The organism is Saccharopolyspora elongata (assembly GCF_004348985.1).
GTDB classification, from domain to species: Bacteria; Actinomycetota; Actinomycetes; order Mycobacteriales; family Pseudonocardiaceae; genus Saccharopolyspora; species Saccharopolyspora elongata.
This window is the reverse complement of sequence record NZ_SMKW01000031.1, coordinates 1-57,671: the sequence shown is the minus strand read 5'-3', so window position 1 is coordinate 57,671 and position 57,671 is coordinate 1. Positions and strand designations below refer to the sequence as shown.

The window sequence follows — 57,671 nt, the reverse complement described above, 5'->3', positions numbered from 1 at the left end:
ATACCGCACTCGGACCTCGATGGCTTTTCGGCCGGCGGCGACCAGGTCGAAGTAGCGGCGGAAGAGGTTCAGATTCGAATCGCTTCCGTGGTCTGCGCTCACCGATCGTTGGACATTGGTTCACTACTCTGTGCTACTGTGTAGTGGTACTCGGTACTACGAAGTACCAGGAGACCGAAGAGGGTCCACGATGGACGACCTGACGGAGATGCTGAAGGGCACGCTTGAGGGCTGCGTGCTTGAAATCATCGGCAGCGAGGAGACCTACGGGTACGCCATCACGCGTCGGCTGAACGAACTCGGCTTCGCCGACGTCGTCGAGGGGACGGTGTACACCATCCTGCTACGGCTGGAGAAGAACGGGCTCGTCCAGGTGACGAAACGACCGTCCGGGCTAGGCCCGCCGCGCAAGTTCTATGCGCTCAACGACGCTGGGCGCGAAGAACTCACGACGTTCTGGGCGAAATGGGAGTACGTCTCATCACGGATCGACAAGCTCAAGGAGGGCGGGGAATGAACTTCTGGGAGACCATCACAGGCAGCGATCTCACCAGGGAATGGAAGGCGTTCGAAGCCCGGGCCGAGGCATTGCCGGCCGACTACCGGGCGGCGTGGGAAGAGATCAAGGGTCATCTTTCCCTCTACTCGGACTTCACCGGTCGAAACCTGATGCCGATTCTCGACAATGCTCTGGGGCTGCTCGAAGAGACAGCGTCCGATGGGCAGAGCATTCACGAGGTGCTGGGTGACGACATCGAGGGCTTCTGCACGGCGCTGGCCGGCGGCGAAGGGGCCCGGAGCTATCGCGACCGGTGGCGCAAGCAGTTGAACAGGAACGTCGCGAAGAAATTGGGCCGGCTAGGAGGCTGACGTGGGCATCCAGGACATCATCGAGGGAAAGAAGCAGTGGCGGGCGCACATGGCGCGGGTCAAGGCGCTCCCGCCGGACTACCAGATCGTCTACAAGGAGATTCAGAGGTACATCTTCAAGGTTGGACCGACCGACTTGCTCGACGGGCCCCTGCTCTCAGGGATCATCGATTTCTTCGAGGAGGGCGTCGCGGCCAACAGGGGAATCCTGGAACTCATCGGCAACGACGTCGCTGCCTTCTGCGACGACCTGATCAAGGACTCGCGCACCTACGCGGACGTCTATCAGGAATCCATCAGCGGGAAACCCGGCACGGCCGAGAAGTAACACCCGTTTGCGTGTCTTCTGCGAGTAGGCGCCGTCCAATTTACGGCGCCTGCGGGAGGGTGCTGGAACACCTCCTCCCGAGGCCGCGCCCGCTACAGCCGAGCGCGGCGAACGGAACCCGATCCGCGAAGTCGTCCGGCCTGTGGAGCTCACCGAGGAGTCTCTTCGGAACCCCCGGAGTGTCAGTGGATCAGTCCGAGCGGGAACGGCTGACCAACGCCATCGATAGCGGGCACCTGGGCGACAAAACCGCAACGAGAGATTGGATATCCGAATGACAGCCAATCAGGGCCGCGACAACGCCTCCGTGAGCGGTGGTGGTGACGACCTCGAGCATGGTGTAGAGGAAGGCTGGGGAAAGCTCGCTGACGCGTTCCACGCGAACTTCGAGGCCCCCGGCGAGGTCGGCGCGGCGTGCAGCGTCTACGTGGGCGGCCGCCCCGTCGCCAACCTGTGGGGAGGGCTCGCCGATCGCGAGGCGAACGACCGTGGCGCAAGAACACCGTCGTCCATGTCGCATCCACGACGAAAGGCGCTACCGCAATCTGTGCCCATCTGCTGGCACAGCGCGGTGAGCTGGATCTGGACGCCCCGGTGGCCCAGTACTGGCCGGAGTTCGCCGCCAACGGCAAGGAACAGATCAAAGTGCGCTGGCTGCTGTCACACCAGGCCGGTCTCCCGCTCGTCGACGGACCGCTGACGTTCGAGCAGGCGTGCGCATGGCACCCGGTCATCCGTTCACTCGAGGCGCAGAAGCCGCTGTGGCAGCCGGGCACCGAGCACGTCTACCACGCCGTCACCTACGGGTTTCTGGTCGGGGAGGTCGTGCGTCGGATCACCGGCAAGTCACTCGGCACGTTCTTCGCCGAAGAGGTGGCCGCCCCGCTCGGGCTGAGCGCCTGGATCGGACTGCCAGAGGAACACGAGGGACGGGTGTCCCGGCTGCACTTCACCGATGCGTTCAGCGTGGAGGAGCTGCTCGCCGGGCTGATCAAGGTCACTGGGCTCGATGCGGACACGGTCACCCGCTGGTCAGGACGGTTTTTCCCAGGGCACGGTTGCCGGCGAGCTCCTCGAGGGCTTGCGGCAGGTCGTCCACGGGAGCCGTCCGGACCAGCGGTTTGATTCGTTTCGCCAGGGCCAGCTCGAAGAGGTCGTCCTGGGCGGCCCGGACCAGTTCGGGTTGGTGGTCCAGGTAGAGCGACCAGTGCAGGCCGAGAACGCTGTAGTTCTTGACGAAGGCGTGGTCGAGGCGCGGTTGCGGGATCGTGCCGCTGGCGAAGCCGATCAGCAGGATGCGGCCCTCGAAGGCGATGTACTTCGACGCCTGCCGGTACGCCTCGCCGCCCACGGATTCGAAGACCACGTCGGCGCCGTGCCCGTCGGTGATCTCGCGGACCGCCTCGATCACGTCCGTGCTGCTGCGGTCGATGACGTTGGTGGCGCCGAGCCCGCGCACGGTCGCGGCTTTGCGCGCATCGGACACGATGGCGATGACCTGCGCACCCGCTGCCACCCCGAGCTGCACGGCTGCTGTTCCGACGCCGCCGGCAGCTCCGGTGACGACCAGGACTTCTCCCGGTTGGAGCTGGGCACGGCGGTGCAGGCCGAGCCACGGCGTCAGGTAGGTCAGGTGCAGTGCTGCGGCCGTGATGTCGTCGAGGTCCGGAGGCACGACGAACGACGAATGTGCTTCCAGCAAAGCGTATTCGGCGAATCCGCCGTGCGGCAGGACCGGTCGGCCGACGACGCGGCGGTGCAGCAGTTCCGGTGAGGATCCAGGCCCGACCTCGTCGACGGCGCCGCACAGCTCCACTCCTGGCGTGAACGGAAGTTCGGGTTTCGCCTGGTACTTGCCCCGGCACAGCAGCACGTCGGCGAAGTTGCACGCGGCAGCCGTCACGCGGACCCGGACCTGGCGGGGCCCGGGTTCGGGTTTCGGAACCTCCGCAGTGGCCAGGACCTGCGCCGGTTCGCCCAGCTCGGTGACCTGCCACGCGCGCATCGTTGCGTGGTCCGTCATTCTTCTCCTCCGAATGGTCATCGATCGACTTCACTGCTGGGGGCCGCCGGGCGAAGGTAGGCGAGCAGAGCTCCGATTCCGACTGCCGGTCCAAGGGCGAGCACGAGCAGAGCCGCTGTCCAGGAAGCGCTCTCAACGAGGACGGGGACGAGGTAGATGGTCGCCGCGGTGATCACGTACCCGATGGACAGCTGGAAGGAGACGGCGCTGCCGACGTAGCGCTGGTCGGCGTTCTCGGTGACCATCGCGGAGAACTGAGCGGAGTCCGCGATCACCCAGAACCCCCAGAATGCGCACACGGCGACGACCAGTGGCAACGGCAGCGAGTGGATGAACGCGAGCACGACGGCGGCTCCTCCCGAGCAAGCCAGGCTGATCAGCGCGGACTGGGCCCGGCCGAAATGATCGCTGATGCGACCGCCGACAAGGCAGCCGATGGCTCCCACTCCGATGCAGATGAACGCGGCGAAGGCGGCGTTCTGGGCACCGTTGGGTGAGCCGGCTAATCCGTCGAGGCCGGCGAGGAAGGTCCCGACCCAGGCCCACATGGCGTAGAGCTCCCACATGTGGCCGGCGTAGCCGACGTTGGCGAGCAGAACTCGTCGGCTCCGGCTGGCTCGCAGCGCGGACTTGAGGTTGAACACCGACTTCGGGAAGGGGAACGGCCCCGAACCGCGGATGAGCAGCGTGGTCAACCCGCCTGTCGCGGTGAGGACGGAGGTCGCGACGATCACGAGCTTCCAGTCGAGACCACCGGCGGCCTTGACCAGCTGTGGTGCGGCGGAGCCCAGCGTGAGCGCCCCGATCATGACTCCCAGCGCGGTGCCGCGGCCGCGCTGGAACCACGACGACACTTCCTTTAGCGCTGGAGGGTAGACGGCGGCGAGGAAAGCACCGGTGAGCGTGCGCAGCAGCAGCGCCACGGCGAAACCCGGAGCCCAGAGCAGACCCAGGTTCACCGCAGCGGCGCCGAGCGCACCTACGCACATCAGCCGGCGGCCTGGCACTGCATCGGCGAGGCCCGTAGCGGCGAAGGTGAGGGCCCCGAGCACGAAACCCAGCTGCACCGCGATCGTCAGCAGCGAGCTCTGCCCGCTCCTGAGGTTCCACAGCTGCTGCAGCTGTGGAACGACGAACGATGCGGAGAACCAGACGCTCATGGACAGCAGCGTGGCCAGAGCGATGAGCCCCAGTGCCGTCGCGGCATGACGATTCCTGGTGGTGGGCGAGATGGTCAGGACCCTCACGCGTCAGCTCTCCGACTTGCGTTCGCGGTGCAGGTTGAGGGCGCGGACCCGGCCGAACGCGGCGATCGCCCGGTCCACCGACTCCAGCACCGGGACACCCTTCGCGCTCGCCACGCGGCGCAGGACCCGGACCAGCTCGTCCTGCCCCGCGCTGTAGCTGCTGCGCAGCACGAGGACCGCGGGGACGTTCCCGCGATCAGCGGTGACGATGTCCTCGGTCATCATCGTGAGGATCTGCGTTGCTTCGGCCGGGGCCTTCATGTCGTACACCGTGCCCATGTCGGTGTAGGCGCAGACGCAATCGATCGCGGGGTCGGCTGCAACGGCCTCGACCAGCGCGCCCATGAAGCTGCCGCTGTCGTCGAACATCGACCAGGTCGGGATGTCGATCGGGTTGTTCAGGCTGCTTCCGGGTGCGTCGTAGGGCGCCAGGGCCCGGTCCGTCGCCTCGGCGAAGTGCGGTACGACGAGACCGTGCTCGTAGGCGGTGTCGGCGCCCACGACGGCGACACCGCCCCCGGTACCCACCAGGCCGAGCCCGTTGCCGGTGAAATCGCTGGCGTGCTGGGCGACGAGGAGGGTGTCGAGCAGTTCGTCGAGGCTGTTGACGAGAACCACGCCGGCTTCGTCGGCGGCGTCCTGCAGCAACTGAGGGTCACTGGCCAGGGCGCCGGTGTGCGAAGCGGCAGCGGCTCCGCCCGCGGCACTTCGCCCGCCCTTGAACAGCACCACCGGGGTGGTCATCTTGGATGCGAGCGAGAAGAATCTCCGCGCGTCGCTGTCGGTTTCGAGGTAGAACGCGGCGACCTCGGTGGCGGGGTCGGCTTCGCAGAACGCCAACAGCTCGGAGGGTGAGACGTCGTCGCAGTTGCCGACCGAGGTGGCGAAGCTGAACCGCAGGCCGAGTTCGTTGCCGCGGCGCACCACATCACCGGCGTACGTGCCTGACTGGGAGATCACCGCGATGGAGCCCTTCTCGTCCGAGGAGGCGTCGCGACCGATCATCGTCAGCTTCGAGTGCGGCGTGTAGTGGCCGATGCAGTTGGGCCCGAGGACGCGCATCGAGGTACCGGCCACGGCCTCGGCGAGGTCGGTGGTGTCCGCGGTAAGCACGTGCGCAGTTCTGGTGCCGCGGCCGGCGAGGTCGCGCAATGCCTGCGGGACCGCGGCCGCTGGTAGGGCCACCACAGCGCGGTCGATGTTCTCGGGCAACTCGCCGATCGAGCGCACGGCCGGGTGGCCGAGGATCTCGGTCGCGGAGCGGCTGACCGGGTGGAGGGAACCGGCGAAGCCCTGATCGACGGCGGTGCGGACGGCGCGGTGCCCCATCTTGGTCGGGTCGGCCGAGGCACCGAGGACGGCGATCGATTCGGGGTAGATCGCCGGTCGGAGCTGCTCGTAGCTCTCGCCGGGATCAGGGAGGGCGAGGTCAACCGCGACGCCGTCGGCGCGCGCCACGGCTCGGGCGTCGACGGCGACGATCGAGTCGGGCCCGACGACGATCGGATTGAGGTCGACCTGGTCGACGGGTTCGGACAGCAGGAGACCATCAGCCCCGGCAACGCGAACCAGCAGATCGGTGAGCTGGGCGTGCTGCACGGGGAACCTGCGGCGCAGGATCGCCCCGATCCTGGTGCGGTTGATGAGCCGTACGGCTCCGTCGGCGGTGATGGGAGCCTGCGCGAAGGCGACGTCGCCCAGGACCTCGACGTCGACACCGCCGGCGCCGACCATGACGATGGGCCCGAATCCTGGATCGTGCAGCGCCCCGACGACGACTTCGAGCCCCAGGTCGACCATCGGCTCCACTGTCACCCCGCGAACCTCGACGCCGCGAGCGCGCTGCTCGGTGAACAGGGTCTCAACGGCCGCGGCAACCCGATCAGGCGCGACGTCGAGCAGGACTCCGCCGGCCTTGCTCTTGTGGACGACGCCGTCGGCGACGAGCTTGACCGCGACCGGGCGCCCGGTGCTCATCGCGACCGCAGCAGCGGCCTCGGGAGTCTCGGCGAAAGTGACGGGATTGGCCGGAATTCCGTGGCGAATGGCGAGATCGCGGATCGTGTCTTCGCGCAGGCGCAGGTCGACGTCGGTGGGCAGTTCGGTGGCAGTCACGCGAGTACCTCGGCAATCCTGTCGTGGAGTTCCTCGGGGTGATCCGGGTAGGTGGGCGGTCGTCGTTCCAGGAAGGAGCTGACGCCTTCGTCACCGTCCGGGAGCGACTGGATCAGGGCGGCCAACTGGGGTTCGGCCGCCCGGCCGGCATCGCTGCCGTGGCGAAGGCTGTGCAGGAGACCGGCTTTGACCGCGGCGACGACGGCGGGGGAGACCGACGTGATCGCTTCGGCCAGAGCGAGTGCGCCCTCGAGGGCTTCGTCACCGTCGTGGATCTCGGTCACGAACCCGTGCTGGCTGGCCTCTTCGGCGCTGAACGGCGCGGCGGTGGCGAGCCAGCGGTAGGCCACGGGGTAGCCGACGACGTCCAGCAGCCGGCTCAGCTGGCCGCCGACCGGAACGAGGCCGATGGCCGCCCCGACGCCGCAGAACCGCCCGCCGGCTGAGGCGACGCGCAGGTCGCAGTTGAGCGCGAGGATGAATCCGGCTGCGTAGGCCGGGCCGTCGATCGCGCCGATGACCGGCGTGAAGATCTCCGAGGGCCGGGTGAAGGCCGCGTTGGCGACGGGATCGCCTGCGGTGCCCGGGTTGCTCAGCACTTCCTGCAGGTCGTGGCCGGAGGAGAAGCATCCGTTGGTGCCGGTCACCACGATCGCCCGCACGGCGGGGTCTGCGTCGGCCCGGTCGAGTTCGTGCAGCAGCGTCGTCGTCATAGGGCCGGTGAAGGCGTTGCGCTTGCTGGGGTTGTCGATGGTCAGGATGCGGATCGCGCCCTTGTCGGACACGCGGATTCCGGGTGGCATGGGGATCCTGTCTGGTTGTGCGGAACGGCTCAGTTGTGCTGCGAGCCGACCGCTTCAGCTGCGGAGGGCACGGTGATGCGGGTGTCGTCCTCGCGACGAGCGGGCCTGAGCAGGTGGGCGAGCAGGCTGCCGACCACGACGACGGCGAGGTTGATCACGAGCGCGGAGATCGCGATGTAGATCGGGCTGGACAGGAAGAAGGGGACTGCGGTCGAGCCGCCGAACGGCGCGCCGGTGTCGGTCTTGACCTCGTATGCGGCCCAGGTGCCGTAAACCACTGAGACCAGCAGACCCGCGAGCAGTGCGCGCCGGTCGGCGAAGCGTTTGGTGAACAACCCGAACAACACGGTCGGAAGCGTCTGCAGGATCCAAATGCCGCCGAGGAGCTGGAAGTTGAGCGCGAAGTTCGTATCGAGGGTGAGCACGAAGGCCAGTGCCCCGACCTTGACCAGCACCGAGACGATCTTGGAAACCAGGGTTTCCGACTGGGTGCTGACCGGCCCGCGGGCGAACTGGCGGTAGAGGTTGCGGCTGACCAGGTTCCCGGCCGCGATGGCCATGATGGCCGCCGGCACCAGTGCGCTCATGGCGATCGCGGCGAAAGCGACGCCGACGAACCAGGGCGGGAAGAACTCCGACAGCAGCTGCGGCACGACGTACTGCGGGTTGCCGCCTTGCGGCTTGATCCCGACGGCGAGCGCCATGAGCCCGAGTAGGCCGACGAAGCCCAGCAGAACCGTGTAGATCGGTAGGACCGACATGTTGCGGCGCACGGTCTTGGCGCCTCGGGAGGCGAACACGCCGGTGATCGCGTGCGGGTAGAGGAAGAACGCCATGCCCGAGCCGAGCGCGAGCGTCATGTAGACGTTCGGGTTCACCGCGACTGCTGGATCGGCGTTCGACGGCGTCGTGGACTTGGTTGCGAGCGCTTGCGAAGCGCTGTGGAAGATGTTGTCGAAACCACCGAGTCTGATCGGGATGTAGATCACCGCGACGATCACGACGAGGTAGGTCAGGCCGTCCTTGACGAAGGCGATGAGGGCCGGAGCCCGCAGACCGGAGGAGTAGGTGTAGGCCGCGAGCAGGCCGAAGGCGATCAGCAGCGGGAGATCGCGCATCAGCCAGTTGCCGGCCGCCGAACCACCGATGCCGAGCGAGCCGAAGATGACTTCGAGCCCGACGAGCTGCAGCGCGAGGTACGGGAGCGTGGCCAGCAGACCGGTGAGCGTGATCGCGAGGCTGAGCGACTTCGACCCGAACCTGTCGTTGACGAAGTCGGTGAGCGTGACGTAGCCCTTCTTGTGCGCCAGTGACACCAGTTTCGGCAGGAACAGGAAGCCGAGGGCGTAGAGCACGATCGCGTTCGGCACGGCGTAGAAGCCGAAAGCGCCCATGCTGTAGAGCGCGGCGGGCACGGCGATGAGGGTGTAGGCGCTGTAGAGGTCTCCGCCGAGCAGGAACCAGGTGATGAAGGGACCGAACGTACGTCCGCCCAGGGCCCACTCGTCGAGGTTGTTGGCATCCGCGGCTTTCCGCCATCGGCTGGCGACGAATCCCATCCCGGTGATCAGGACCAAGATGGCCAGGAAGACCGCGAAGGTGACGGCGTTGAAGGTCATCGTCCGTCCTCGCCATCGTCGTCGCCGGTGAACAGCAGGCGGAACACGGTGCTCGTTCCCGCGGCGGCCAGCACTGCCATCGCCATCTGGAACCAGTAGAAGAAGGGAATGCCGATGAGCGTGGGGCTGGTTCGCTGGTAGAGCGGTACGGCCAATCCCAACGCCACCGGAATCAGGATCAGCAAGCCGTTCAATGCGATTCGCAGGGGACCGGCGGTTCTTCTGGCCTGCAACGGACCGGATTCGTTGCCCATCTGGACTCTCCTTTGAGTCTGGGCGGTTGCCTGGGGGAAGCGGGCCGCTTGCGCGCCTGCGGCCTGTGCGTGATCAAGCCTCGTGGAACCTGGGATCGACCTGGCTCGGCAGGGATGCGGGCTGAACGTGTGCCGAAACGCTAAGGCGACGGCGTAATCCACGTCATGCGACGAATCGAGAAGTTCCAGGCGATCAGTTTTCGGAATCTACAACTGCGCGTCTCAGGCTGGCGGCGCTGAATCGAACAGGCGCAGGCCGAGGGCGAGAAGGAGGAGGTCGTCGGTGGTCGACGGATCGCGGCGGGTCAGCGCGTGGATGCGGCGGAGCCGGTAGACGACGGTGTTGGGGTTGACGGTGAGCTCGGCAGCGGCCTTGGTCAGGTTGAAGTTGGCGTTGACGTAGGCGCGTAGCGTCGCCAGGAGGTCGGCGTTCTTGCGCCGGTCGTAGTCGACCAGCGGCCGGACCGTTTCCTCGAGCAGGGCGTCGGCGTGCGTGGTCGCGCGCAGGATCTGGTCCAGCAGCACATCGGCGAAGCGAACGGCTCGACCGGGCTGGTGGATGGAAAAGCCCAGATCAGCGGCCTCGCGGGCCTCGGCGTAGGACTGCTGGACCCCGGCGATGCCCTCGGTGACCCGGCCGAGCCCCACGGTCCAGTCGCGCACGGATGCGGCGATCTCGTGGCCCGCCGCTTCGATCCGCGATTCCTCATCGTCGTGGTCCAAAGCGCAGATGGCGACGACTTCGGTGTCACGAGCGCCGACGAGGAAAGTGCTGCACAGCGGCGAGAGCCGGCTGCGGGAGGCGCGGATGGCGGCCTGCAACCCGGTGAGCGGATCGTCGCGCTGCGGGACCTGCACGACGACCACCAGGACCGGCCCGCGCAGCGTCATCGCGAGCACCGCTTTCTGCCGGCGAGCTCGTTCGTTGACCGGGTCACCGGTCAGCAAGGTCTCCAGCACGTCGGTGCGCAGGGCTTGGCCGTCGATCGCGGACGTCGTGGATTCCCGCACGTAGGCCTGGGTGAGGCTGAACGAGACGCTGTCGAGGTGGCCCATCATCGCGTCGGCGGCTTCGATGGCGAGCTTCCTGCCGATCTCGTCCTCACCGGCGAGCTCGGCGATCGTGCGCCAGATGTGCTTCCCCCACAGCCGGTAGGTCCGCAGCAGAGACGGCAGGCTGACGTGCTGGTGGACGCGGCGGGCCGCGGAGCGCCCGATCCACTCGTTGTCGTGCTCGGGCACGTCGAACCCGGTTTGGAAGGTCTCGACGAGGTACTCGATGTTGTGCACCGCAGCCTCGGTGACGTCGCGGATCAGCACCGATTCCGGCAGCTCCCGGTAGTCGGAGATGGCGATGCGGTACTCCTCGACCAGGTTGCTCGCCAGCTCGTGACGCCGCGCGTGGACCTGCTGCAGAACGCCGCGCCGACGCTCGGCGTGGGCATCCTGGTCCGGGGAGTTGCGCTCCTCAACGGTCATGATCACGTTCCCGCGGGACGGCGTGGCCGCCTGCTCGTCCGGCTCCGGCAGCCCCGGTGGTCGCCGGAATGCGCGGCCAGTCTCTCATGCGTGACGAGGTGCGGTCTCGTACAGAACGAGAGAGCAGCAGCTGAAACTTCTCGATTTTTCTCATGACGTGGGTTACGCGGCAGCTCTAACGTCCGAGTCGGTTGCCGGGATCTCCCGGCCGAGCTTCGAGCGGCGGATGTTCCACGCCGCGCTCGCCCCGAAGCCGAGAACGACGACATGGCCGCTTTCCGCGACAAGCCTGCCAACCGCTCCCACCGTCGATCAGCAGCACTCGCCGCACGGGTTCGGCGAGCCGGAACGCAGCGCGTTCCACAAGACATCCCGCCCGGACATCACGCATTCGGAACAAGGAGAATCCTATGGGCACTGACGAGCGTCGCAGCGTCGTCACTCCCGGCGCGGAGCCGACCCCGATCGGCGAGTTGCCGCCGGTCGGCGTCGTACCGCCCACGATGCACGCCCAGGTAGTCCGGCAGAGCCGCTACGGCGACCCGGCCGAGGCCTTCCAGCCCGAGCTGGTCGACACCCCGCGCATCGGCCCGGATGAGGTCCTGATCGCGGTCATGGCCGCCGGGATCAACTACAACAACGTCTGGGCCGCCCGCGGATACCCGGTCGACCAGGTCGCCGTCCGGCAGAAGCGCGGTGAACCGGAGGACTTCCACATCGGCGGCTCCGACGCGGCGGGCATCGTCTACGCCGTCGGCGACGACGTCACCAACGTAGAGATCGGCCAGCACGTGGTCGTCCACCCCGGCGTCTGGGACGCTGACGACCCGTGGATCGCCCGCGGCAAGGACCCGATGATCGCGCCGAGCGCGAAGATCTGGGGCTACGACACCAACTACGGCGCCTTCGGGCAGTTCGCCCGGGCGCAAGCCCACCAGGTCATGCCGAAAGCCGAGCGCCTCTCCTGGGAGGAGGCTGCAGCACCCACGCTCGTGGGTACGACCGCGTACCGAATGCTGCACGGCTGGGCGGGCAACACCGTGCAGGAAGGCGATCTCGTGCTGGTCTGGGGCGGTTCCGGCGGGCTCGGCACCCAGGCCTCCCAGTTGGTCAAGGCCGCCGGAGGCCGCGCGATCGCCGTCGTCTCCGATGACGAGCGTGGTGCCTACGCGATGAAGTGCGGTGCGACCGGCTACATCAACCGGCGCGAGTTCGGCCATTGGGGCGTGCCGCCGCTCGTCGACGACAAGGCCGGGCAGAAGGAGTGGTCGGCCGGCGCCCGCGCGTTCGGCAAGAAGGTGTGGGAGATCGCCGGATCCCGCGAGGACCCGGCGCTGGTCTTCGAGCACCCCGGCAGCGCCACCATCCCCACCAGCATCTTCCTCTGCCAGCCGGGTGGCATGGTCGTCATCTGCGCGGGGACCACGGGCTTCGATGCCATGGTCGACCTCCGCTACCACTGGACCCGGCAGAAGCGGCTCCAGGGCTCGCACGGCACCAACGACGAGCAGGCCTACGCCTACAACGACCTCGTCCGCAATGGCCGGATCGACCCCTGCGTGGGCCGAACCCTCCCGTTCACCGATATCCCCGCGGCGCATGCCGCCATGGGCCGGGGCGAGGACGTGTTCGGCAACGTGACCATCCTCCTGGGCGCGAAGGAGCCCGGCCTGGGCCGCGCCTGACCGCATGGGAGCGGGGATGCTGCGTCCCTGCTCCCATGCCCTGCTCTGAATGACGCGCCTCGCCCGCGTTCGCGCGACGACCGGCTTGCTGGAGCGTTTCGTAGAAAGCTGTCCCGGACTGGACCTGGCAGGCGTCTGACAGGACCTGTGCAGAAATGCACAGCGCTGTTGGAAGTTCCTCATTGAACAGCTCGCGGGGCGCTGATTTCCAGACTCTTCTCAGGGGTGCGCCCGCGATTTGGCGGCCCAGCACCACCCTCCTTCTGAAAAACCACGACGGTGAAAGCCGGCCAATTCGGTTCGGCCGTGGCCAGAACGGTGTTCTCAACATGGCGCAAGCAATGACGCGGCGCACCAACTCCGTGCGCATGGTCGCGATCGGCAGTTTCGTCGGCACCACCATCGAGTGGTACGACTTCTTCCTCTACGGCACCGCTGCGGCGCTGGTGTTCAGCCCGCTGTTCTTCCCCGATGTCACCCCGGCGATCGGACTCATCGCCGCCTTCGGCACCTATGCCGTCGGATTCCTCGCGCGCCCGCTCGGCGCGTTGATCGGCGGCCACTTCGGAGACCGCATTGGCCGCAAGGCCATGCTGGTCACCTCGCTCATCACCATGGGGGTCGGCACAGCCCTCATCGGCGCCCTGCCCACGTACGACCAAATCGGCGTCGCAGCCCCGCTGCTGCTCGTCGCACTACGACTCGTCCAAGGATTCGGTGTCGGCGCCGAATGGGGCGGCGCTGCCCTCATGTCGGTCGAGACGGCACCGCCGCATCGCCGCGGCCTCTACGGCAGCTTCACCCAGATCGGCGTTTCGGGCGGCATGCTGCTGGCGGTGGGAGCGTTCGCCATCGCGCGAACTTCCCTCAGTCCGCCGGAATTCCTCGCTTGGGGATGGCGCATTCCGTTTCTCGTGAGCGGTGTTCTGGTCGTCGTCGGCTTCATCATCCGCGCGCGGCTCGTCGAGCCGGAGTCCTTCGCGAAGATGAAGGAGGACAGCACCCTCTCGGAACGACCGCTGGTGGACGTCGTCAAGAAGGAACGCCGCGCGGTGTGGCTGTCCGCGGGGATGCGACTGTCCCAGAACGCCGTCTACTACCTCTACACGACCTTCGGCATCGCCTACATCGCCCGCTCGGTCGGTGAGGACTCGAACATCGGATTGCAATCGGTCCTCGTGGCCTCGGCGATCGGCTTGGTCACGGTGCCGCTGTGGGCTCGTTTGTCCGACAAGTGGGGCCGCCGTCCGCTCTATCTGTTCGGCACCGTCACGAGCGCTCTGTTCATCGCGCCGTTCTTCCTGATCGCCGATACCGGCAACGAGTTCCTCATCGTGCTCGGCATGGTCGTCGGCGTGAACCTCTTCCACGACGCGATGTACGGCCCGCAGGCCGCGTTCTTCACCGAGCTGTTCTCCACCGGAGTCCGCTACAGCGGCGTTTCCCTGGGCTACCAGTTCGGGTCCGTCATCTCCGGTGGTTTCGCCCCGCTGATCGCAACGAGCCTGCTGGCGCTCAACGATGGCCGTCCCTGGCTCGTCGTTGCCTACTTCCTCGTGTTGAGCGCGATCACCGGCGTCTGCGCCTACCTCGCACCCGAAACGTTCCGCCGCACGCTCGGTTCTGCTGAGCAGGCCAGCACGATTCCGGCCGCTTCCCGAACTTGACAACCACTGCACGGCAACAGTTTTCGCGCACCGATAGGAGAATCACGTGACCGAGACCGCCAACGTCATCAACGGCGTCGACCGCGATGCTCTGAACGCAACCCTCGACGCCGTCCGGGACCAGCCCGAACTCGCCCAGGTCACCTTCACCCTCGGGACGAGCTGGGCGGGCGGCTGCCGCCAGACCGCTACCACCGGCGAAGTCCGCCAAGCCGGGCACCGCGTGGAGGATCGGACCGCGCGCTACACGCTGGAGTCCGACGAACCCGCCGCCCTGCTGGGCACCGACACGGCGGCCAGCCCGGGGGAGTACGTCCTGCAAGCCCTCGCCGGCTGCTACGCCGTGACCTACGCGGCCAACGCCGCCGCCCGGGGCATCGAACTCTCGTCGCTGCGGCTGGACATGGAGGTCGACTTCGACCTGCAGGGATTCCTCGGGCTGGACAAGTCGGTCCGTCCAGGTGCGCAGGAGATCCGGGTGACGGTGCACGCGGAGTCCCCGAACACCTCCCGGGAAGGCCTGCAGGAGCTCACCGAAGCGGTCCAGCAGCGCTCGCCCATCCGCGACACCCTCGCCAACGCGGTGTGCGTCTCCACCGTCCTCGCATAGATCTGACACCGTCCCACCGAGCCAGAACCGGTACCAGTACAGGAGGAACAGCATGGAGTTCGTGCGCAGCGAAACCCGCGGTCCCGTCGCGTGGTTGACGATCGACCGGCCGAAGAAGCTGAATGCTCTGTCGGTCGAGGTGATGCGAGAGCTCACCGACGCACTCGACGCGGCAGAACGCGACGACGCGGTGAAGGTCGTGGTCCTCGCGGGCGGAGAACGGGCCTTCAGCGTCGGCTACGACATCGCCCAGGAAGTCGAGATGGGCGTCTCGACCGCGGAGCAGTGGCACGCCGGCCTGGCCAACAACATCGGTCTGACGATGAAGGTCTGGTCCCTGAACAAACCCGTCATCGGCGCGATCTCCGGGTGGTGCCTCGCCGGCGGCTGCGAACTGGCCATGGCCTGCGATCTGCTCGTCGCCACCGAGGACGCCCAGTTCGGCGAACCCGAGATCCGGTTCGGCTCGGGCCCGGTCACCCTGCTCATGCCGTTCCTGCTCGGGCAGAAGGCCACCAACGAGCTGCTCTACACCGGCGACGTCGTCGATGCCGCGCGCGCCCTGGAGCTCGGCATAATCAACCGGGTGGTCGCGCCTGAGGAGCTCGAAACCACCGTGGACCAGCTCGCGGCCAAGATCGCCCTGACCCCGCTGTCCATCCTGCGATACACCAAGCGCGCCATCACCCGGGCGTACGAGGCGATGGGCCTGCGCGACGCGGTGGAGGCGAACCACGACATCGCCGCCGTCCTCAACTCCGCCGACACCCCCGAACGAGCCGAGTTCACCGAACTCGTCGCGACAAAGGGCCTCAGAGCAGCCCTGGCCTGGCGTGACGAGCGCTACGCCCCAGTGGACTGACCGGGAGCCCGGCGTCTCCTGCGCTGTGCCCGTGACGACCCCTGAACGAGGCGGGCAACTGCACCCGTTCATCGGAAAGCGGTAGCGGCGGACCGTCGGCCTACCCGTAGCTGAGTTGTTCGTGCCAGTCCTGCGGGCGGCCTTCGGGGGTCAGATCGTGCATGTTCCAGAGGGGTTCGATGGTTCCGGTGTGGCGAGGATCCTGTCCTGAGTCTCTTGGTGCGTACAGCATTTCGGAGCCCCAGAAATGGCGGATCTCGCCGTTCTCGCGGTGGAAGACGTTCATCATCGGCAGCGAATAGCCCTCCTCGCTTTCCCCGTGGTAGTCGCGGTCGTAGTTGTTCCCATGCGCCGACAGCAGCCGCAGGCGCCGCCAGCCGCGCTCCTCGGAGAATGCCAGCAGACGCGGTAGCGGGGCCTTCGCGACGACCGCGAAGTTGAGCCGTTGGTCGAGGTGTTCGACGGCTCCGTCGAGCTGGTCGAGGAATGCCGTGCACGACGGGCACGGCGCCTCCACCAGCTCCAGTTCCGCCGTCCTGCCCGTTGCCGCCCCGCGGCGGTCGTCGGTGGGATACCGCGGGAACATCATGCTGTAGATCACCAGCGAGTCCTTCCCCGGACCGAACAGCTCAGACAGCCGAACGTCCTGCGAGCCGCCGTCCGGTCCGGCGCCCTGGAAGACGTAGTCCTCCGGAACCAGCCCGCCCGGGGGCAGCTGCCTCCGCGCGGCGGCTACCGACTCCATCGCCCGCCGCAGCTCGATCTCCCGCTCCAGCAGCCGATCACGAGCCGCCCGGTATTCCGGCGACTCACCCGGAAATGAGATGCTCATGGCCTTCTCCTTGTCACGTCGAAGGGCAGGCCTCCTGCACGAGTACCGACCCGCACCGAGACCGAAACTCATCGCGGGAAACGCCTGGCCCTCGGTGGGAATCGCGGTCAGGCGGGTTCTGACGGCCAGGTCGAGGGTTTCAGCACGCCCAGCACGTAGCCGCGGGCGACCAGCTCGGTCCGGTTCGGGACGCGCCAGCGGCGGGAAATGCGTTGCAGGTGGTAGTTGACCGCGTCCACGGTCAGGCCGACCGCCTTGGCGATCTGCGCGGTGGTGACGCCACCGCCGCCAGCGCGAGCAGCCGGGCCTCCACCGGGCTCGCCTGAGGGGCATCGAGCTGTTCGGGCGGCTCGGCGACGTCACCAAGCACGTTCAGCAGCAGCAGGAGAGCGGGCGCGGCGTCCGGCGCTTCGCTGACCACATCGACGGTCATCTCGCCTTCTCCCGGGTGCTGGAGGAGGTGCCAGGCGCGTTCGCGTTCCTCAGCGTCTGCCCGCCCGGGACGTCGAGAAGGCTCCGTACAACCATATGGTTCTGCTGTTGCTGGCGGTGCTGTCGGTGCTGGCGGTGCTGGCGGTGCACGGAATGCGCGAAGGACGTGGAACTGGCTTGAAAACGTCGTGAGTGGTTGTCCCGGTAAGAACCGGGACAACCACTCACGAGCTTGGGGGCGTGCCGGTGCGGCCGTATCCTCTTGTTGAGTCGGGTCACCGTCCCGCGGGGGGTGGGGTCGTGGTCGGCGAGGACACTCATTTCCGGGAACGGGCCCCGTGTGGGTGGTTCGTACGGTGCATTCGGCATCGCGAGGACGACGCCGCGGGGCTGCTCGTCGACGACGTGGCGTACGAATGCGGCTGCCGCCAGGTGTGGCACGAATTCCACGACGGCAGCGTGCGGATCAGGACCGTCCGCCACGACGGCAAGGTTCTGGTCGACGAGCACAGCGCCGACCACGAGGCGTGAGGCGGGCGGATGGTGGCGGCTTCGTACGACATCGTGATCGTGGGCGGCGGCGGCGCCGGGCTGCGGGCGGCCATCGCGGTTGCGGAAACCGATCCCCGGCTGAGCGTGGCGGTGGTTTCCAAGGTCTATCCGATGCGCAGCCACACGGTTTCCGCCGAGGGCGGCGCGGCGGCCATCGCCGGTCCCGATGACACCTTCGACGAGCACGCCTACGACACGGTGTCCGGAAGCGACTGGCTGTGCGATCAGGACGCCGTCGAGGTCTTCGTCCCCGAGGCGCGCGCGGAGCTGCTCCGGCTGGAGCACTGGGGATGTCCGTGGAGTCGGCAGCCGGGCGGACGCATCGCGGTCCGGGCCTTCGGCGGGATGCGAAAGAAGCGGACCTGGTTCGCGGCGGACAAGACCGGATTCCACCTGCTGCACACACTCTTCCAAACCGCTTTGTCCTATTCGGACATCGTGCGCTACGACGAGTGGTTCACCACCTCGCTGCTGGTCGACGACGGTCGGGTGTGCGGTGTGGTGGCAATGGAGCTGGCCACCGGCCGGATCGAGACGATCACCGCCCGCGCCGTCGTCGTGTGCACCGGCGGCTGCGGCCGGGTTTACCCGTTCACAACCAACGCGAACATCAAGACCGGCGACGGCATGGCCCTGGCCTACCGGGCCGGGGCGCCGCTGAAGGACATGGAGTTCGTCCAGTACCACCCGACCGGCCTGCCGTTCACCGGCATCCTGATCACCGAGGCCGCGCGGGCCGAAGGCGGCTGGCTGCTCAACAAGGACGGCTACCGCTACCTGCAGGACTACGAATTGGGAAAGCCGGAGCCGACACCGAAGCTGCGCTGCATGGAGCTGGGGCCGCGCGACCGGCTGTCCCAGGCGTTCGTGCACGAACTCGACAAGGGCCGCACGATCGACACGTCGCACGGCCCGATCGTCCACCTGGACCTGCGCCACCTGGGCGCGGAGGTCATCGACACCAAGCTGCCCTTCGTGCGGGAGCTCTGCCTGCAGTACCAGCACATCGACCCGGTTCGGGAGCTCATCCCGGTGCGACCGGTGATCCACTACATGATGGGCGGCGTGCACACCGACATCAACGGTGCCGCCGGGCTCGCGGGTCTCTACGCCGCGGGCGAAGTCGCTTGCGTGAGCATCAACGGAGCCAATCGGCTGGGCTCGAATTCCCTGCCGGAGCTGTTGGTCTTCGGCGCGCGGGCGGGCCGGGCGGCGGCCGAGTTCGCCGCGGCCGGACACGGCTCGTCGTCGGCAGTGCTGGCGCAGGGCCGGGACGAGCAGCGGCGGTTGGAACGGGAACTGGCGCGGCATTCCGAAGGGGGCGAACGCATCGCGGACATCCGCCTCGAAATGCAGGAAACCATGGAGAACGGCGCGGGGATCTACCGCGACGGAGGGTCACTGTCGAAAGCGGCCGACACGCTCCGACAGCTCCGGGAGCGCTTCGGCGCGGTGGGCCTCGACGACCACAGCCGGACGTTCAACACCGAGTTGGTCGCCGCGCTCGAACTGTCCGGCATGCTCGACGTGGCCGAAACCATCGTGCACTGCGCGCTGCGCCGAGAGGAGTCGCGGGGCGCGCACCAGCGCACCGACTTCCCGGCCCGCGACGACGAGCGCTTCCTCGCCCACTCGCTGATCCGCCGCCAGCCGGACGGCAGCGGCCGGGTCGAGTACCTGCCGGTGACCATCACGCGTTGGCCGCCCGCCGAGCGCGTGTACGGGAAGGACTAGCCATGGCGGACCAGATCACCTTGCAGGTCACGCGCTACCGCCCGGAACAGGACGCGGAACCGACCGTGCAGTCCTACGAGGTGCCGCTGCGCCGGGAGTGGGTGGTGCTCGACGGCCTCAACCACATCAAGGACCAGGTGGACGGCACGCTGTCCTACCGCTGGTCGTGCCGGATGGGGGTGTGCGGCAGTTGCGGCATGACGGTCAACGGCGATCCGAAGTTGACCTGCGCGACGTTCCTGACCGATTACGCGCCCGGTCCGGTGCGGGTCGAGCCGCTGCGCAATTTCCCGGTGATCCGCGATCTCGTCGTCGAGATCGGCGATTTCATGCGGAAATTGGCGCAGGTCAAGCCGTGGCTCGTCCGCGACGAGCCGCCTCCGGAGGAGGAGTTCCGGCAGACGCCGGCGGAGATGGACGAGTACAAGCAGTACAGCATGTGCATCAACTGCATGCTCTGCTACTCGGCCTGCCCGGTGTACGCGCTCGACCCCGATTTCCTCGGCCCGGCGGCAATCGCACTTGCTCAGCGCTACAACCTCGACTCCCGGGACCAGGGTGCCGAAGACCGGCGCGACGTCCTCTCAGCGGCCGAGGGCGTGTGGGCGTGCACGTTCGTCGGCGAGTGCACCACGGCCTGCCCCAAGGGCGTCGATCCGGCGGGTGCCATCCAGCGCTACAAGCTGACGGCGGCCATGCAGTCGCTCAAGGACTTCCTGTGGCCGCGGGGGTCACGATGAGCACAGCGTACCGGAAGCCGGTGTCGCTGTTCTGGTGGCTGCGGCGACGTTCGTACTTCTTGTTCGTGTTGCGCGAGATCAGTAGCATCTTCATCGCCTGGTTCGTGGTGTACCTGCTCCTGCTGGTGCACGCCGTCTCCACCGGCGGTGACCGGTACGCCCAGTTCCTCGCCTGGAGCCGCGGGTGGGTGCTGGTGCTGAACGCGGTCGCGCTGTTGTTCGTCCTGCTGCACACCGTGACCTGGTTCGGCCTCACGCCGAAGGCGGTGGTCGTTCGGGTCCGCGGCCGACGGGTCGGGCCCGCGCCGATCCTCGCGTCGCAGTACCTGCTGTGGCTGCTGGTGTCCGCCGCGGTGGCCTGGGTGGTGCTGGATGGCTGACCGGCGGAGATCACCGGAACCGTTGGCGTGGCTGCTTTTCAGCGTCGGCGGCACGGTCGCCGCACTGCTGGTACCAGTGCTGCTGGTGCTTTTCGGCATCGCGTTCCCGACGGGTTTGCTGCCGACGCCGAACCACGCGCACGTGCTCGCGGTGTTGCGGCATCCCGCCACGAAGGTCGTGCTGCTCGGCCTGTGTGTGACGCTGCTGTTCCACTGGGCGCACCGCTTCCGCTACACCCTCTACGACGGCCTCCAGCTCAAGGAATTCGGCGCACCCATCATCGCGTTCTGCTACGGCGCAGCCGTTCTGGGCTCCGCAGCCGCCGCGTATCTGCTGCTGCGCTCCTATTGACCCGACCGCCAGGCGGCGAGCCGCCCGCATGCTCAGCGGTACCTGAGCGCGGCGCCGCCGAGCGGTGTCACGAGGTCGGTGGGCGCCGCTCGAGGAAGGCGCTGACCCCTTCGGCGCTCTCGCCGCTGTCGGTTCCACAGATACCGGATCGACCGAGGTTGCGGCCCATCTCCGAGCTCACCGAGGTGGCAGCCGATTCGTGAAGGGTTCGTCTCGACTGGTCGGCACCGATCGCCATGGCTCGCGACCGGGGTAGGGCCAGATATACCTGGGCTTCGGGTAGTAGCCGTAATGACCTGCGGCCGGTGACGCGGTGAGATCGGTGGTACTGCACGCCGCCCTGCCGACAGGGCGCAGATACGGAGGAACTTCCCCATGTCCACCTCGAAAACACCCCGGCGACGGTCGAGAACCGCCACGGCACTCGCTGGTGCGGTACTCGCCGGGAGCTCGCTGCTCGGTGCCGCCGGCTGCGCGTCGCCGTGGGCCGCCGAACCAGCCGCGGGGGCGGGCGGCACCGGCTCGGAGTGGGCGGTGGCGTGGGCGGCCGCGGCGCAACGGCCGGTGGCCGGCGACGACGACCTAGGACCGAACTGGTCGCAGCAGGGCTTCGCCGACCAGACGCTTCGCCAGGTGGTCCGGGTCAGCACCGGCGGCTCCCAGGTCAGGATCAGGGTGTCCAACGTCTACGGCAGTTCGCCGCTGCGGGTGGCCGGTGCGACGGTCGGCCTGCCGGGCGCGGCCAATCCCTCCCGGCCAGGCCTGGCCAACGGCGGAAACGCCCAGGTCTGGCCCGACACGATGCGGACGCTGAACTTCGCCGGCGCTCCGGACGTGGCGATTCCGGCTGGGCAGGAACTGGTCAGCGATCCGGTTCCACTGCCGACCGAGCCGCTGGAGAAGTTGTCGGTGACGCTGCGATTCGCCGAACCCACCGGTCCGGCGACCTTCCACCGGCTGGGGCTCGCCACGTCCTACCGGGCGGCCGGGGACCACCTGGCGGACAGCGACGGCAGTGCCTACACCGAGTCCACCGAGTCCTCCTACTACCTCGCCGCCGTGGAAGTCTCCGACCGCGCCCTGTCGGAGCGGAACACGGTGGTGGCCTTCGGCGACTCGGCCACCGACGGGGCCGGCTCGACCTCCGGTGCCAGCAGCAGGTACCCCGACGTCCTGGCCGAGCGGCTTGCCGCAACGCACCGCCCGGTCGCCGTGGCCAACGCCGGGATCGCCGGCAACCGGTTGCTGTCCGACTCGCCTTGCTACGGGCAGGCCGGTCGCACCCGGTTCCAGCGGGACGTGCTGTCCCGGCCGGGCGTTCGCACCGTGATCATCGAGTTGGGCGGCAACGACCTGCTGGGGGGCTATCTCGACAGCCCGGAACAGTGCTTCCCCCCGGATGGCGAGGTGACCGCACAGCGGCTGATCGGGGGTTACCGGGAGCTCGTCCGGGCCGCGCGTGATCACGGCATCAAACCGGTCGGCGCAACCATCATCCCGTTGCGCGGTTTGCAGTTCCCCTACGACCAGGACGCGGCCGAGCAGGTTCGCGTCGAGGTCAACGAGTGGATTCGGACCAGCGGTGAGTTCGACTCGGTCATCGACTTCGACCGGGTGATGGCCGACCCCGCGCAACCGGGGCTGCCCCGGTCCGGCTACGTCTACGACGACAGCCTGCACCCGAACGACACCGGCTACCACGCGATCGCGAACAGCATCGATCTCGATCAACTCTGAACCGGTGGCAGATTCCCGCCCCGAACGCGGGTGGGCCAGTCGCTGTGGCATCCCTCGGACCCGCTCCGAGGGATGCCACAGCGTGGAAGCACTTCCAACTGGCATACCGGCCGATCGAGACAATCATCCAAAAAGGACTGCGGCTGGTCGTTGCCGGCGTGGCCATCGGACTGCTGCCAGGCGGGCTGGGTGATTGCCGCTGGCGGCAACCGGCTCCCGTCCGGAAACGCGAGGGGACGGCGGTGCAGGTGTTGCGAAAGTGCCAGCGGTCCGCGGAACTTCTGGCGTACCCGCCACCAGGGGGTTTTCTGGAAGCGCTCGGGTGATGAACGTGCCGATGCCTTGGCCGGTGGTCTCCGTGGTGTGGCGGCTCGCGACGTGCGATCTCGGCAGGCCAGGAGTAGGCAGGACTTCTCGTAGGCCGCTGGCAGGGCAGTGCGCTGTGCCCGGCGTAGCGAATCCTTGCCAGGCCTGGAACATGTAGGAGGTTCACCAATGACACGTCAGCTGAGCACCGAGATGCAGCAGTGCATCGACATATGCCACAAGTGCCATGACACCTGCGAGCAGATGCTGTCTCGCTGCATGGAAATGCGCAGCGAACAGTCGATGCAGCTGAGCATGATGATGATGTCCTGCGCGGACATGTGTCGCATGTGCGCGGACATGATGATGCGCTGTTCGAGCATGGCGAAAGCCGGCGCGGACATGGTGCAGATGTGCGTACGAATGTGCAGCATGTGCGCCGACATGTGCGAGATGTCCGCCGAGATGTGCAGGCAGGTGAACACTTCGGAGATGACCGAACTGGCGGACGTCATGACGCGGTGCGCGGATATGTGCCGACAGATGACGCCGCAAGCGATGCAGCCTGCCTGATCGGAGCCGGACCACGTCCGCTGCCTGACACCCGCAGGAGCGGCGGACGTGGTCCGACCTTCTGCGCGTCGATCGTTCTGGCTGAGCCGTCGTCTGCCTCCAACGAATCGGCTGCGCCGGTCGCAGGTCAGACCCTGGGCGGTGAGCTCGCACCGATGTTGTGCCGCAGGCGGCGGATCTGCCGCTGCCCCTGTTCGGGCCCGTCGAAACCCGCAGGTTGGCTTATCTTTGTGGGTGTCCCGGAAAGCGCTGCTGGGGTTGTGCATACGCGGCGATAAGGAGCACCCATGCCTCAACCGGACGAGGGCAAACCCGGTCCGGCGACCACCGCGACCGAGATCCCAAGTAGAAATCTCCCCGGCGTTCCCTACGCCGACCTTCCCGAAGTACGGCCGTTGCGGAAGGTGCTTGGTCCGAGCGTGCTCCTGCTGGCGGGCGCGATCGGCTCCGGAGAATACGTGCTGTGGCCGTACATCTCGTCCCAGGTCGGTCTCACCCTCGTGTGGCTGGCCCTGATCGGGATCCTCACCCAGTACTTCCTCAACATGGAGATCGAGCGCTACTCCTTGGCCACCGGGGAGACCGCGGTCACCGGGTTCAGCCGGCTGTGGTGGCACTGGGGGTGGCTGTTCGTCATCATGACCATCGTGCCCTGGGCATGGCCGGGGTGGGCGACCGGCGGCACGACCACGTTGGCCTTCGCGTTCGGCTTCGCCGAGGACGCCGTTCCCTACGTCACCATCGGAGTGCTGCTGCTGATCGGCGTGGTGCTCACGGTCTCGCCGGTGGTCTACCGGACCGTCGAGAAGATCCAGTTCTTCCTGGTCGGCTTGATCGTGCTATTCCTGATCTACGCCGCGCTGGTGCTGCTCGGGCTGGACGGCTGGCTGGCGATCGGCAAGGGCTTCGTTTCCATCGACCAGATCCCCGGGGCGGTGGCCGCGATCCCGGCGGCGACGCTGCTCGGCGCGATCGCGTTCGCCGGGGCGGGCGGCGCGCTCAACCTGGTCCAGTCGAACTGGATCAGGGACAAGGGGCTGGGCATGGGGAGCCGGCTGCCGAAGGTGGTGTCGCCGTTCACCGGGGAGGAACAGACCGTTGCGACCACGGGTTACTTCTTCCCGCAGGACGAGGAGAACCTTCGCAGGTGGCGAGGTTGGTGGCGGGTCGCCGACCGGGAGCAGTTCATCACGTTCTTCGTGATCGGCCTGTTCGCACTGCTCATCCTGATGGGCCTGACGTACGCCACCATCGGGATCGGCAGCGAGGCGGAGGACTTCGAGTTCATCCGGCTGGTAGGGGACCGGCTCGGTGGCGCGACGGGCACGATTTTCTTCCTCATCGGCGCGGTCGTGCTCTACTCGACCAACCTCGCCGTGCTGGACATGGTCGGCCGGGTGACCGCGGACATGCTCAAGACGGGGCCGCTGCGCAACAGCAGGGCCCTGAGCGAGAGCCGCATCTACTTCATCGTGGTGTGGGCGGAGATCGTCTTCGGCTCTGCGATCCTGTTCTCCGGGCTCGACGAGCCGCTGATCCTGCTGATCATCGCGTCGTCGCTCAACGGCATCGTGATGTTCGTGTACTCGGTGCTGCTGATCAAGTTGAACCGGGGCGTCCTCCCACGGACTATCGGCCTCAAGGGCGTCCGACTCGTCGCGCTGTGCTGGGCCGTGCTGTTCTACGGAGGATTCTCGCTGTTCACGATCTACGACGAGTTCAGCCAGCTGTTCGGCTGAGCAGCCCGGCGAGAAGCGCAGCCCGCCTGCGGCGCACCACTGATCGGCAGTGGTCCGAGATTGAAAAGCTCCGGTGCCAACTGGTTTCCGCCTCCGCGGTGTGGCAACATTCGACTTGTTGCCCGCTTTCCGTCGGCAAGATTTGCCCAGGAACAGCCGTGATCGAACCTGGTGACGCCGATCGCACGGGCCCTGTTGCCGCCGGGCTCACGGTCCGCGACGTGCTCGGGATGGAGCTCCTCGCCGACGCCGAGGTGCTGGCGGGGGCCGGTGGCTTGGATCGCCAGATCCAGCGGCTGAACGTCATGACGGTGCCCAACATCCTTCCTTGGACGAAGGAACACGAGTTCATGCTCAGCACCGGCTACCCGTTGCCGCAGTCCGAGGAGGAACTGGCCGAGCTGGTCCGGCAGTTCGCCCACCGAGGCGTCGCCGTGTTCGGGATCAAGTTCGGCCGCTACGCCCGAGCCCTCCCGCAACGGGCGCTCGACACAGCGGACGAGTTGGCATTGCCGATCGTGCGGATCCCCGAGGATGTCGCCTTCGACGACATCCTCAGCCGCGTCTTCTCCGACATCGTGAACCGGCAGGCGGCGACCATCGCGCGGGCCCAGGAGATCCACAGTTCGTTCTTGCACATCGTGCTCGCTGGCGGGCAGCTGCCTGAGATCGCGGCCAAGCTGTCCGAGCTGCTGGGCGGGGCTGCCGTGTTCGTGGCTGACGAGGACGGGCGCACCCGGGCCTCGGTGTACAACGCTGAACAGCGCGATCGGCTCGTCGACATCGGCGTCCTCGACGGGCAGGGGAGGTTGCGCACCGCCCATCTCGGACCAGGTGCGCAGCAGCTGGCGGAGGACCTGACCGTGATCATCGCCCCGGTCTCGGCCGGCGAGCTCCGCTGCGGCCGGCTGGTGGTCGTCGGCCCGTCCGACCAGATGGGGCCCGAGGTGACGGTGGCCGTGGACCAGGCTGCGGTGGTAGCGGCGCTGGATGTGACGCGGCAGCTGGCCGTGGACGCCGTGGAAAGGCAGTTCGCCGCCAACGTGCTGCACGATCTCGTGACCGGCCAGGGGGCGGACATCGACGACGCGTTGGCGCAGTGCGCGACCTTCGGCTGGGACCTGCATCGGCGGCTCGTGGTCGTCGTGAGCCGGGCCGAGTGGGTGCCGTCGCGCGAGCGGGCCGGGCACACCGACCCGGACCTGGCGCAGCAGCGCTACCTGGACCTGTGGTGCTCGGAGGTCCGCAACCAGGACCCGCGGGGTGCATCGGCGGGGTTCGCGACCAACCTGGTGGCGGTGGTCGGCGCGGCCGAGGACGATCCGGCCGCGGTGCCGCGCGAGATGTGGTCGGGCCTGAAGGCGACTACCCGGCACGAGTTCTCCATGGGGGTCAGCTCCCCGGTCGACGACCCGCGGTTGATCTCGGTCGGCTACGAGCAGGCCCGCAAGGCGCTGCACATGGGGCGGCGGGCCCGAGGGCCGGGCAAGGTCACCTCGTTCGCGGATCTGGGCTTGTTCCGCCTGCTCAGCCTCGTCGACGACGTCGGCGAACTGCGACGGTTCGTCGACGACACGCTCGGTCCGCTGCTGGGCCTGGAAGAACGGGAACGCGCCGAGTTGCTGAAGACCCTCGACGTCCTGTTGAGCAGTCACCTCAACGTCGCAGTTGCCTCTCGCGCCCTGCACGTGCACTACAACACCATGCGTCACCGGATCGCGAAGCTGGAGCAGCTCGTGGGACCGTTCATGTTGGACAGTCGCTTGTGCCTGCATTTGTCCGTGGCGTTGCAGGTCCTTGAGATGCCCGATGTGGCGCGCTGACGAATCGCCGGACTGATGCTTGGAGCCGATGGCAAAAGTTGCCGTTGGGAAAGCCCATCGTTCGGCAACTCACGCCAATGGCTGCGCTCGGCGGGACTCCTATCCTGGTTACCGCGGATCGGCGAGGCGCCACACCACGCGGCCGAGCGCGGGGACGCCGCTGTTGCGGTAGATCTTGGCCCGCCGTCGATCGCCCCCGAACATCGCGGAGGGGGACTGTGGCAGAGATCGGACAGTACCTCGGCAATGGCCTGACGCTGGGAGCGATCTACGCGCTCATGGCTGTTGGGCTCACGCTCGTCTTCGGCTACATGAACGTGGTCAACTTCGCGCACGGCGAGTTCTACATGATCGGGGCGTACCTTTCCTACACCGTCGCGGACATGTTGGGCCTGTCGTTCGTCGCGGGGCTGGCCGCGGCGGTGTTGGGCGCGATAGTGCTCGGAGTGCTGATCGACTGGGGGGTTCTGCGCAAGCTGCGCGAGCACGACGACATCGCCATGCCGATCCTGGCCACCATCGGGATCTCGATCCTGTTGCAGAACGGGGCGATGCTCGTGTGGAGCCCGGTCCCGCAGACCGCCGGGTCCCCGTTCTCCAGCGACAGCATCGATCTGCTCGTGACGCGCACGACGCCGCGCAACATCTTCATCATCATCGTTGTCGCCCTGACGATCCTGGCCGCGCACCTGCTCATGACCCGCACCCGCATCGGTCTGGACATGCGCGCCACGTTCCAGGATTCGACGGCCAGCTGGCTGATGGGCGTGAACGTGCGGCGGGTGTACGCGATGACCTTCGCGCTGGGAGCGGCGATGGCGGCGCTTTCCGGTGTCCTCATCGCGACGATCTTCCAGATCACGCCGACGATGGGGGTGCTGGCGACGCCGAAGTCGTTCGTCGTGGTCATCCTCGGCGGGTTGGGGTCCTTCCCCGGGGCGATCGTCGGTGGGCTGCTGCTCGGGCTGGTCGAAAGCCTGGGCGCCGGGTACGTGTCGGCGGGGTACAAGGACGCGTTCGGGCTGCTGGTGCTCCTCGCCGTGCTCCTGCTCCGCCCGCAGGGCCTGTTCGGCGCGCGCAAGGTGGTGCAGGAATGACCACCCTGCTCAGCTCACGTTCCTGGCGCGTCGCGGTCTCCGTGGCGGTGGTCGCCCTGCTGTTCGCGGGTGGCATGGTGTCCGGGCCGTACCAGACGCAGATCGCCGTGCTCGCCGCGATCTACGTAATCCTGGCCAGCAGCCTGAACCTCGTGCTCGGGTACTCGGGGCTGCTGAGCCTGGGACATCAGGCGTACTTCGGTCTCGGTGCCTATGTGTCGGCCATCGCCTCGACTGCGCTCGGGGTGCCGATGGTGCTGGCGGTGGTGGCCAGCGCGGCTGTTGCGCTGGTCGTCGCCTGGATGATCGGGCGGGTCACGCTGCGGCTGAGGGCGGCGTTCTTCGTCATCGCGACATTCGCCGTCGCGGAGATCTTCCGCCAGGTGGCGTTGAACTGGGTGGCGTTGACCGGGGGCCCGATGGGCTACTCGGACATCCCGCCGATCGGCCTGTTCGGGTATGAACTCGTCCGGCCGAAGGAGGTCTTCCCCGTCGTCTTCGCGGTGGCGTTGCTGATCGTGATTGCCGTGGCGCGGCTGGCATCGTCCGGTCTCGGCTACAGCCTGCGCGGGCTCGCGGAGAACGAGAACCTCGCGCGCGCGGTCGGGATCGACACCAGTCGGCACGCGACGATCGCATTCAGCCTGAGCGGAGCCATGGCGGCCGTGGCCGGCTCGCTGTACGCGCACACGGTCGGATTCGTCTCGCCCGAGGTCTTCGGATTCGCGATCATGATCAACACGTTGCTGATGGTGATCGGTGGCGGCATGGGCACCGTGCTGGGACCGGTGATCGGAGCCGTGCTGTTCACCCAGCTCCCGGAGATGCTGCGGTTCAGCGACGAATGGCGGCTGGTGATCTACGGGCTGGTGCTGATCCTGCTGGTGCGGTTCATGCCGCGCGGCTTGTGGGGCACTGCGGTGCACGCGATGCGGCAGCGTGGCCTCACGACGGCAGCGCCGAGTTCGCGCTCTCCGGACGAGGGCTCGGCGACGACCACTCCTGCCGCAGCCGATCGGAAGGAGGCGGATCATGGCGCGTCGTGACCTCGTCCTGAACGGACATGTGTCCACATCGGACTCGCTGGTGGTGGACCGGCTGACCGTGCGCTTCGGTGCGCTGTGCGCGGTGTCGAGCCTCGCGATGGAAGCCGCTCCCGCCGAGATCACGGCTCTGATCGGGCCCAACGGTGCGGGGAAGTCGACCGTGTTCAACGCGATCACCGGGTTCGTCCCGGCCGCGGAAGGTAGCGTCCGGCTGGGCGACGAAGAGCTGATCGGACTGCGGCCGCACGTCATTTCCAAGCGCGGTGTGGTGCGGACGTTCCAGAAGCGGAGCCTGTTCCCGCGACTGACGGTGTTCGACAACCTCCGCATCGGACTGCACACGACCGAGCCGAAATCCGTGTTCGGCGCGATGCTCGGCGTGCCGCGGTATCGCCGCGCGCAACGCGAGCTCCACGCCACGGTCCGCGAGCTGGCCCGTTTCGCAGGGATCGAGCAAGAGCTGCAGCGCGAGGCGCGCACCCTGCCCTACGGGCGTCAACGCATGCTCGCGGTGGCCATCGCACTGGCGGCGCGGCCGTTGTTCCTGCTGCTGGACGAGCCGTCGGCAGGGCTCAACCGGACCGAGACCACGGTCATGGCCGGTTTGCTGGAGCAGGTTCGGCGCGCCGGGGTCGGCGTGGTCCTGGTCGAGCACGACATGAAGTTCCTGTTGGGGATCTCCCACCACGTGGCCGTGCTCAACGCCGGCGAGAAGATCGCCGACGGAACCCCCGCACAGATCCAGGCCGATCCGCACGTGCGTGCGGCGTACCTGGGGGAGAAGGCCATACCATGTTGAGCGTTCAGGGTCTCACCGCCGGGTACGGCCGAGTCCCGGCCATCGTGGACGTCACGATCGAGGTGGCGGCAGGCGAACTCGTCACCATCATCGGCAGCAACGGCGCCGGCAAGTCGACGCTGCTGAGGGCGCTCTCCGGGTTGATCCGGGCTACTTCGGGGACCGTGCGGTTCGACGGCGCGGACATCACCAACCTCTCCCCGCACCGGATCGTCAAGGCTGGGCTCGTGCATTGCCCCGAGGGCAGGCACGTGTTCCCGATGCTGACCGTGCGGGAGAACTTGCGGATCGCGGCGCGTCGCGGCCGATCCCATGAACGCGAGCGCCTCGGGGAAGTGCTCGCCTTGTTCCCGAAGCTCGGGGAGCGGCTTTCCCAGCCGGCCGGGAGCCTGTCGGGCGGGGAGCAGCAAATGCTGGCCATCGGACGCAGTCTGATGGCCGCTCCCAAGCTTGTCATGCTCGACGAGCCTTCGCTGGGACTGGCCCCGCTGCTGGTGGAGCAGGTGCTGCAGGTCGCCGGCCGGATCCGGGACAGCGGCCGCACGGTTCTGCTCGTGGAGCAGAACGCAGAGCTCGCCCTGCAGGTAGCCGACCGCGCGTACGTGCTGGAACGTGGCCGGATCACCGAGTCGGGCGTGGCCGGCGAGCTCGCCGGCAGTCGTTCGGTCCGCGAGGCGTACCTCGGCGGATGAATCGGGGAGGGAGGGCCTCTCATGCGTCGGTGTCATCTCGCCGCACTCGCGGCGTCGGTGTTGTTCGCGGCCACTGCCTGCGCCGGTGGAGGCGGTGGTGCACCGGACGAGGTCACCATCGGCGTTGCCCAGCCGTTGAGCGGTCCGGTGGCCAGCTCCGGCCAAGCTGTTGCGCATGGCGCCGAAATCGCCGCCGAGGAGATCAACGCGGGCGGTGGGGTCAACGGCAAGCGGGTCGTGCTTCGCGTGGAGGACGATGCCAACGACCCGGCGACCTGCGTCAACGTCGCGCAGAAACTGATCAACGAGTCACAGGTCCCGGTCGTGATGGGCGGCTGGGGATCGTCGTGCACGCTGGCGATGCAGCCGATCCTCGAACGCGCCCGGGTGCCGTTGCTGGTGGAGACGTCCAGTTCGGACAAGGTCACCGACAAGGACCAGTCCGGTGGCGAATGGACGTTCCGCCTGTCGCCGACGTCGTCCATGGAGGCCGTCGCACTGGAACCGGTGCTCAGGGGAATGGGGATCAAGTCGGCCTTCACCCTGTCGGTCAACAACGACTTCGGGCTCGGCGCGGCCAGGTACTTCGGCGACACCATCACCCGCATCGGGGGGAACGTGGTCGGCGGGGCGAAGTTCGAGCAGACCGAGCAGAGCTTCTCGACCTTCGTCACGCAGGCGATCGCGTCTGGTGCCGACACGTGGATCGTGACGACCGACGCCAGCCAGATCGCACTCCTGCTGAAGGAAGCCAGGGGACAGGGCGCGACGGCGCGGATCATCACCACAGGTGGGTCGAACAGCCCCGTCCAAGTGATCCAGCTGGCCGGTCCGCAAGCTGCGGAAGGCAGCTACGCAACGATGTTCTTCGCGAGCTTCGATCCCACAAAGGCCGCTGCGCCGCAGGAGGCCGAGCGGTTCCTGGCCACCTGGAACGCCAAGGGGTACAACCCGGGCGAGGCTCCCGAGGGAGTGCGCGGCTACCAGGGGATCAAGGTCATCGCAGCGGCGATGGGGGCCGCGCAGAACCCGGCGGACCCGGCCGCGGTGCGCGACGCGTTGGCCGGGGTCGCTCTGCCCGGGGCGATCTACGGCGACATCAAGTTCCAGACCTGGCGCAACCTGGTCAACCAAACGGTGCCCCCGGTCTACCTGGTGCGCACGGTCGGCGGCAAGGTCGAACTCGTCGGCACCGGGCAACCACCGTACTGATCGGAAAGCAGGAGGTGCAGGATGTCCGTCTCATTCGGACTGGCGGTGGAGAACTTCACACCGGGCCCACGCGAGCCGAGCACGGACGCGATGGTCAGCTACGCGACCCGCGCGGAACAACTCGGGTTCCGGTCGCTGTGGGCGTGGGACCACCTGTTCCTCGGCGCCCGCCGACCCTTCCCGTTCCACGAGGCGCTGACGACGCTGACCGTGCTTTCCGCGCACACCAGGGATGTTCTGCTCGGCACCGGCGTGCTGGTGCTGCCGATCAGGGAGCCCGCAGTGCTGGCGAAGGTCACCGGGACGCTGCAGATCGCCTCGGGCGGGAGGCTCGTTCTCGGCATGGCCGCCGGCTGGTACGAGCGGGAGTTCGACGCGACCGGTGTGCAGTTCAAGGGACGTGGGCGCACCTTCGAACGCAATCTGGAAATCCTCTACCGGCTGTGGGGAGAGGACGGTGTGACAGGGGAGTACGACCACGTCCGGTTGCGGAACGTGCGCATGCTGCCGCTGCCGCGGCCCCGGCCGAAAGTGCTCATCGGAGGCTACGTCGACCGGGTGCTCAAGCGGGTGGCCATCCGCGGCGATGGCTGGCTCACCTACTTCTACACGGCCGACAGCTTCTCCCGGGCGTGGACGAAGATCCGCGGCTTCGCCGAGGAAGCGGGCCGAGATCCCGACCAATTGTCCAATGTGGCGCAGTTGCCGCTGTGCATCGCCGATTCCTATGAGGAGGGCGATGCACTGGTGCGGCGATACATCGATGACTACTTCGACATGGCCGCCTGGAGCGAATCGACCCCGGACAGCGCGATCAGGGGCACACCCGAACAGTGCGCCGAACAGCTCTCCGCGCATGTCGAGGCCGGCGCGCAACACCTGGTCTTCGCGCCGTTCGAGTACCGGCTCGAGCAGATAGAGCGCTTCGCAGCCGAGGTGTGGCCGTTGTTGCAGGCCGCGCCGGCGGGGAGTGTGCGATGACGGCCACGACGTTCCGCGAGGCACGCGCCGATCTGGAGCGCCATGCGCGGCCGGTGCGCGACAAGACGTGCACTGCCGCCGAGGCGCTGCGGCTCGTCGAGGACGGCCACCACGTGGGGATCGGGGGAACCCTGTACTCCCGTACCCCGATGGCGTTGGTCTTCGAGCTGCTGCGCCAGCCGCACCGAGGGCTCACCCTGTCGCGCCCGCTGACCTGCTACGAGGCCGAACTGCTGCTCGTGACCGGAGCGGCTGACCGCATCGTGACCAGTTGGATGGGCATCGGGCTGAACTGGGGTCTTTCCCAGGTCCTGCGGCACTACGTCGAGCGCGGGCTGGCCGTCTACGAGGAGTGGAGCCATCTCGGCATCGGGCTGCGCTACAAGGCCGGGGCGATGGGAGTGCCGTACCTGCCGACGCTGACGATGCTCGGGTCGGACCTCGCGCGCATGGACGGAACGCGGACCGTGGAATGCCCCTACACCGGGCAGCGCCTGCTCGCAGTGCCCGCGCTGCACCCGGATGTGGCGCTCATCCACGTACATCGTGCTGATGTGTACGGGAACGCGCAGGTCGACGGGTATCGGCACATGGACGTCGACATGGCGCGCGCCGCGCGCCGCGTCGTGGTCAGCGCCGAGGAGATCGTCGACCCGGATGTGATCAGGGCGAGCCCCTTCAGCACGATGCTCCCGCACTTCGCGGTGGATGCGGTCGTCGAAGCACCGTACGGCTGCTACCCGCACGAATGCTACGGCCGCTACGAGGCGGACACCGAGCACTTCGACACGTACGTGCAGGCCATCCGCGACCACGGGCTGGACGGCGTCCGGCAATACATCGGCGAGCACGTGCTAGGGCACCCCGACTTCGCCGGCTTCCTCGGGGACGTCGGCGCGGCTCGGCTCGACCGGCAGCAGCGGCGGGCGAAGGAGTTGATGTACGAATGAGGCCGACACCCACGGAGATCATGACGGTGACCGCGAGCCGTCTCCTCGACGACGACGCGGTGGTGTTCGCCGGTGTCGGAATCCCCCTGCTCGCCTCGGCTTTGGCGCGCCGGCGGCAGGCACCGAACCTGACGATCGTGCTGGAGGGCGGGATCGTCGGCACGCACCTGGTTCCCGGGCGGCTGCCGATTTCCACCAACGAGATGCGCGCGGCGTTCGGAGCGCCGATGCTCACCGACATCACCGACATCTTCCTCTTCGCGCAGCGGGGATTCTTCGACTTCGGGATCCTCGGCGCGGCACAGGTGGACATGTACGGCAACATCAACACGAGCTACATCGGAACGCCGGACGCACCGAAGGTGCGCCTGCCGGGAAGCGGTGGTGCCAACGACATCATCTCGCTGTGCAACGAGATTTTCATCGTGACCGCGCACGAGCCGCGGCGGTTCGTCGAGCAGGTCGACTTCATCACCAGCCCCGGCCACCTTCGGGGCGCGAACACGCGCGCGGAGTCCGGCCTGGTGTTCGGGAACGTCAGCACGGTGGTGACCGACCTCGCGGTGCTCGACTTCGATCCGGAGTCGCGGCGCATGCGGTTGCGCGCTGTGCAACACGGGGTGCCGGTCGATCAGGTGCGTGAGGCGACGGGATTCGAGCTGCTGATGCATGAGCCGCTCGACGAACTTCCACCGGTGGACCCGGCGGAACTCACCATCCTGCGCGACCTCAACGGAGCTGCGGTCGGTGCAGCGTGATCGCCGATGACGACGGAGGGAGAACGGCGATGACGACGGGCGGGCCTCGACGGGTGGGGCTGATGATCCCCTCGTCGAACACCATGATGGAAGTCGACTTCGTGCGAGGTCTCCCTGGCGGCATGACGCTGCACACGGCGCGGATGTTCATGCGCGACACCACCCGGGAGGGCGAAGAGCGCATGCTCGACGAGTTCGCGATCCCGGCAGCGCGAGAGCTGGGGACCGCCTACCCAAGCGTCATCGTGTTCGGATGCACCAGCGCGGGTGCGTTGCGCGGCAACGACTACGACGCCGAACTGTGCGCTCGGATCAGCGAGGTGGCAGGAGCGCCCGCGATCAGCACGATCCAGTCGGTGCGCTCCGCGATCAGCTCAAGCGGCGCACGGCGGGTCGGGGTCGTGACGCCCTACGTGGACGAACTCAACGCGAAGGTCAAAGCCAGCATCGAGGACGACGGGGTCGAGGTCGTGCGCATCGCCGGCCTGGGCATGACGGAGAACTTCGCGATCGCGCAGGTGCTGCGAGAGGCCATCGTCGAGTTCACCGTCACCGCCCTCTCCGACGTGGACATCGATCTCGTTTTCGCGTCCTGCACCAACTTCGGGGCCATGTCGGCGATGGATGGCATCCGCGATCGGCTCGGGCACCCCGTCATCACCAGCAATCAGGCGGTGCTGGCAGCCACGATCGCACGGATCGAGCAGGACCTCGCCGCCTGAGGCGAGCGGGAGGAGGTTCTCGTGGTCAGCGTCCCCTTCGAGTACACGCGGGTCGCCAGCTACGACGACGCCGTGCGCGCCCTGGCCGAGCGCGGGGAGGACGCCAAGCTGCTGGCCGGTGGTCAAAGCCTGGTCCCGATGCTCGCGCTCCGGCTCGCGCGTCCCACAGCGCTCATCGACATCAACGACATCGACGACGGAGAACCAGCCGTGGACGGCGAGATCCTGCGCATACCGGCGCTCACCCGGCACCGCGCCGTCGTCGACTCCGCCTTGATCCACCGGCACACGCCGATGCTCGCAGCGTGCACGTCCAGGGTGGGAAACGTACGAGTCCGCAACCGCGGCACGATCGGCGGCAGCCTGGCGCACGCCGACCCCACCGCGGAAATCCCCTGCGCATCGCTCGCTCTCGGCGCCGACGTCGTCGTGCGAGGCCCGAACACCGAACGCACGATCCCCGCGCGCGATTTCTTCATCACCTACCTGACCACGGTGCTGGAACCGACCGAGGTAATCCAGGAAGTCCGGTTCCCCGTCCTACGCGCCAGGCAGGGTTGGAGTTTCCACGAGCTGGTGCGCCGCGCATCGGACTTCGCCGTGGTCGCCACGGCTGCCGTGGTCGAGCTTGAGTCCGACGCCACGACGGTGCGTTCGGTGGAGCTCGCCCTGGCCGGGGTGGCCGACCGCCCGGTGCTGGTCGACCGGAAGGCCGTTGCCGGACTAGTCGGATCGACCTGCGCTCCGGGCGAGGTGGCCACCGCGGCTGCGGCGGTCGCTGAGACGACCTCCCCGGACAGCGACGTGCACGCCTCCGGTGCGTACCGGAAGCGGCTCGTGGAGGTGCTGAGCCGGCGCGCCTTCACCGAGGCGGCGGAGCGGGCACGGCAGAACGGAGCGGTCACCTCATGAACAAAAGACTCGTCAGCCTGTCGGTCAACGGCCACCGGCACGACGTGTGGATCACGCCGAGCGATCTGCTGCTCGACGTGCTGCACGACGAGATCGGGCTGTCAGATGTGCGCTACGGGTGCGGAGAAGGCGTGTGCGGGACGTGCACCGTCGAGTTCGACGGCGAGCCGGTCAGCGCCTGCCTGATGTTCGCCGTGCAGGCGGAGGGCCACGAAGTGACGACCTTGCGCGGGTTGCTCGACGAGGACGGCGCCCTGCATCCGCTGCAGCAGCAGTTTCTCGTGCATGGTGGTTCGCAGTGCGGCTTCTGCACGCCTGGAATGGTGCTCACCGCGCACAGCATGGCCCGGCGCGGGGGACGTCCGAGCCGGGAGGAAATCCGGTACGAGCTCGTCGGCAACCTGTGCCGCTGCACCGGGTACACGAAGATCCTCGACGCGATCGAGGACTACGTCGAACAGGTCTCCGCGGAGAAGGCTGAGCAGCCATGAGCAGCGACGTCAGCACCGCCCCGACGGCGCCTACGGCACCGCCGTCCGCGCCGATGCGGGTGGTGGGCCGCAGGCTAGCGCACCACGATTTCGTCGACAAGGTCAAGGGATCTCTGCTCTACGCAGCGGATTGGACGCTTCCGGGAATGCTCTACGCCCGCGTGGTCCGCTCGGCTTTTCCGTCGGCGCGGATCAAGTCCGTCGACGTCGCGGCGGCACGCGCTCTGCCTGGTGTCGTCACGGTGCTCACCGCGCGGGATGTGCCCCGCAACCGGCTCGTGGAACACGCCACCGGAGGTCTCGGTGAACTCACCGTGGCGATGCCCGTGCTCGCCGACGATCGGGTCCGCTATGCCGGAGAACCGATCGCCCTCATCGCCGCGGCAAGCCAGCAGATCGCGGACGAGGCGGCGGAACTGGTCGATGTCGACTACGAGGAGCTGCCCGGTGTCTTCGACCCCGAGGCCGCTCTGGCCGACGACGCGCCGCGTGTGCACGACGAGGGCAATGTGCTGATCAATTGGCACATCCGGCGAGGCGATGTGGAGGCGGCGTTGGCCGCGGCCGACGTGGTCGTCGAAGGGGAGTACCGCAGTCAGCGGGTCGAGCACGCCTATCTCGAGCCCGAGGCCGGTGTCGGCTGGATGGACGCCGGTGTGCTCACGCTCCGGGTGTCCACCCAGGTCATCGAGCACGCCGTGGAGATCGCGGACATCCTCGGTCTACCGGCGAACAAGGTGCGGGTGATCGGTGCCTACATGGGTGGCGGCTTCGGCGGCAAGGAGGACATGACCGTGGAGCCCTACCTGGCGCTGTTGGTGTGGCGGACCCAGCGCCCGGTGCGGATGGTCTGGGACCGGCAGGAATCGATGATGGCGAGCACGAAACGACATCCGTTCGTCATGCGTTACCGCACCGGTGTGCGGTATGACGGGACGATCGTCGCCCAGGACATCGACATCACCGGCGACGCCGGCGCGTACCCGTACTTGAGCGCTCGCGTCATGTTCGCCGGCGCGGCGGTGTCGTGCGGTCCGTACCGAACGCCGAACGCCTCGCTGCGCTCGCGCGCGGTGTTCACGAACAACGTGCCGACCAGTGCGTTCCGCGGTTTCGGTGCGATGCAGGTGGTCTTCGGGTACGAGTCGCAAATGGACCGTCTCGCCGATGTCCTGGGACTGTCGACGGTCGAGGTGCGACGGCGCAACTTCCTCAGCAAGACCGACATCATCCCGACCGGGGAGTCGCTCGCGACGTGCGTGGCCGGCAGCGAGACTATGGAACGCGCGCTGGCGCGGCTCGGCGAGCCCCCGCAGCCCAGCAGCCCGTCCAAGCGCGTTGGTCGCGGATTCGCTTGCAACATGCAGCCTTACGGCCGCACGGTGTGGTTCCACGACCACGCGTCCACCTGGCTGAGCCTGCAACCGGATGGCACTCTGCTGCTGCGAGCGGGCATCACCGACCTCGGCGCCGGGCAGGCGGCAAGTCTGTGCCAGATCGCCTCCGAGGTGCTCGGAGTACCGCTGGACGAGATCAGCGTCTACATCGGAGACACCGCGTTGAACCCGCCGGCCGGAGGCACGTTCGGCACCCGGCAGCTGTACATGTCCGGGAACGCGGTGCTGCATGCGGCTCGTCGACTGCGGGACGAGATCGCTCCCGTCGCGGCGGAGATGCTCGGATGCCGCACGGCTGACCTGGCGTTCGAGGACGGCCTGGTGCGCGGTCCGGCGAGCACCGGGCTGACGCTCGCGGAGCTCGTCGCCGGCTGCGAGGAGCGCGGAGTGGACACCTCGCTGTTGTCGCGGTGGCGAGCCGACCGGGGCGCGTTCGACCCCATCACGGGGCAGGGCGACAGCTTCCCCGACTACACCTACGGATGCCACGCCACCGACGTCGAAGTCGACGTGGAGACCGGCGAGGTGGCGGTTTTGCGCTACACCGCCTCGCACGACGTGGGGCGTGCGATCAACCCGCTGCGAGTGGAGGGGCAGATCCAGGGTGGTGCGATGCAGGGCCTCGGGTACGCCCTCATGGAAGACGTGGTGCTGGAGGAGGGAAACTGCGCGTCGACGTTGTTCGCCAGCTACCTCATCCCCAGCTCGCTGGACATGCCCGATGTCGAAGTGGAAATCGTCGAGAGCGGTGAGGGCAAGGGGCCGCTCAACTCGCGTGGCATCGGCGAGCCGCCGATCGGGCCCTGCGCCGCCGCGATCGCCAATGCGATCACCGCGGCGATCGGCGAACGACCGACGTGCCTGCCGATGACCCCGGAACGCGTGCTCGAGCTCTGCGACCGCGCGGAGAAACCGGCGGGGGAGGTGTCGACGTGAAGACCGACGCGGGCGAGCTGCTGATCAATCACCGCTCAGTTCCTGTCATCGAGGGCATCGCCGTCGACCGGGGTCCGCTGCGGCTGCATCGGCGGCTCCCGGGTTACGCTCGCACGCCGCTGTTGGAGATCCCGTCGCTCGCCGAGCGTCTCGGAGTTGGCCGGCTGTGGGTGAAGGACGAGAGCTCGCGACTGGGTTTGCAGTCGTTCAAGATCCTCGGTGCCTCCTACGCGGTCTACCGCGCGCTGTGCGAACGGCTGGGTGCCGAGCCGTCGTGGAGCGACATCGACGAGCTCCGTCGCCAGGTGAGCACGCTGGCGCCGATGACGCTGGCGGCGGCCACCGACGGTAACCACGGCCTCGCCGTCGCCCGCATGGCCCGCCTTCTCGGCCTGACGGCGCGCGTGTACGTGCCGGCCACGATGATCGCCGCGCGAATCGAGGCCATCGAATCGGAGGACGCGGCGGTCACTGTGGTCGACGGCGATTACGACGATGCAGTCCGGCGCTCGGCGGAGGACGCCTCGGACGGCTGCATCGTGGTGTCCGACACCTCGTGGCCGGGCTACCAGCGCATTCCGTGGTGGGTGATCGAGGGATACTCGACGATCTTCTGGGAGGTCGACGATGCGCTCCACGAACGTGGCGCGGGCCCACCTGACGTCGTCGTGGTGCCGATGGGCGTGGGTGCGCTCGCAGCGGCGACCGTTCGCCACTACCGCCGCCCCGAGGCGAGCGCCAAGCCGCGGCTGGTCGGCGTCGAACCGCTCTCGGCCGACTGCGTCCTCGCGTCGCTGCGCGCCGGCCGCCCGGTGACCATCCCGGGGCCGCACGACTCGATCATGGCCGGCTTGAACTGCGGCACCCCGTCGCAGCTGGCCTGGCCCTTGCTGCGGGACGGGATGGACGTCGTCGCGGCGATCGATGACACACGCGCGTGTGCGGCCGTGCGCCAGCTCGCCGGTGTTGGCATCGTCGCCGGCGAAACCGGTGCGGCGGGGATCGGTGCACTCGCCGAGTTGCGCGACGAGGCGGGGCAAGCCCGTGTCGCGAGTGGACTTTCGCCCGTTGCGTCGGTGCTCGTCGTGGTCACCGAGGGTGCCACCGACCCGCAGTCGTACGCCCGGATCACGACCGGCCACGCGTGATTCGCTTGCAGAGGAGGAAATCCTGTGAACACTCGCACTTACGGCGGTCCGCTCATCGACATGAACGGGGCCGTCGACCTGCATTGCCACCCGTACCCGGACCTGTTCCCGCGGCTGGCCGACGATTTCGACATCGTGCGTGCCGCCCGGGACGCGGGCATGAAGGCCATCGTGCTCAAATGCCACCACGAGAACACCGTTTCACGCGCCTACCTGGTGCAGCGGGTCATCCCGAACATCCGAGTGTACGGGGGCATCGTCCTCAACTACTACGTCGGCGGCATCAACGCGGCTGCGGTCGAGGCATCGCTCCGGCTCGGCGGCAAGGAGGTGTGGATGCCGACCGTCGATGCCGGGTACCACGCCCAGATGCACGGCGGCACCGGTGGTTACGACTCGCAGGCCGGCGGTCGCACCCGGGCGGAGGGTATCTGGGTTGCCGATGCCGATGGCAGGCTCAAGCCGGAGATCAAGGAGGTGCTGGAACTGGTCGCGGAGTACGGCGCCATCCTCGGCACCTGCCACCTGTCCCCGCGCGAGATCGTCGCGCTGGTCAAGGAGGCCCGGGACGTCGGGGTGGAGAAGATCGTCGTCACCCATCCCTACTTCAAGGTGCCCAATCTCGACCTGGACACGCTCGAGGAGATCGCGCGGCTCGGGGCCATGCCGGAATTCGGCTACTGCACGGTGTCGCCGGCCTGGCATTACGCCGTGCCCGAGAAGATCGCGCACAGCATCAAGCGCATCGGGGCGTCGCGGTGCCTGCTGGTGTCCGACACCGGTCAGCGGCACAACCCGTTGCCCTCGGAAGCGTTGCGGATCTTCGCGCAGACCGTGTTCGAGAAGGGGGTCGCCGAGGCCGACGTGACCCGCATGATCACGCAGAACCCACTGGATCTGGTCGACTACGCGAACGACGCCGGACCCACGCAAGCCGACGTGGCGTGGGCGCGGTCGCTGGTCGAGGATCCCTGTTCCGAGGCACCCTCAGTGCCATCAGCGGTCATGTGAGGTGAGGAGGAAGACGCGTTCAACGATCACGCCGGCCTTGAGCTCAGCCCAGTCGGGACCGAACCAGCAGGTCCCTCGTGACATAGCAGGGTTGTTGAGTCACTGCCGTGGCGCACCGCCCGGTTTCGGAGCTTCGAACCCGCCGTTGTCGCCTCGCTGGGTTACCCGTGCACCGCGAGCACCTCGCGCCGCTTCAGCAGGCGGCCACAGCCGCCGTCGTGCGCGCCTCTGTCGGTGTCTCAGTCGATCGGCCCGGGGAATATGACGGTGAGTACTCGGGTGGCATCGGTAGTGGGATCCGTCGCGCGGGAGTTTACTGTGCGTGGGACTCCTTGAGGGGAGGAGTCAGCTATGGCCACTGAGTCATCTGGAATTTCCTCCGGAACATACGGGCGGCGCGACGTGCTCCGGGTCGCCGCGGTCCTGGCGTTGGCGGGCGCGTGCGCACGCGAAGAGCCGCCGGGGCCGACGGACACACGCGCGGCTCCGCAGGAGACGTTCACCGAGCCCGCCCGCCGGTTGTCCGGTGATCTCCGGGTCCTGCTGTGGAGCCACTTCATCCCCAGCCATGACCAATGGTTCGACACCTTTGCCCGGAACTGGGGTGGCAAGGTCGGCGTCAACGTCACCATCGACCACATCGACCAGGCGCAGATTCCGACGCGCATCGCAGCCGAGGTGCAGGCCCGGCAGGGCCACGACCTCATCCAGTACATCGCACCACTGTCCCAGTTCGAACCGAGCATGCTCGATCTCCGGGACCTCACCGACGAGGCGGTGCGGCGCTGGGGCCCGCAGCTGGAGCTGTGCCGCAAGTCGACGTTCAACCCGACTACCGGGCGGTTCTTCGCCTACTCGCCGGGATGGGCACCCGACCCCGGAAACTACCGCCGGTCGCTGTGGCAGCAGGTCGGCATGCCGCAGGGTCCCTCGACCTGGGACGACTTGCTCACGGGGGCCGCTGAGATCAAACGGCGGGCCGGGATACAACTCGGTCTCGGTCTTTCCCAGGAGATCGACTCCAACATGGTCCTGCGGGCTCTGATGTGGTCCTACGGCGCTTCGGAGCAGGACGCGCAGCAGCGGGTCGTGCTCAACAGCCCTGAGACCGTCGCGGCCGTGGAGTACATGAGCCGCCTCTATCAGCAAGCGATGACGCCCGAGGTGTTCTCCTGGAACGCGGCGAGCAACAACCAGGGTCTGGTCGCGGGGAAGCTGTCCTACATCGTCAACTCGATTTCGGCTTGGCGCACCGCCCAGGGAGCGAACCCAGCGGTGTTCGACGACACCTTCTTCGTGCCCGCGCTTCGGGGCCCGAGGACTGCGCTCGCGGCGCAACACGTCATGTACAACTGGGTGATTCCGCAGTACGGCCCTGGCGCGGACGCGGCGAAGGAATTCCTCCTGCACTACACCGCGAACTTCGCGTCGGCGACGTACCACTCCCAGATGTACGACCTGTGCGCGTGGCCGCGGCTGACCCCGAACCTGGACGGTTGGCTCGCAGCCGACCCGTTCGGCGCCCGGCCGCCGGACAAGCTGAAGTTCTTGTCCCACGCCACCGATTGGAGCACCAACATCGGCCACCCCGGCCCGTCGAGCACGGCTGTCGGGGAGACGTTCAGCACCTTCGTGATCCCGAACATGTTCGCGCGTGCGGCGCGCGGCGACGCGAGCCCCCAGCAGTCAGTGGCGGAGGCGGACACCCAGGTCAGGGCGATCTTCGAGAAGTGGCGGCGTGCAGGCCTGGTCGGAGGTTGAGCCGTGGCCGTCGTGGAGGTTCGGAAACTGGTCAAGCACTTCGACGCCGGCCGGGTGCACGCCATCGACGGTGTCGACCTGGCGGCCGCCGACGGCGAGTACCTGGTGCTGCTCGGCCCGTCGGGGTGCGGAAAGACGACGCTGCTGCGCATGATCGCGGGGTTGGAGCAGCCCACCAGCGGTGACGTGCTGATCGAGAATGAGGTCGTCACCGGCTTTCCGCCGCGCGTCCGGAAGATCGCCATGGTGTTTCAGAGCTACGCGCTCTACCCGCACAAGAGCGTGCTCGCCAACATCGTCTTCCCGCTCAAGGCAGTCGGGATGGGCAGCGCGGAACGGGAGGCCAAGGCCCGGTGGGCGGCCGAACTGCTCGGCATCCAGGGGCTGCTCGGCCGCAAGCCCCGCCAGCTCTCCGGTGGTGAGCGACAACGCGTCGCACTCGCTCGGGCGCTGGTGCGGGAACCGCACGTGTTCCTGCTCGACGAGCCGCTGTCGAACTTGGACGCCAAGCTGCGCGCCAGTGCACGCGACGAGCTCCGGCGGTTCCAGCGGGAGATCGGCACCACCACGATCTACGTCACCCACGACCAAGCCGAGGCGATGGGGCTTGGCGACCGCATCGTCGTGCTGGACAACGGCACGGTTTGCCAGGTCGGTCCGCCGGTGGAGGTGTACGACGATCCTGCGTCGACTTTCGTGGCCACGTTCATCGGCTCGCCGCCGATGAACCTCGTGCCACGCGACGGGGTGCTGGTCGGTTTCCGCCCGGAACACCTGCTGCCGGCGGGGGAGGTCCGAGCGGTCGACCGGGTGAACGTCTCGCTGACCGTCGAGCGGATCGAGCACCTCTCCGGCGATCGGCACGTCTACGGCACGGTGGCGCGAATCGGTGAGCCGACCCGCGTGGTCGCCCGTCTACCCGCCACCGTGGACACCGAACTGGTGCCCGGCCGGACCCACGATTTCGCCGTGGACAGCGCTCGAGTGCGGTTCTTCGACGCGGACAGCGGCCTGCGGCGGTCGCCGCTGCGGCTGGGAGGTTGAGGTGGTCGCCGCACGCTCCGCACGTCGACTCGCAGACCGGGAAGGGCTGCTGGCGTGGCTGTTCCTGCTGCCCAGCGTGGTCTACATCGTCGCCCTCGTCGGCCTTCCGTTCGTCCTGGCCATCGCGCTCGCCGTATCCGATGTGACTACCGGCGACACGTCGTTCGACTTCGCCGGCGCCCGCAACTTCGAACGCACCTTCGCCGATCCGGTGTTCTGGCGCTCGTTGAGCAACACCGTGGTGTTCACCGCAGTGTCGATGGTCCTCATCGTCGTGCTCGGCAAGGTGCTGGCCAACATCCTCGTGGCCGACTTCCGCGGCAAGTGGCTGGTGCGTCTGCTGGTCCTGCTGCCCTGGACGACACCGGTGGCACTGTCGTCGATCTCCTGGCTGTGGCTGCTCGACTCCATCTACTCGCCGATCGACTGGGTGCTGCGGCAGTTCGGCGCTCTCGGTCCCGCGCAGAACATGTACTGGCTGGGCGAGCCGGGGCTGGCGATGCTGTCAGTGATCGCGGTGCACGTTTGGCGGCTCACACCGTTGGCCGCCGTCATCACGATGGTCGGCCTGCTGGCGATCCCGAGGGAAATCGAGGAGGCCGCGCGCGTCGACGGAGCGGGCTTCTGGCGGCGGATGTTCGAGGTGACGGTTCCGCTGGTGCTGCCGATCGTCGCGGTGGCGGCGCTGTTCGGCGCCATTTTCACCTTCACGGACATGGCGGTGGTCCGGGTGCTCACCCGCGGCGGGCCGAACGACTCCACCCAGGTGCTGGCTAGCTGGGCGTTCTACCGGGGTATCGAGGGCGGCGACGTTGCACAGGGTGCGGCGATCGCGCTGTTCCTCTTCCCGTTGCTGTTGGCTGCGGCGATCGCGATTTTGCGGGCGGTGCGCAGATTGGAGGTGCTGTGATGACCGCCGGACCAGCCGGGCTGCGCCGGCGCTATGCGCGTCGGCGCCTCGCGTCCCGGGTCGGCGTCTACGCCGCGGCGATCCTCGGCGCATTGGTGTGTGCCGGGCCCTTCCTGTGGAGCGTGGTGACGGCGTTCAAGCAGAACCGCGACCTCTACAACCCGCAGAACAACCCGTTCGTGTTCAACCGTCCGTCCACGGCCGACCACGTTGGATACCTGTTCACTGACACCGCCTTCGTCACTTTTGCCTGGAACACGCTGTGGTCCGGCCTGCTGGTGGTGGCGATCACGCTGGTGTTGAGCCTGCCCGCGGCGTATGCGCTGGCCCGTTTCGGCCTGCGCTGGGCGACTCCGATGGGAATCGGAATCTTCCTCGTTTACCTGGTTCCGCCGAGCTTGCTCTTCCTGTCGCTGGGGCGGGTCGTGGTGGCCTTGGGCCTGCAGGACTCCACTTGGTCGCTGGTGCTTGTTTACCCGACGATCACGATCCCCGTGTCGGTGTGGCTGCTGATGGGGTTCCTCAAGGCGATCCCGAAGGACATCGAGGAGCAGGCGATGGTCGATGGCTACAGCCGGGTGGGTGGATTCGTGCGGGCGGTGCTGCCACTGCTGTTCCCCGGCATCGTGGCGGTGGTGGTGTTCGCCTTCACCCTTGCCGCAAGCGAGTTCATCTACGCCCTGGCGTTCGTGGCGCCGACCGACCAGATGCCGGTGAGCACCGGCGTGCCGACCCAGCTGGTCCGGGGCGACGTGTTCTTCTGGCAGTCGCTGCAGGCGGCCACCGTGCTGGTTGCGCTGCCGATAGCGCTCGTGTTCAACCTGTTCCTGGACAAGTTCGTCGCGGGGTTCACCATGGGCGCTGTGAAGGGCTGAGCTGTTCCTCGCTACCACCGTCGTGTCAACGCATTCCGGCGACGTAGGCGCGTTGAAGCGCCCACGGACGTCGCATGCGAAGTGTGAAACAGTCGCTGCGGGAATCCTTGCGTGACATCGCGGGCTACTGGACGGCCCAGTAGCCGAACGAGTCGTAGTCGGGGTAGGGGCCGACGAATTCCTGCATCGCAGCCATCCGCACGGTGATCTCCGAGTCGGTGACCAGCTCAGGCGGGATCGTGATCGTGGACTCCGCCCAGCCCCGGGCATCTGGGGCCAGGCGATGCGGGCCGATACCAACACCGTTGACGACCACGTTGACGGTGTCCGCATCGGGATTGGGTTGGCCGGAGTCATGGCGGGCGATCAATCGCACCGGGCGCCCCGGGACGAGATTGTGCAGGGTGAACTCCTCCTCGCCGAGGACATGCCGAGCGCTGTCGACCACCCGCTGACCGGCGTAGTCGGCAGTGCGAACCAGGGTGCCCGGCTGGGAATCCATCCGCGACTCGTGCACGTCGTGGTCGTGGTCGCGCTCACTCCTCATGGAGCCGACGTCGACATAGTCGCGGATCTGACCGGGTACCGGGGTCATCGGCCTGTCACCGGTGTCGGCCAGGCTCCAGTTCGCTTTCCACACCGTCATTTCCGGCACTTTCACGACAGCTTCGTCGAACAGCGATGCGTCGGCCAGCTTCTGCAGCTGCACTCCGATCTGCATCGCGTCGAAGACGACGATGTAGTCGGGACGTTGCCGCGGAGGCATGGCCCGCAGTTCCTCGTAGAGGCTGCCCATTCCGTTGATCGCGGCTTTGGCCAGGCCGTTGGTGGTCAGCCCAACGAGGTCGACGGTCTTGTGCCCGCCGAGGTACGCGGCCGCACCCACGTCGTGAACGCCGATCCGCACGCCCGGCGGGAGGTGACCTTTGGTCCAGGTGGCCAGCGTGACCACCCGGTCGCGGATGGTGGAGGAGTCCTGCCCCACGATGTGCGCCCACGTGGGCAGCGACACTGCCGTGAACAGCGCCGCGACCGACAGCAAACCGATCGACACCTGCCGACCGACCCGCCCGGAGAACCAGCTCGTGACCGAGCCGACGCCGATCACCGCAGCCAGCACGAACAACGGCAGGAAGGGTTGCAGGTAGCGAACGTTCTGCCACAGGGCCGTGGCCATCGTCGAGATCGCGAGCACTGCCAGCGAGGTACCCACCACGGTCACCAACCCGACCATCCGTCGCACACCGCCGCGTCGCATCAGCGCTGTCACGCCGATCACGGCCAGCAGCAGCGCACCGGGGAAGGTGAAGTCCTGGCGGCTCATCCCGATCAGGATCGCCAGGAGTTGTCCGACATTGCCTGCCACGCTGCTGGCGAACTCTCCGAGCGTGAAGTTCGGCGCGCTGAACAGGGACTTGGCCACCGAACCATTCAGCGAGGCGCTGCCGGTAGCCAGCTTGTAAAACCCCAGTTGGGCGGCAGTGACGACGAACGGCAGGGCACACCACAGCGCCCAGCCGGTCCGTTGCGCACTACCCCAGCCCGGCCTCCGCCAGCAGTTGACGATCATCACCAGCGACAGCGCGGAAACGAACACGAATGCCTCGAGGCGGGACAGCGCGGCTAGTGCGGCAAGCACCGGAGTGAATCGGAACAACGCACGGGGCGCCTCCGCCGTGAACATCACCAGGGTGCAGACCAACAACAAGGCCGTGAACGATATCTCCATGCCACTGGTCGCCCCCCACAGCAGCGGTCCGCTCAGCGCGACCAGTGTCCCGGCCCAGATTCCCGCGGTGCGCCCGGCCAGTCGTCTGCCCAGCACCGTGATGCCTGCTGCGGTCAGCGCATGACACACCACGCCGAGCATTACGGCCGCAGGCAGCAGCATGCTGCCCTGCACGCCAGCTAGGTACACAGCCCCTATCAAGGTGACGTACAGCAGGCTGCTGGCACCCGTGCTGATCGGATCACCGTCGTGGAACCGCAGGAAATCGCCCTGGCCGATCTGGACGGCGTACTGCATGTGGATGTAGGCGTCGTCGAGGAACGGAATGTAGTGCCCGGAGTTGTAGTAAAGATTCACCCCGACGAAGCATTGGCCTGCCACCAACGCCACGACCAGAACCAGCCATGGGGACCGATCGCGGCGCCACCGGGCTGAACCTGCCTTGCCGCGCCGGTCAGTCGCGAGCCTGCTGATATCGATGGACTTCTGTTCGATCGCCACCGAAGTGACTCCTTCCCCCGATGCACACGTGACATGATGCGGCCCGCAACGTCACCGCGGCGTCACCGGATCGTCACTGCGGCTGGACTGGGCAGACGGACGGCTGTCCGGACGTGTAGCGGACCCGCGCCCGTCGAGGGCCGCCGTGGCCAGGAGGCTCAAGTGACGGGCTGGCCGCGCGGCCGTCAGTCGGCGACGGACCTGCCCCTACTGCCCGACTGGCTGTCTGCTGCGGGCTCGGGCGGCGGGTTATGTGCACGGCTCTTGGGCGCTGTTGGAACGCAAGAACGGCTGGACGATCCCGGCAGCGTCCAGGGCATGCCGGAGGCCCGTCCGGCTGGCGTCACCGGCGACGACGCGGACCTAGTCGACTACCTGCGCACGGACGGGCTGGCGGTCGTCCATTCCGGTCCCGGATTGGACTCTTGAAGAGGTGTCGTCAACGTAGGGGTTGGGGATCAGCGAGCGGGCCAGGGGTGGGCGTCCCGCAGCAGTCCGAGCATCCCGGAGACGAGCCGCATCTGCTCGACCGTCCGGATGTCCGCCTCCAGCAGCTGCGGGCTGCACACCAGCACCGCCACCGACTGCGCTCGCGACAGTGCCACGTTCAACCGGTTGCGGGACAACAGGAAATCCAGTCCGCGGGGCAGGTCGATCGCTGACGAGGATGTCATCGTCGTCACCACCACCGGGGCTTCCTGGCCTTGGAACCGGTCCACCGTGCCGACGCGCACGTCGCCGAAACCGGCGTCGGCCAGCGCGTGCGTGACCGTCCGCGCCTGCAGGTTGTACGGCGCCACCACGAGAAAATCCGCGTCCGTCAGCGGACGGCCCTGCCACGTGCGCCCGTGCAGGTCCGCGATCACCGACATGACCTGCGCCGCTTCCTCGATCGACCGCGTGGTGTTCCCGCGGTGCTCCACCGACGCGAGGTACAGCCCGGAGGCGAAGCCGTCGACCGAACGGTCCGCGGACGGGTGCGAGTGCAGCAAACCTGCGTACGACAACCGGGAAACCGGTGCGCACACGGCCGGATGCATGCGCCGTGTCTGGTCCAGGAAGTAGCCCAGCTCGGGCGGCATGATGTCCGCGTCGCCGATCAGGTGCCCCAACGCCGACGCCTCCGCGCCTGCCGGGTGCGTGCCCTGCACGACCTGCGGCAGCTGCTGCGGATCGCCCAGCAACACCACGTTCTTCGCGCACATCGACACGGCCAGTGCGTCCGCGAGCGCGAACTGCCCGGCCTCGTCGATCACCAGTACATCGAACGGTTCCTCGCGCACGGCGGCGTTCGCGAATGTCCACGCGGTGCCGCCGACGAGGTGCCCGTCGTTGTGCTCGGCGCGCCATTTGGCCAACGCGTTGTTCGTCTTCGGCTGTTCCCACGGCAGCGCGGGATCCGGCGTCCGGCGCGGCCGTTTCGCGCACGCCATCGACGGCGCGTTGCCGAGCGCGGCGGACAGCACGTTCTCCACGGCCTTGTGGCTGTTGGACGTCACACCGACCGTCCGCCCGGACCGCACGAGGTGCGCGATCAGCTTGCCCGCCAAGTACGTCTTCCCCGCCCCGGGCGGGCCCTGTACCGCGAGCACCGACCCGTCGAGCGCGTCGACCGCCTCGATCACGGTGGCCACCGAGTCCTCGCCGGGCGCGGGCAGCGCACCGCCGCGCAACCGCGGGATCCGGCGCAGCAGGTCCACGCCCGGATGCGCGGGCAGCTCCGGGAGCGTTTCCCCGACCAGCCGGGCCAGGTCGGCCACGGCCTCGTCCTTCGGCGCGGGCCGCACCGGGCCGCCCGGCAGGACCGCGACCGGTCGCTCGTCCGACGTGCTGTCCGGCGCGCTGCTCTCCTCCAGAGTCAGCTCGACCGCCGACGCCGCCACGACCTTCGCGTCCCGCGCATCGGCGCTGTACCGCAGCCGCACGCCGTCCCCGACCGCGAACGGATGCGGCCGGTCCGGGTCGCACGCCACTGTGAGCGTGCGCTTGGCCGTGCGCAGCCGTCCCGACGGCGGCACCCACTCGCCTGCGGACACCGACACCGGCACAGCGCAGGTCGTGTCCGCCTCGAGGTCGCCGACCGGTGCGGCGAGCTGCCGGAAGAACTCCCACCACGCCGGGTTCGTCTCGCGCCGGTGGTAACCGACGGAGGCGGCGAGCAGCGCGCGAGCGTGGTCGTCCGGGGTGAAGTCGGCGGGATCGTCGGGCAGGCCGTCGAGCAGCGGGTCGACCAGCGCCGCCATCGCGGCCGCGCGTTCGGCCCGGCGCAGCGCGGCCTCTTCCTCCTCCGTCTGTCGCAGCAGGGCGTCCACTTCGGACTCCGGCGCCGGGGTTGCGAGCTCGATGCCCGCTTCCTCGCGGACGCGGTGCAGGAATTCCAGCAGCCGCAACGTGGACACGCAGTCGTACTCGTTGTAGTCGGCGATGCCGCGCAGCACCTCGTCGGCCTCTTCGATGTCGCCGGCCTTGGCGAGCGTCAGGTAGTCCTCGTACGCCTCGATGCTCGACACGGCGGTCTTCACGTCGCCGTCGCGGGTTTCCGGCATGTACAACGGTTCGAGGTACTTGATCGAGTAAGACCGCTGGCCGACGCGCAAAGCCTTGCGCACCACGGCATACAGGTCGACCATCCGGCCGCTGCGCAGCAGTTCGTCCACGGCTTCCTCGCGCGTTCCGTGCACCGCGGCGAGCCGCTTGACGGCCGTGACCTCGTACGGCGCGTAGTGGAAGATGTGCGCGTCCGGATCGTCGGTCAGCCTGGCTGTGGCGAAGTCGATGAACTCCTCGAAGGCACGCTTCTCCTGCGGACGCGTATGTGCCCAAAACGGTGTGAAGCGCGCGTCGGGCGTGACGGCGCCGAACAGGTACTCCAGCCCGGCGCCGGCGAGCGCATACGGGTCGCCTTCCATGTCGAAGAAGATGTCGCCGGGGCTCGGTGGCGGCAGCTCGGCCAGCGCCGACGGGTCGATGACCTCGTACGCCAATTCCCCGGTTTCGTCCTGCCGCACCTGGATCGCGGCCTGCGCGCGCAAGGTCGCGAACGTGTCCGCCGACATGTCACGCGGCCGGTCCGCCGGCTCGGCGGTGGCGAGCGCGTCGATCGTGCCGAGCCCGGCCGTCACGAGCTTGCGCCGCTGTTCGCCACGCATGCCCGCGACCAGCGACAGGTCCCGGTCCGCCTCGCGCGCGGACGAGCAGTGGTCAGCGAAGCCGCAGCCGGTGCAGGCGGGTCGTTCGTCGGCCCACATGCGTTCCGGCAGCCGTGGCGGCCGCGTGACGAGCCGGTCACGGAGGCGATCGAGCAGCGGCAGGAAATCGTCGACGCGCAGGCTGCGCGTGGTGCCGTCACCGAGCAGCAGGTGCATCTCCGGCCCGGCCGGCCAACCGGCGCGGCGCAACGCGTCGGCGTACGCGGTGAGCTGCACGACCGCGGCCGGCTTCGCGTGCCGCGCGAGCTTCGTGTCGTAGACCTCGTAGCGGCCTTGGTCATCGCGGAGCAGGAAATCGGCGCGGCCGGAGAACTCGCCGTCGTGGAAGACGGCTTGGTAGACCACCGGCGCGCTCGCCCGCAGCGCTTCTTCGGTGGCCTTCGCGGCGGCGACCTGGTCGGGCTCTTCGATTTCGATCACGGTCTTGCGCTCGTCACGCAGCCGTTCGAGCGTGGCTGCCTCGTGCGCGCGGCCGTGCTTGACGGCCAGCCGGTCGGGCCCGGAGCTCGGGCGCGGCGCGCCGGGCAGTCCCGCCGCCAACGCTTGCTTGAGGATGCTGCGGTGTTCGCATTCGAGCAGGTCGGCGAGGTCGGACGGGGTATGCATCGCCTGGCAGTCTGACATGCGCGCCTGTCCAGGTCGGCGCCGTGGGTGCCGACACGCCGTGGCAGTACATCCCGGTCGTGCGGGCGGCGATGACCTCGACAGCCGCCGGGTTCGACCGCACCGCGCACGAGTTGGCCGGGTCCCTGGGCGAGGCCACCCGGGTGCGTGATGCGAGGTCGTTCTCGAGGAGCCAGAAGCACCACAGCATGAGGGCAAGCAACGCCGTGAGAGGCCCTAGCCACAGATCCGGGAAAACCGTGGGGTAACTATGTCTCCGAGGGTTGCGACTAACCACACGGCTTCGGCTATCTGGGAATGGTTGATTTTGGTGGCGAGTTCGCTGTCCCGCCTGTCCCATCGGGCGTTCATTCGGGCCATCACGGCGGGACAGGCAAAGTGCCCTTGTGCAGTGCGGAAACGCTGGTTCGCGCGTGGTGGGGACGGGTGCTGGCCGGTTCCCATCGTGTCCTTAGAAGCCCTGTGCGGCATCCAACGGGTGGCAGAACCGGTGACGCCTCCGGTTGTCCTGCGGCGCCCCGCCAGCCAGCCTCAACCTGCACGATCCTGTCAGTGTTGAGTGAAATTACCTAAACGGTGGTAGTAGGTAATCTTGCTGTCGTTGTGGAGGTGTCTGGTGGCCCGGCGGCGACCGTGGGAGGTCGACGACGAGTTATGGGAGTTGCTCGAGCCCTTGCTGCCGCGGAGCACGCGGGTGCCGGAGAAGGGCGGGCGGCCACGGATCGATGACCGCAAGGCGCTGCAGGGCATCTTGTTCGTGCTGCACCCTATGGTCTGGATAGCGAGCCCAATCTTTCTATCTCGTCCGCGATACGAAAGTCGTCACCTTCATTGGTCCACTTCGCAAAACCGAACCCATTGGGATTGGCATACAAATGCTCCCCCGAGGAGCGGAGATCCACGTTAGCGGCCACCAAAGTTGGCAAATATCTTCTACGGTTCGCAATACGTTTGATCGCCAAAGGGTTTAGTAAATTGCCGCCCCTGTGATATTTTAGCGCAATGAGGATTGGCGACCCGTAATCTTCGCCATCCTTAAGGGCGAGAGTAAGATCAATTAGATCGTCGTCGGCGTGTAGCGTTACCTTGTATCCTTTTTGCGTTCCGAACCCGACCGCCGCGGCTGCGTTAGAACGGCCCAGCGCTTGCGTTGATCGCCTGCGCCTGACATCGCCTAGGTGGGACGTTATGCCCTGCGGCGCTGCAACGGCATGCCCCGGGATCGGCGCGGCGAGGTTTCCCTTGACCCGGCACAGGATGGCCGGGGCGGAAGGGTCCGAGGGGCCCATTCAGTCCACTGCCATCGACAATGACCCGCCCCGACACACCCGAATACCGCCGAAACGTCTGCAGGTGGGGCATGGTTGCGGTCTGGACAGGAGCGATCTCCTTCGTTATCTGGAGGTCAGTTTTCACTCTCAGCTACGTCAGCGATCTAGTTCTCCCGGGGTGTGGCTTACGAGTATCTAGGTGCTGTGAGGCACTGATCGGGTGTTGGGGCTCCACTGAGGGTGCTCCGGCGGTCAGGTCAGCTGTGCGCGGCTTGGATGATGGTGCGCCGTTGTTTGTGGTGTTGCTCGTAGTCGGCTACAGCGGCCTGCTCGTCGGCGGGCATTGTCCGCATGCGCGGAAGGATCTCGCCGACGCCCATTTCGTCATAGCCGGCCCAGGGCTCCTCGCCGCGTAGTTCGTCGATACGGCGCAGGATGCCGGTCCGAGCCCGATTTCGCGTTTCGTAGTCCTCGACCAGGCGCAGCTCGCGCTGGGACAGCCCCGGCAACTGCTCGGTAATCTCGCCGACGGTGCGGCTGTCATAGCCGCTGATCGGCAACTCATCCGCTTTTGCGCGGCCGGATGGCTCAGCCTCGACCCGTGCGGTACCGGAACGTGACTTCTCCGCGGTGCGGCCGGAGCGCTGTGCGATCACGGCACCCACACCGATCGCCACCGCCACCGGCCACTCGATCACCGCGAACGCGGCCAGCGCTCCAAGGCCACCGTAGAAGGCCGTCATCTCCCAGGAAGGAAGAGAGCCCCGAACGGCGTTAGCGGCGCCTGCGAGATCATCGCGAGTGGGAATGTAGTGATCGGGTTGGTGAAGCTCGGCGGTAACGCCGGGGAGGCGCGCCGTCGTTGCCTGCTTGGCAGCCATGATCCCCCCTCATGCAGCCCCTATCGGGAGTAGACATCGAATCCCTACCACTAGGCTATCCTCGGCGACGCCCAGGTGGTGCGAGCCGACCGGCCTCTGCTTTCCCGGCGGCCCGTCAACCAGCGGCAGCGAGAGCCCCGAGCCGACCTCCATATGCTGGTCGACACGCTGGCGGCTGACGCCTTCGACCCCGCGGCCTACCGGGACGCATACCGCAGAAAAGCTTCAGGAGCGGATCGACGCCAAGCTCGCAGGCCGCCCGGTCGTAGTGCCATCACCGCGGGGCAGTGGGACCGCCTTCCAGACAGCACGCTATCCCTGACCAACCGCTCGGACGGGGCTAACTCCAACGTCGTCCGGTCCGGGCAGTCCTCCGGTGTCCACGGGCAACCACGTCCAGTACGGCTGGCTGTACGCGTGGCCCGTGCTGCGCTTTTCGAAGATCCGGTAGCGAGCGGTGTCCCGGTCGACGAGTGCGACCTAAGTCCGCCTAGTTCCGTACAGCTAGTCTGACCTCGTGGCCCCGCGGTCGGTCCCACTCTCAGTCTCTTGGCTACGCGTCGGCGAGTCCGTGATACTCGACGGCCCGTCGGGGGCAGCAAGACCCATATCGCTCAAGCACTGGTGGGCTCGTGTTGACGTCTCGGCCCGCCATGCGGACGAATTCCGCCGGACCGCCCCGACAAGAGCCTTGCGCGGCGCATCGGAGTTGAGAAGCGTCCGTTGGCCGTCTTTCAGCCTCCGTCCGGGGTCGCCTCTTCCACCAGCTCGCGCTGCAGCAACGCCAGCTGTCCCGCCATGTCCACGACCAGGTAGACCGGCCGGTATCGCGTCCACACTTGCCCCGACTCTTGGTCGTAGGTGTTCGGCATCGCGTAGCCGAGCGGCGCGTAGGCCATCATGTCGTTCGCCCGGGTGGTCAGCACGCACCGCTTGAGGTGGTCGTGGAAGCCCACCACACTCGCCACGCCAGGGCCGTCCGGCTCCTGCCTGCGGAGCTCGGCGACCTTCTTGGCGATGTCGTCGGTGCTGAGGTACTTGATCGTCCCGTCTTCGGCGATCTCCGGTTCGATGGAGACGACGTGGTCCATGTGGTGCTTCTCCGCCAGGACCTGGGCGATCTCCCACTGCGCGTATACCGGTAGTCGGCGCTCCTGGCGAAGCTTCGAGATCACGTAGGCCAGCGCCTCGTTGGTCGGGCCTGGCTCGGGGCGGACCTTGGCAGGATCGCCGCCGTTGGCCGGTGGCCGGTTGCCGAACGCGAAGGCGATGATGAAGTCGGCCTCCGCCACCGGCGCCGTCTCCGCGTGCCATTCGAAACCCACGTCCCATATCCACTCGACCATCCGCTGGGCGGTCTCCTCATCCGCCAGCTCGCGGCTCAGCGCCGAGTGCATTAGCGCCTGGAGTTGCGCGTCGGGAACGTCCTGCAGAGAGCCCTCTCGCAGGCTCTGCGCATGGCCGGGCGCGGCGCCGAGAACGAGGGGTGTCGCGGCCCCGAGAGGCGCGGCGGCAAGGAACTTTCTGCGGTCCATGGTGTGGGTTGCTCCTGGTTGTTCGTGCCACGGCAGTGCGGTGCGGCCGTCATCCTTCATCGCGGGCGCGACCGACCGGCGCTCCTCACCTGGCGCCGAAAAGAATGCCCGATGACGCCTTTTCTCAGGTCACCCCAAAGCAAGGCGTCGTGGCGCATGGAACTCTCCTGTTACCCGGCACGCGGTCCGACGGTGTGGGTGTAGGCGAGGGTCGCTGTCGCGGTGGCCGGATCGGACGATTCGACGAGGTAGGCGTCGATGGTGATCGCGGTCGCGGTGATGGACAAGGTCATGAAGCCGCGGCGGGAGAAGTCCTGCCAGTGGAAGTCGTTGGTGACCTTGCTCTGGCCGCTCTCGGTCTGCGACGATGCGCCGCACACGATCTGCTGGGTGCCGCGCACCGGGGCGAGGATCTGGGAGCAGTGGTCGTGCCCGGACATGATCAGGTCCGCCCGGCCCAGCACGATCTCCTCGTACAGTTCCTTGAGGTGCTTGCCGCTGGCGTAGTCGTCTAGGGTGACGCCGTTGTACTCGCCGGCATTGCCGTAGGGTCCGTTGTTGATGTACGGGTGGTGGGCGAGCACGATCTTCCAATACGCCCGCGACTCGCGCAGTTTCGCGTCCAGCCACTCCCGCTGCTGCTGCATGTAAGGCCCGTTCCAGGTGTAGCGCGGGTCGAGCTGCGGCAGGAACGACGCGACCGGGTTGCTGTCCAGCGCGAAGAACTCCACCACCGGGTTCGGTGAGCCGTCCGGCAGCGGCACCGAGTAGTAGCGGTCCGGCATGTACCAGCGCTGCGAGCTGTTGTGGTAGGCCACCTCGTAGTCGCCGCGCGCGGGTCCGTCACCGCCGCCGGGCATCAGGCCGCTGACGTCGTGGTTGCCGAGGATCATCAACCACGGCACGTCGATTCCCACGTTGGGCTGCTCGAACTTGGTCTGGAACTCGTCGTCGTCCGAGCTTTCCGGCCCGTCCAGGTAGAGGTTGTCACCGAGCCCGAGCGCCAGCGAACAACCCTTCTCTGCGGCCACGCGGCGGGCTGCGGCGGCGACCGCGTACTGCGCGGGCTCGCCGGTGCCCGCGTCTCCGGTCACCAGGACGGTGAGCTCGCGGGTGGTGGGCAACGGGAACTTCCGTGTACTCGCCGAAGCCGCGACCGGTGCCAAACCGACGCCGACGGCCGCGACGACCGCTCCGGCCAGCAGCTCCCGACGCCGGATGGCATGGGTGACGTGCTCTTCTCGCATGCGCGGTGACGCTACGCGCGGTCAATCAAGACGATCAATCTTCCGGGTGAACTGAACACAATCAGAGCATGAAGATCCGCGCCGCCGTGGCCGATCGTGTTTCTGCAGCTTGGGAACCGTCCTCGCTGGACTGAACGGGTGGGATTGTGTCGTCGGTGAGCACTCGGCGGATGAACGCGATCCGTTCCTGCTGGCCCAGCGGTGCAGCGTTAGATGCGAATGCTTGGCGCACATCGCCAGCCCAATCCCCAGCATGAACGACAACCACGCCTTCCACTCTCCAGGAGCGCGGTGGTTGTGGGTTTTCCATAGCCCGATGGCGGAAATCATCAAGAGGCCACCGACGATGAGTGGCCAGAGAGCCGCTGTGGTCTCGTCGGGGCCATACCGCATGGCGAACTCTCACCCGTGGCGGTAGGAGACGTATGCCGTCCCGACCGCGACACCGTGCCGGCCAAAAACGGTTGTCGACTCCGTGCCCGACGGCATAACCAACCGCTGAACCAGAACACCCGTCATGGACACAGCAAAGGAAAGCAGTCCACAACATGATTGATGGGAGGCTCGCCGTCCCGTCATCGACGTCGTGGACAACACCCGTCAACAACAGTCAGATAAGCGCCGCGATCGTCGACAAAGCTTAGTGCACGAAGTCAGTCAGCGAACGCGGACGGGAGATCCCGATGATCGAAGCTCGCCAGGCTTGTGCGGGCAAGACCCCCTCCCCGCGAATGCTGGCCAGGTTGCTCCGGCCCACGGTCCTACTTCCAGGAATGGGTATGGCTACAGGCGGGAGGTGCAGGGATGTCGCTGTTGCCGGGCTTGTCGCTCGGGTCCTTGATCGATGCGGCAGCCGAAACCGGGTTCTCTGGCGTGCGCGGTGCCGCAGATGTGGCGGGCATGCTCCTCGGCGTTCGGCGACGTGGAGTGTGGTCGAGGCCGGGGCGCTGTTACATCGAGGTCCGTGGAGTCGACGGCCCGCGGGGAACTGTCGTAGCGCGGCTTGTAGAGCAAACCCTCGAATCGCATCCGGGCGTGCTGTGCCCTCTTTGTCAGGATGAGATGAGACACCTGGTGTGAGTGCCGGGTGCCGGAGCGAGGGCGGGATCGGAGATCCTGATAGACGTGTCCACTTCATCCGACAGGCCCGGCAAGCCGGCTCAGCAGCCT

At 67.6% G+C, this 57,671-nt stretch carries 51 protein-coding genes and 1 pseudogene; 36 read left to right on the top strand and 16 right to left on the bottom strand.

Going from position 1 to position 57,671, the window contains the following annotated elements:
• Nucleotides 1-190 precede the first annotated feature (190 nt).
• The 4 genes from E1288_RS22860 to E1288_RS22845 all read left to right on the top strand — a co-directional run bounded on the left by E1288_RS22860 (nt 191) and on the right by E1288_RS22845 (nt 2,323).
• Nucleotides 191-517, top strand: a complete 327-nt coding sequence (locus E1288_RS22860) for a PadR family transcriptional regulator (RefSeq protein WP_132488278.1) — start codon at nt 191-193, stop codon at nt 515-517.
• Nucleotides 514-870: a DUF1048 domain-containing protein gene (locus tag E1288_RS22855; protein ID WP_132488276.1), complete on the top strand. Its 357-nt coding sequence runs from the start codon at nt 514-516 to the stop codon at nt 868-870. Before E1288_RS22860 ends, E1288_RS22855 begins: the two co-directional genes overlap by 4 nt.
• Nucleotide 871: 1 nt before the next feature.
• A complete protein-coding gene (locus tag E1288_RS22850; RefSeq protein ID WP_132488274.1) occupies nt 872-1,198 on the top strand; it encodes a DUF1048 domain-containing protein in 327 nt (108 codons plus the stop codon).
• A 414-nt stretch (nt 1,199-1,612) separates the two neighbouring features.
• Nucleotides 1,613-2,323, top strand: coding sequence for a serine hydrolase domain-containing protein (locus E1288_RS22845; protein ID WP_328592475.1), 711 nt, complete (start codon nt 1,613-1,615; stop codon nt 2,321-2,323).
• Here E1288_RS22845 and E1288_RS22840 read toward each other — a convergent pair.
• From E1288_RS22840 to E1288_RS22810, 7 genes are all read right to left on the bottom strand, one after another.
• A complete protein-coding gene (locus tag E1288_RS22840) occupies nt 2,220-3,221 on the bottom strand; it encodes an NADPH:quinone oxidoreductase family protein (RefSeq protein ID WP_235883741.1) in 1,002 nt (333 codons plus the stop codon). The genes E1288_RS22845 and E1288_RS22840 overlap by 104 nt on opposite strands.
• Nucleotides 3,222-3,238: 17 nt before the next feature.
• Nucleotides 3,239-4,468 carry an MFS transporter gene (locus E1288_RS22835; RefSeq protein ID WP_235883740.1) on the bottom strand — a complete coding sequence of 410 codons (1,230 nt, stop codon included), beginning with the start codon at nt 4,466-4,468 and terminating at the stop codon, nt 3,239-3,241.
• A 3-nt stretch (nt 4,469-4,471) separates the two neighbouring features.
• Nucleotides 4,472-6,583 (bottom strand): acetate--CoA ligase family protein, encoded by a 2,112-nt coding sequence (locus E1288_RS22830; protein ID WP_235883739.1) that lies wholly within the window; start codon nt 6,581-6,583, stop codon nt 4,472-4,474.
• Nucleotides 6,580-7,386, bottom strand: coding sequence for an enoyl-CoA hydratase/isomerase family protein (locus E1288_RS22825; RefSeq protein ID WP_132488272.1), 807 nt, complete (start codon nt 7,384-7,386; stop codon nt 6,580-6,582). Before E1288_RS22825 ends, E1288_RS22830 begins: the two co-directional genes overlap by 4 nt.
• 29 nt (nt 7,387-7,415) lie before the next feature.
• Nucleotides 7,416-9,005 (bottom strand): monocarboxylate uptake permease MctP, encoded by a 1,590-nt coding sequence (gene mctP / locus E1288_RS22820; RefSeq protein ID WP_132488270.1) that lies wholly within the window; start codon nt 9,003-9,005, stop codon nt 7,416-7,418.
• A complete protein-coding gene (locus E1288_RS22815; protein ID WP_132488268.1) occupies nt 9,002-9,259 on the bottom strand; it encodes a DUF3311 domain-containing protein in 258 nt (85 codons plus the stop codon). Before E1288_RS22815 ends, mctP begins: the two co-directional genes overlap by 4 nt.
• A 222-nt stretch (nt 9,260-9,481) precedes the next feature.
• Nucleotides 9,482-10,738: a PucR family transcriptional regulator gene (locus E1288_RS22810; protein ID WP_132488266.1), complete on the bottom strand. Its 1,257-nt coding sequence runs from the start codon at nt 10,736-10,738 to the stop codon at nt 9,482-9,484.
• Between the two features lie 410 nt (nt 10,739-11,148).
• On the opposite strand from E1288_RS22810, the gene ccrA reads away from it, so the two are divergent.
• The 4 genes from ccrA to E1288_RS22790 all read left to right on the top strand — a co-directional run bounded on the left by ccrA (nt 11,149) and on the right by E1288_RS22790 (nt 15,562).
• Nucleotides 11,149-12,423: a crotonyl-CoA carboxylase/reductase gene (gene ccrA, locus E1288_RS22805; protein ID WP_132488264.1), complete on the top strand. Its 1,275-nt coding sequence runs from the start codon at nt 11,149-11,151 to the stop codon at nt 12,421-12,423.
• A 182-nt stretch (nt 12,424-12,605) separates the two neighbouring features.
• Nucleotides 12,606-14,090, top strand: a complete 1,485-nt coding sequence (locus E1288_RS22800; protein WP_235883738.1) for an MFS transporter — start codon at nt 12,606-12,608, stop codon at nt 14,088-14,090.
• Nucleotides 14,091-14,136: 46 nt separating this feature from the next.
• Nucleotides 14,137-14,700, top strand: coding sequence for an OsmC family protein (locus tag E1288_RS22795; protein ID WP_132488262.1), 564 nt, complete (start codon nt 14,137-14,139; stop codon nt 14,698-14,700).
• A 52-nt stretch (nt 14,701-14,752) separates the two neighbouring features.
• Complete coding sequence (locus E1288_RS22790) at nt 14,753-15,562, top strand: enoyl-CoA hydratase/isomerase family protein (protein WP_132488260.1); 810 nt, start codon at nt 14,753-14,755, stop codon at nt 15,560-15,562.
• 100 nt (nt 15,563-15,662) lie between these two features.
• On the opposite strand, the gene E1288_RS22785 is transcribed toward E1288_RS22790, so the two are convergent.
• From E1288_RS22785 to E1288_RS48100, 3 genes are all read right to left on the bottom strand, one after another.
• The gene (locus E1288_RS22785) at nt 15,663-16,394 is read right to left on the bottom strand and encodes a DUF899 family protein (RefSeq protein ID WP_132488258.1); all 732 of its coding nucleotides are present in this window, start codon (nt 16,392-16,394) and stop codon (nt 15,663-15,665) included.
• A 107-nt stretch (nt 16,395-16,501) separates the two neighbouring features.
• Nucleotides 16,502-16,633: a hypothetical protein gene (locus E1288_RS48105; RefSeq protein WP_235883737.1), complete on the bottom strand. Its 132-nt coding sequence runs from the start codon at nt 16,631-16,633 to the stop codon at nt 16,502-16,504.
• A 2-nt stretch (nt 16,634-16,635) separates the two neighbouring features.
• Nucleotides 16,636-16,827: a hypothetical protein gene (locus tag E1288_RS48100; protein WP_207954497.1), complete on the bottom strand. Its 192-nt coding sequence runs from the start codon at nt 16,825-16,827 to the stop codon at nt 16,636-16,638.
• Nucleotides 16,828-17,126: 299 nt separating this feature from the next.
• Between E1288_RS48100 and E1288_RS22775 the strand changes: the two genes are divergently transcribed.
• From E1288_RS22775 to E1288_RS22750, 6 genes are all read left to right on the top strand, one after another.
• Nucleotides 17,127-17,357, top strand: coding sequence for a hypothetical protein (locus E1288_RS22775; RefSeq protein WP_132488257.1), 231 nt, complete (start codon nt 17,127-17,129; stop codon nt 17,355-17,357).
• A gap of 9 nt (nt 17,358-17,366) precedes the next feature.
• Nucleotides 17,367-19,112 carry a fumarate reductase (quinol) flavoprotein subunit gene (gene frdA, locus E1288_RS22770; RefSeq protein WP_207954496.1) on the top strand — a complete coding sequence of 582 codons (1,746 nt, stop codon included), beginning with the start codon at nt 17,367-17,369 and terminating at the stop codon, nt 19,110-19,112.
• A gap of 2 nt (nt 19,113-19,114) precedes the next feature.
• A complete protein-coding gene (gene sdhB / locus E1288_RS22765) occupies nt 19,115-19,852 on the top strand; it encodes a succinate dehydrogenase iron-sulfur subunit (RefSeq protein ID WP_132488256.1) in 738 nt (245 codons plus the stop codon).
• On the top strand, nt 19,849-20,232 hold the full coding sequence (locus tag E1288_RS22760; protein ID WP_132488254.1) for a fumarate reductase subunit C: 384 nt from the start codon (nt 19,849-19,851) through the stop codon (nt 20,230-20,232). Before sdhB ends, E1288_RS22760 begins: the two co-directional genes overlap by 4 nt.
• Entirely contained in the window at nt 20,225-20,584 is a 360-nt protein-coding gene (frdD, locus tag E1288_RS22755) for a fumarate reductase subunit FrdD (RefSeq protein WP_132488252.1), read from the top strand. The genes E1288_RS22760 and frdD overlap by 8 nt, the downstream gene beginning before the upstream one ends.
• A gap of 375 nt (nt 20,585-20,959) precedes the next feature.
• Nucleotides 20,960-22,321, top strand: a complete 1,362-nt coding sequence (locus E1288_RS22750) for an SGNH/GDSL hydrolase family protein (protein WP_132488250.1) — start codon at nt 20,960-20,962, stop codon at nt 22,319-22,321.
• A gap of 503 nt (nt 22,322-22,824) precedes the next feature.
• Here E1288_RS22750 and E1288_RS47115 read toward each other — a convergent pair.
• Nucleotides 22,825-23,142, bottom strand: a complete 318-nt coding sequence (locus E1288_RS47115; RefSeq protein ID WP_165968212.1) for a hypothetical protein — start codon at nt 23,140-23,142, stop codon at nt 22,825-22,827.
• Nucleotides 23,143-23,487: 345 nt separating this feature from the next.
• On the opposite strand from E1288_RS47115, the gene E1288_RS22740 reads away from it, so the two are divergent.
• The 20 genes from E1288_RS22740 (at nt 23,488) to E1288_RS22645 (ending at nt 45,504) form a co-directional block, all read left to right on the top strand.
• The gene (locus E1288_RS22740; protein ID WP_132488246.1) at nt 23,488-24,939 is read left to right on the top strand and encodes an Nramp family divalent metal transporter; all 1,452 of its coding nucleotides are present in this window, start codon (nt 23,488-23,490) and stop codon (nt 24,937-24,939) included.
• A 158-nt stretch (nt 24,940-25,097) separates the two neighbouring features.
• Nucleotides 25,098-26,762, top strand: coding sequence for a PucR family transcriptional regulator (locus E1288_RS22735; protein WP_235883736.1), 1,665 nt, complete (start codon nt 25,098-25,100; stop codon nt 26,760-26,762).
• Between the two features lie 218 nt (nt 26,763-26,980).
• Nucleotides 26,981-27,859, top strand: a complete 879-nt coding sequence (locus E1288_RS22730) for a branched-chain amino acid ABC transporter permease (RefSeq protein ID WP_132488244.1) — start codon at nt 26,981-26,983, stop codon at nt 27,857-27,859.
• Complete coding sequence (locus E1288_RS22725; RefSeq protein WP_235883735.1) at nt 27,856-28,905, top strand: branched-chain amino acid ABC transporter permease; 1,050 nt, start codon at nt 27,856-27,858, stop codon at nt 28,903-28,905. The genes E1288_RS22730 and E1288_RS22725 overlap by 4 nt, the downstream gene beginning before the upstream one ends.
• Nucleotides 28,892-29,704 carry an ABC transporter ATP-binding protein gene (locus E1288_RS22720; protein WP_235883734.1) on the top strand — a complete coding sequence of 271 codons (813 nt, stop codon included), beginning with the start codon at nt 28,892-28,894 and terminating at the stop codon, nt 29,702-29,704. Before E1288_RS22725 ends, E1288_RS22720 begins: the two co-directional genes overlap by 14 nt.
• Nucleotides 29,698-30,396 (top strand): ABC transporter ATP-binding protein, encoded by a 699-nt coding sequence (locus E1288_RS22715; protein WP_132488242.1) that lies wholly within the window; start codon nt 29,698-29,700, stop codon nt 30,394-30,396. The genes E1288_RS22720 and E1288_RS22715 overlap by 7 nt, the downstream gene beginning before the upstream one ends.
• A 21-nt stretch (nt 30,397-30,417) precedes the next feature.
• Nucleotides 30,418-31,608 carry an ABC transporter substrate-binding protein gene (locus E1288_RS22710; RefSeq protein WP_132488240.1) on the top strand — a complete coding sequence of 397 codons (1,191 nt, stop codon included), beginning with the start codon at nt 30,418-30,420 and terminating at the stop codon, nt 31,606-31,608.
• Nucleotides 31,609-31,629: 21 nt separating this feature from the next.
• Nucleotides 31,630-32,589, top strand: coding sequence for an LLM class flavin-dependent oxidoreductase (locus tag E1288_RS22705; protein ID WP_132488238.1), 960 nt, complete (start codon nt 31,630-31,632; stop codon nt 32,587-32,589).
• Complete coding sequence (locus E1288_RS22700) at nt 32,586-33,539, top strand: CoA transferase subunit A (protein ID WP_132488236.1); 954 nt, start codon at nt 32,586-32,588, stop codon at nt 33,537-33,539. The genes E1288_RS22705 and E1288_RS22700 overlap by 4 nt, the downstream gene beginning before the upstream one ends.
• Nucleotides 33,536-34,297, top strand: coding sequence for a CoA-transferase subunit beta (locus E1288_RS22695; RefSeq protein ID WP_132488234.1), 762 nt, complete (start codon nt 33,536-33,538; stop codon nt 34,295-34,297). Before E1288_RS22700 ends, E1288_RS22695 begins: the two co-directional genes overlap by 4 nt.
• A gap of 29 nt (nt 34,298-34,326) precedes the next feature.
• On the top strand, nt 34,327-35,019 hold the full coding sequence (locus tag E1288_RS22690; RefSeq protein WP_132488232.1) for a maleate cis-trans isomerase family protein: 693 nt from the start codon (nt 34,327-34,329) through the stop codon (nt 35,017-35,019).
• Between the two features lie 21 nt (nt 35,020-35,040).
• Nucleotides 35,041-35,931: an FAD binding domain-containing protein gene (locus E1288_RS22685; RefSeq protein WP_132488230.1), complete on the top strand. Its 891-nt coding sequence runs from the start codon at nt 35,041-35,043 to the stop codon at nt 35,929-35,931.
• Nucleotides 35,928-36,422 carry a (2Fe-2S)-binding protein gene (locus tag E1288_RS22680; protein WP_132488228.1) on the top strand — a complete coding sequence of 165 codons (495 nt, stop codon included), beginning with the start codon at nt 35,928-35,930 and terminating at the stop codon, nt 36,420-36,422. The genes E1288_RS22685 and E1288_RS22680 overlap by 4 nt, the downstream gene beginning before the upstream one ends.
• A complete protein-coding gene (locus tag E1288_RS22675; protein ID WP_132488226.1) occupies nt 36,419-38,755 on the top strand; it encodes a xanthine dehydrogenase family protein molybdopterin-binding subunit in 2,337 nt (778 codons plus the stop codon). The genes E1288_RS22680 and E1288_RS22675 overlap by 4 nt, the downstream gene beginning before the upstream one ends.
• Nucleotides 38,752-39,903 carry a diaminopropionate ammonia-lyase gene (locus E1288_RS22670; RefSeq protein WP_132488224.1) on the top strand — a complete coding sequence of 384 codons (1,152 nt, stop codon included), beginning with the start codon at nt 38,752-38,754 and terminating at the stop codon, nt 39,901-39,903. Before E1288_RS22675 ends, E1288_RS22670 begins: the two co-directional genes overlap by 4 nt.
• Nucleotides 39,904-39,927: 24 nt before the next feature.
• A complete protein-coding gene (locus E1288_RS22665) occupies nt 39,928-40,914 on the top strand; it encodes a DUF6282 family protein (protein WP_132488222.1) in 987 nt (328 codons plus the stop codon).
• Between the two features lie 402 nt (nt 40,915-41,316).
• The gene (locus E1288_RS22660; protein WP_235883733.1) at nt 41,317-42,675 is read left to right on the top strand and encodes an ABC transporter substrate-binding protein; all 1,359 of its coding nucleotides are present in this window, start codon (nt 41,317-41,319) and stop codon (nt 42,673-42,675) included.
• A 3-nt stretch (nt 42,676-42,678) separates the two neighbouring features.
• Entirely contained in the window at nt 42,679-43,719 is a 1,041-nt protein-coding gene (locus tag E1288_RS22655; protein ID WP_132488218.1) for an ABC transporter ATP-binding protein, read from the top strand.
• A gap of 1 nt (nt 43,720) precedes the next feature.
• Nucleotides 43,721-44,629 carry a carbohydrate ABC transporter permease gene (locus tag E1288_RS22650; RefSeq protein WP_132488216.1) on the top strand — a complete coding sequence of 303 codons (909 nt, stop codon included), beginning with the start codon at nt 43,721-43,723 and terminating at the stop codon, nt 44,627-44,629.
• A complete protein-coding gene (locus E1288_RS22645; RefSeq protein ID WP_132488214.1) occupies nt 44,629-45,504 on the top strand; it encodes a carbohydrate ABC transporter permease in 876 nt (291 codons plus the stop codon). The genes E1288_RS22650 and E1288_RS22645 overlap by 1 nt, the downstream gene beginning before the upstream one ends.
• A gap of 124 nt (nt 45,505-45,628) precedes the next feature.
• On the opposite strand, the gene E1288_RS22640 is transcribed toward E1288_RS22645, so the two are convergent.
• A complete protein-coding gene (locus E1288_RS22640; RefSeq protein WP_132488212.1) occupies nt 45,629-47,734 on the bottom strand; it encodes a hypothetical protein in 2,106 nt (701 codons plus the stop codon).
• A 264-nt stretch (nt 47,735-47,998) separates the two neighbouring features.
• Between E1288_RS22640 and E1288_RS47110 the strand changes: the two genes are divergently transcribed.
• The gene (locus tag E1288_RS47110) at nt 47,999-48,163 is read left to right on the top strand and encodes a hypothetical protein (RefSeq protein WP_165968211.1); all 165 of its coding nucleotides are present in this window, start codon (nt 47,999-48,001) and stop codon (nt 48,161-48,163) included.
• Between the two features lie 29 nt (nt 48,164-48,192).
• Here the strand turns inward: E1288_RS47110 and E1288_RS22635 are convergent, their stop codons facing one another.
• Nucleotides 48,193-51,549, bottom strand: coding sequence for a TM0106 family RecB-like putative nuclease (locus E1288_RS22635; protein ID WP_132488210.1), 3,357 nt, complete (start codon nt 51,547-51,549; stop codon nt 48,193-48,195).
• 634 nt (nt 51,550-52,183) lie between these two features.
• Here E1288_RS22635 and E1288_RS22630 point away from each other — a divergent pair.
• Nucleotides 52,184-52,333 (top strand): annotated as a pseudogene (locus E1288_RS22630) (transposase); the annotation flags it as partial.
• Nucleotides 52,334-53,095: 762 nt separating this feature from the next.
• On the opposite strand, the gene E1288_RS48910 reads toward E1288_RS22630, so the two are convergent.
• The 3 genes from E1288_RS48910 to E1288_RS22615 all read right to left on the bottom strand — a co-directional run bounded on the left by E1288_RS48910 (nt 53,096) and on the right by E1288_RS22615 (nt 56,501).
• The gene (locus tag E1288_RS48910) at nt 53,096-53,719 is read right to left on the bottom strand and encodes a hypothetical protein (protein ID WP_235883732.1); all 624 of its coding nucleotides are present in this window, start codon (nt 53,717-53,719) and stop codon (nt 53,096-53,098) included.
• Between the two features lie 734 nt (nt 53,720-54,453).
• Nucleotides 54,454-55,254: a hypothetical protein gene (locus E1288_RS22620; RefSeq protein ID WP_132488208.1), complete on the bottom strand. Its 801-nt coding sequence runs from the start codon at nt 55,252-55,254 to the stop codon at nt 54,454-54,456.
• 170 nt (nt 55,255-55,424) lie between these two features.
• Entirely contained in the window at nt 55,425-56,501 is a 1,077-nt protein-coding gene (locus E1288_RS22615) for a metallophosphoesterase (protein WP_132488206.1), read from the bottom strand.
• Between the last annotated feature and the right edge of the window lie 1,170 nt (nt 56,502-57,671).

Coding starts and splice junctions, on each gene's coding strand:
- E1288_RS22790 (WP_132488260.1), top strand. CDS start 14,753: ATGGAGTTCGTGCGCAGCGAAACCCGCGGTCCCGTCGCGTGGTTGACG.
- E1288_RS22840 (WP_235883741.1), bottom strand. CDS start 3,221: ATGACGGACCACGCAACGATGCGCGCGTGGCAGGTCACCGAGCTGGGC.
- ccrA (WP_132488264.1), top strand. CDS start 11,149: ATGGGCACTGACGAGCGTCGCAGCGTCGTCACTCCCGGCGCGGAGCCG.
- E1288_RS22860 (WP_132488278.1), top strand. CDS start 191: ATGGACGACCTGACGGAGATGCTGAAGGGCACGCTTGAGGGCTGCGTG.
- E1288_RS22645 (WP_132488214.1), top strand. CDS start 44,629: ATGACCGCCGGACCAGCCGGGCTGCGCCGGCGCTATGCGCGTCGGCGC.
- E1288_RS22615 (WP_132488206.1), bottom strand. CDS start 56,501: ATGCGAGAAGAGCACGTCACCCATGCCATCCGGCGTCGGGAGCTGCTG.
- E1288_RS22810 (WP_132488266.1), bottom strand. CDS start 10,738: ATGACCGTTGAGGAGCGCAACTCCCCGGACCAGGATGCCCACGCCGAG.
- E1288_RS22705 (WP_132488238.1), top strand. CDS start 31,630: ATGTCCGTCTCATTCGGACTGGCGGTGGAGAACTTCACACCGGGCCCA.
- frdA (WP_207954496.1), top strand. CDS start 17,367: ATGGTGGCGGCTTCGTACGACATCGTGATCGTGGGCGGCGGCGGCGCC.
- E1288_RS22690 (WP_132488232.1), top strand. CDS start 34,327: ATGACGACGGGCGGGCCTCGACGGGTGGGGCTGATGATCCCCTCGTCG.
- sdhB (WP_132488256.1), top strand. CDS start 19,115: ATGGCGGACCAGATCACCTTGCAGGTCACGCGCTACCGCCCGGAACAG.
- E1288_RS22760 (WP_132488254.1), top strand. CDS start 19,849: ATGAGCACAGCGTACCGGAAGCCGGTGTCGCTGTTCTGGTGGCTGCGG.
- mctP (WP_132488270.1), bottom strand. CDS start 9,005: ATGACCTTCAACGCCGTCACCTTCGCGGTCTTCCTGGCCATCTTGGTC.
- E1288_RS22675 (WP_132488226.1), top strand. CDS start 36,419: ATGAGCAGCGACGTCAGCACCGCCCCGACGGCGCCTACGGCACCGCCG.
- E1288_RS22855 (WP_132488276.1), top strand. CDS start 514: ATGAACTTCTGGGAGACCATCACAGGCAGCGATCTCACCAGGGAATGG.
- E1288_RS22720 (WP_235883734.1), top strand. CDS start 28,892: ATGGCGCGTCGTGACCTCGTCCTGAACGGACATGTGTCCACATCGGAC.
- E1288_RS47115 (WP_165968212.1), bottom strand. CDS start 23,142: ATGACGTCCGCCAGTTCGGTCATCTCCGAAGTGTTCACCTGCCTGCAC.
- E1288_RS22635 (WP_132488210.1), bottom strand. CDS start 51,549: ATGCATACCCCGTCCGACCTCGCCGACCTGCTCGAATGCGAACACCGC.
- E1288_RS22815 (WP_132488268.1), bottom strand. CDS start 9,259: ATGGGCAACGAATCCGGTCCGTTGCAGGCCAGAAGAACCGCCGGTCCC.
- E1288_RS22725 (WP_235883735.1), top strand. CDS start 27,856: ATGACCACCCTGCTCAGCTCACGTTCCTGGCGCGTCGCGGTCTCCGTG.
- E1288_RS22785 (WP_132488258.1), bottom strand. CDS start 16,394: ATGAGCATCTCATTTCCGGGTGAGTCGCCGGAATACCGGGCGGCTCGT.
- E1288_RS22695 (WP_132488234.1), top strand. CDS start 33,536: ATGAGGCCGACACCCACGGAGATCATGACGGTGACCGCGAGCCGTCTC.
- E1288_RS48100 (WP_207954497.1), bottom strand. CDS start 16,827: ATGACCGTCGATGTGGTCAGCGAAGCGCCGGACGCCGCGCCCGCTCTC.
- E1288_RS22620 (WP_132488208.1), bottom strand. CDS start 55,254: ATGGACCGCAGAAAGTTCCTTGCCGCCGCGCCTCTCGGGGCCGCGACA.
- E1288_RS48910 (WP_235883732.1), bottom strand. CDS start 53,719: ATGGCTGCCAAGCAGGCAACGACGGCGCGCCTCCCCGGCGTTACCGCC.
- E1288_RS22710 (WP_132488240.1), top strand. CDS start 30,418: ATGCGTCGGTGTCATCTCGCCGCACTCGCGGCGTCGGTGTTGTTCGCG.
- frdD (WP_132488252.1), top strand. CDS start 20,225: ATGGCTGACCGGCGGAGATCACCGGAACCGTTGGCGTGGCTGCTTTTC.
- E1288_RS22750 (WP_132488250.1), top strand. CDS start 20,960: ATGTCCACCTCGAAAACACCCCGGCGACGGTCGAGAACCGCCACGGCA.
- E1288_RS22680 (WP_132488228.1), top strand. CDS start 35,928: ATGAACAAAAGACTCGTCAGCCTGTCGGTCAACGGCCACCGGCACGAC.
- E1288_RS22715 (WP_132488242.1), top strand. CDS start 29,698: ATGTTGAGCGTTCAGGGTCTCACCGCCGGGTACGGCCGAGTCCCGGCC.
- E1288_RS22740 (WP_132488246.1), top strand. CDS start 23,488: ATGCCTCAACCGGACGAGGGCAAACCCGGTCCGGCGACCACCGCGACC.
- E1288_RS22825 (WP_132488272.1), bottom strand. CDS start 7,386: ATGCCACCCGGAATCCGCGTGTCCGACAAGGGCGCGATCCGCATCCTG.
- E1288_RS22700 (WP_132488236.1), top strand. CDS start 32,586: ATGACGGCCACGACGTTCCGCGAGGCACGCGCCGATCTGGAGCGCCAT.